Origin of the sequence: Streptomyces sp. NPDC002809 (assembly GCF_040295435.1) — a bacterium.
Lineage (GTDB): Bacteria > Actinomycetota > Actinomycetes > Streptomycetales > Streptomycetaceae > Streptomyces.
In genome coordinates this window covers 1-57,482 of sequence record NZ_JBEOVJ010000027.1, presented here as the reverse complement: position 1 = coordinate 57,482, position 57,482 = coordinate 1, and the positions used below count along the sequence as shown (strand labels likewise).

Here is a 57,482-nt window from a genome sequence, read left to right as displayed (position 1 = left end):
GTCTGATCGACGAGAGCCAGGCGATCGTGGTGTCCACGCGTGACGAGGAGGCGGCGGCCGAGTCCGGGGCCGGGTCTTCCGAGGAGGGTTCCACCGAACCCGGGAAAGACGTCTGATGCGGCTCGACGTCGTCACGATCTTCCCCGAGTACCTGGAACCGCTGAACGTCTCGCTCGTGGGCAAGGCCCGTGCCCGCGGACGCCTCGGTGTGCATGTGCACGATCTGCGGGAGTGGACGTACGACCGCCACAACACGGTCGACGACACCCCCTACGGCGGTGGTCCCGGCATGGTCATGAAGACCGAGCCGTGGGGCGACGCGCTGGACGAGGTCCTGGCGGACGGGTACGAGTCCGGGGCGCACTCCCCGGTGCTCGTGGTGCCCACGCCGAGCGGCCGGCCCTTCGGCCAGGAGCTGGCCGTCGAGCTTTCCGAGCGGCCCTGGCTGATCTTCACCCCGGCCCGCTACGAGGGCATCGACCGGCGGGTGACGGAGGAGTATGCCACCAGGATGCCGGTCGTCGAGGTGTCCATCGGCGACTACGTGCTGGCCGGCGGTGAAGCCGCGGTGCTGGTGATCACGGAGGCGGTGGCCCGGCTGCTGCCCGGCGTACTCGGCAACGCCGAATCGCACCGGGACGACTCCTTCGCGCCCGGGGCGATGGCCAACCTGCTGGAGGGTCCCGTCTACACCAAGCCGCCCGAGTGGCGTGGCCGGGGGATCCCGGACGTACTGCTCAGCGGCCATCACGGGCGGATCGCGCGCTGGCGCCGGGACGAGGCCTTCCGTCGAACCGCACTCAACCGGCCCGATCTGATCGAGCGTTGCGAGGCGACGGCCTTCGACAAGAAGGACCGCGAGATGCTCTCCATCCTCGGCTGGTCACCGGAGCCCGGCGGCCGATTTTGGCGCAGGCCCCAAGCCGTGGAACAATAGGCGACTGCTGTACGTCCGCGTGCGCCCCTGCCACAGGGGGAAAGACGCCCGTCCGACGCGATCAGCACCCCGAACTCATCACACTCTCCCGTCGATGACCTGTGGCATCGGCGAAGAAAGCAGACACCATGGCTTCCCTGCTCGATGACGTCAACGCCGCATCGCTGCGTACCGACGTCCCGGCGTTCCGCCCCGGCGACACCGTCAACGTCCACGTCCGCGTGATCGAGGGCAACCGCTCCCGTATCCAGCAGTTCAAGGGCATTGTCATCCGTCGCCAGGGTGCGGGCATCAGCGAGACCTTCACGGTCCGCAAGGTCTCCTTCAGCGTCGGCGTCGAGCGCACCTTCCCGGTGCACAGCCCGATCTTCGAGAAGATCGAGCTCGTCACCCGCGGTGACGTCCGTCGCGCCAAGCTGTACTTCCTCCGTGAGCTGCGCGGCAAGGCCGCGAAGATCAAGGAGAAGCGCGACCGCTGAGCTGACTCCCTCGTCCACAGGACGGCCGGATAAGCTCTGGCCCCGATGGACACGGAAGCAAAGCCCCAGGAGCGCGACCGCTCCTCCGCACCCGCTACGGGACCGGAGGAGAGGTCGCGCTCTTCGCGTATCCCGAGCCGGTGGGCTGCCTCGATGTCGTGGCGCCGAACCCTTGCGCTCGGTGCCGTCTGCTCGGTCGCTGTGCTCCTCTTCAGCAACTTCGTGGTGCAGCCCTTCCTGATCCCCAGTGGCTCGATGGAGTCCACGCTGCAGGTCGGGGACCGGGTGCTCGTCAACAAATTGGCGTACCGTTTCGGCTCCGTACCTCAGCGCGGCGACGTGGTGGTGTTCGACGGCACCGGCTCGTTCGTCCAGGAGACGCCGCCCGAGAACCCCGTGACCGGGCTGCTGCGCGGCGCGGCGGCTTCGCTCGGGCTCGCGGAGCCCGCCGAGACCGACTTCGTGAAGCGAGTGGTGGGCGTGGGGGGTGACCGGGTGGTCTGCTGCGACAAACGCGGAAGGGTCGAGGTGAACGGTCGGGCCGTGGACGAGGACTACCTGTTCGCGGGGGACACGGCGTCCCGGGTGCCCTTCGACATCGTCGTGCCGGACGGCACGCTGTGGATGATGGGCGACCACCGGAGCAATTCCCGTGACTCCCGCGATCACCTGGGTGAGCCGGGCGGCGGCATGGTGCCCGTCGACAAGGTGATCGGCCGCGCCGACTGGTTCGGCTGGCCGCTGGGCCGTCTGGGGTCCGTTCCGGACACCGACGCATTCGACGGAATCCCGGCGCCCGGTCCGGCGCATGGGTAACCGCGGGCGGAGGCACGACGCCGCGGATCCGGAGATTCCGCTGCCCACCGGCACCCGGCCGACGGCCGCGCGCTCGCTGCCCACTCGCGCCGAGCGGCGCAAGCTGGCCCGCAAGGTGAAGCGGAAGCGGCGCAGGTCGGCGGTGAGGGAGATACCCCTGCTCATCACCGTCGCACTGGTGATCGCGCTCGTCCTCAAGACCTTTCTGGTCCAGGCCTTCGTGATTCCGTCGGGGTCGATGGAACAGACCATCCGGATCGGTGACCGGGTGCTCGTCGACAAGCTGACGCCCTGGTTCGGCTCCAAGCCGCAGCGTGGCGACGTCGTCGTGTTCAAGAATCCTTCGGACTGGCCGCCGCCGAACCCGGTGGGGGAAGTCGAGGAGTCACCTGTCGTCATCAAGCAGGTGAAGGAGGTGCTGACCTTCATCGGGCTGCTCCCCTCCGACGACGAGCAGGATCTGATCAAGCGGGTGGTCGCTGTCGGCGGTGACACGGTGAGGTGCTGCGAGAAGGACGGCAGGCTCATCGTCAACGGGGTCGCGGTCGACGAGCCCTACGTCTTTCCCGGCGATTCGCCCTCCACGATCAAATTCGAGGTAAAGGTTCCAGCCGGAAGAATCTTCGTGATGGGGGACCATCGCTCCAATTCTGCCGATTCGCGATTCCACCTGGACAAGACGGGTAACGGCACGGTTTCCGAGGATGCGGTCGTGGGACGGGCCGTGGTGATCGCCTGGCCCTTCGGGCACTGGCATGAACTGGAGGAACGTTCGACGTTCTCCTCCGTCCCGGACGCGCGCGCCGGGACGGCGGCTGCCCCCGGACCGTCGAATAGTGTGTCCCCGGATCCCAACGGAATGATCCGGCTCCCGACCCCTGCGGAACTCCCGCTCGTTATGGGAGTGGTGGGCCTGCACCGGCTAGGGCGCAGGCGGTGGCACGGAATAAGGAGTGGATGTGGGGGATTTGGCGGTCGGCGCACGATCCGGACACGGCGAACCCGAGGACCGGCCGGACAAACCGGGGAATGCCGAGCCCGCCGGGACGACGGCGGACTCGACGGAGAGTGACGTCGGCTCATCGAGCGGCGGCAGCACGGCGCAGAAGAAGCCCCGCTCCTTCTGGAAGGAGCTGCCCCTCCTCATCGGTATCGCGCTCATCCTCGCGCTGCTGATCAAGACGTTTCTCGTGCAGGCGTTCTCGATCCCTTCGGACTCGATGCAGAACACGCTCCAGCGGGGCGACCGGGTGCTGGTGGACAAGCTGACGCCGTGGTTCGGCGCTGAGCCCGAGCGCGGGGAAGTGGTCGTCTTCCACGACCCGGGCGGCTGGCTGGAGGACACGGCGGCACCCGACCCGAACGTGGTGCAGAAGTTCCTGAGCTTCATCGGTCTGATGCCGTCGGCCGAGGAGAAGGACCTGATCAAGCGCGTCATCGCGATCGGCGGTGACACGGTGGAGTGCAAGAAGAACGGGCCGGTCACGGTCAACGGCAAGGCGTTGGACGACAAGTCGTTCATCTTCGAGGGCAACACCGCCTGCAACGACGAGCCGTTCGGACCGATCAAGATTCCCAAGGACCGTATCTGGGTGATGGGCGACCACCGCCAGAACTCCCTCGACTCCCGCTATCACCAGGCGCTGCCGGGCGGCGGCACCGTCTCGACCGACGAGGTGGTGGGCCGGGCCGTGGTCATCGCATGGCCGATCAACCGCTGGGCGACCCTGCCGATCCCGAAGACCTTCGACCAGCCGGGGCTGAACGCCGCGATGGCCGCGGCGCCCGGTGCGATCGGCATCGCCGGGGCTGTGCCGCTCGTGCTCTGGCGACGCCGGCGGGCCGCGCTCGATTCCGGCCGTCAGTAGTGGATGGCGGCTCGATGCGGGCCGCGGAGTGAGGACTGGAACGTGAGTGACATGGCTGCCAGTGCACCGCCTGGGCACGGAGAGCCCACGGACTCTCCCGACCGGCCCGCCGACCCTGCCTCCGGTCTGCCGGAGGGTGCACCGGGTTCGGACGCGCCCGCGGAGACGCGGGCTGCGGACGGGGACGGCAAAAAGGCACGGAAGCAGCGTCCCCTCTGGAAGGAACTGCCGCTGCTGATCGTCGTCGCACTGGTTCTCGCGTTGCTGATCAAGACGTTTCTCGTCCAGGCGTTCTCGATCCCGTCGGACTCGATGCAGGACACGCTGCAGCGGGGCGACCGGGTGCTGGTGGACAAGCTCACGCCGTGGTTCGGCTCGGAGCCCGAGCGCGGTGAGGTGGTGGTGTTCCACGATCCGGACAACTGGCTGGCCGGCGAGCCGACCCCCGCGTCGAACGTGGTGCAGGACGTCCTGAGCTTCATCGGTCTGATGCCGTCGGCCAAGGAGAAGGACCTGATCAAGCGGACGATCGCGGTCGGCGGTGACACCGTGGAGTGCGCGAAGGGCGGTCCTGTCGAGGTCAACGGGAAGGCGCTCGACGAGCCTTACGTCTTCCCCGGCAACTCGGCGTGCGACGACAAGCCCTTCGGGCCGTTCACCGTGCCCGAGGGAAAGATCTGGGTGATGGGCGACCACCGGCAGGCTTCCTCGGACTCGCGCTATCACACCGACGAGGCGACCAAGGGCTTCGTGCCCGTCAAGGATGTGGTGGGGCGGGCCGTGGTGGTGGCGTGGCCGGTCAATCGCTGGGCGACGCTGTCGGTACCGGACACCTTCGATCAGCCGGGGATCGAGACGGCCGCAGGTCTGGCCCCGGGGGCGTTCGGTGCCGCGGGTGCGCTGCCTCTCGTGCTGTGGCGCCGCAGGAGGCTGACCAGCAGGCGTACCGCCGGGTAGGGTGCCGACTCGGATCAGCGATTGTCGATCTCCGATGGGGGACGCTGCGATGAGTGGAACAGGACGTACGGGTGACGGCCGAGGCCGGCTCGGCAGCAGGCTGTCGGGGCTGGCCGTGGCCGTCGGCTGTGTGCTCTTCCTCGGCGGCTTCGCCTGGGCAGCCGTTGTGTACCGGCCGTACACGGTGCCGACCGAGTCGATGACCCCGACGGTGAACGCGGGCGACCGGGTCCTCGCGCAGCGGGTGGACGGCAGCGAGGTGCGCCGGGGCGATGTGGTGGTCTTCACCGACGAGGCGTGGGGCGACATGCCGATGGTGAAGCGGGTCGTCGGCATCGGCGGCGACGAAGTCGCCTGCTGCGAGAAGGACGGCCGGCTCACGGTCAATGGCATACCCGTCGCGGAATCGTATCTTCAGGCGGGGGACCCGGCCTCGGCGATCGATTTCACGACCGAGGTGCCGAAGGGCAAGCTCTTCCTCCTGGGTGACGACCGCAGGTCCTCGCTGGACTCCCGGGTCCATCTGACGGAGACCGGGCGCGGCGCGGTGCCGCGCAGCGCCGTGCAGGCCCGGGTGGACGCCGTCGCGTGGCCGCTGGGCGGCATGATCGGACGGCCGCAGGCCTTTGCCGCGCTGCCCGGCGGGGTGTCGTCCCAGGGACCGCTGAAGCTTCAGCTCGCCGCCATGGCCGGGGGCGTGGTCCTCATCCTGGGCGGTGCCGTGTACGGACCTGTCGCGGCGCGGTTCGACCGGTCGAAGCGGAACAAGCAGGGGAAGGCGACCGCTGGTGCCCGGTGAGCCGCGCAAGGTCGCCCGTCTGGTGCTCCTCGATCCGGACGACCGCATTCTGCTGATGCACGGGTTCGAACCGGAGGACCCGTCGAGCACCTGGTGGTTCACCCCCGGCGGCGGTCTTGAGGGCGACGAGACCCGGGAGGAGGCCGCCCTGCGGGAGCTGGCCGAGGAAACCGGAATCACGGACGTCGAGCTGGGCCCGCTGCTCTGGCGGCGGATGTGCTCCTTTCCGTTCGACGGGCGGCGCTGGGACCAGGACGAGTGGTACTTCCTGGCCCGCACGGCGCAGACCACGACGGACACCAGCGGGCAGACCGGGCTGGAACGCCGCAGTGTCGCGGGGCTGAGGTGGTGGACCTCCGCCGAACTGTCGGCGGCGCGTGAGACGGTGTACCCGACCAGACTCGCCGAGCTGCTGCGCACGCTGCTCGACGAGGGTCCTCCGCGTACGCCGCTGGTTCTGGCCCCCGAAATCGCCTGAGCGACCGGGGGAGCCGGGCCCTGGCGCACAATGGGGGAACGCACGGCTGAAGGGGAACATGCCAATGAGCGCCGAGGACCTCGAGAAGTACGAGACCGAGATGGAGCTGAAGCTCTACCGGGAGTACCGCGATGTCGTCGGTCTGTTCAAATATGTGATCGAGACCGAACGGCGCTTCTACCTCACCAACGACTACGAGATGCAGGTGCACTCGGTCCAGGGCGAGGTGTTTTTCGAGGTGTCCATGGCGGATGCCTGGGTCTGGGACATGTACCGGCCCGCACGGTTCGTCAAGCAGGTACGGGTTCTGACGTTCAAGGACGTCAACATCGAGGAGCTGAACAAGAGCGATCTCGAGCTTCCGGGTGGCTGAGTTGTCCACAACGGAGAAGTTGTCCACCAAGATCCACTAGTTGGGGGCGGACGCGTCACAGTCGGTGCCGGAGGTGGTGCCGATATGAACGCACGGGGGGCACTCGGGCGGTACGGCGAGGATCTGGCAGTACGGCTGCTGACCGACGCCGGTATGTCCGTACTCGAACGGAACTGGCGCTGTCGCGCCGGCGAGATCGACATCGTCGCGAAGGACGGTGACGCTCTCGTCATCTGCGAGGTGAAGACCCGCAGGGCGGGGGCTTTCGAGCACCCGATGGCCGGGGTCACCCCGGCCAAGGCGGATCGTCTGCGGCGGCTGGCCGAGCTCTGGCTGGCCAGGTGCGGCGGTCCGCCGCCCGGCGGGGTGCGCATCGACCTGGTCGGTGTGGTGCTGCCCAGGCGTGGCGCGCCCCTGGCCGAGCATGCGCGGGGGGTGGCCTGATGGGGTTCGCACGTGCCTGCTCGGTGGCCCTGGTCGGTGTCGAGGGCGTGGTGGTGGAGGTCCAGGCGGACCTGGAGGCGGGGGTCGCGGCATTCACCCTGGTGGGACTGCCGGACAAGAGCCTGGTGGAGAGCCGGGACCGGGTCAGGGCCGCAGTGGTCAACTCCGGGGCGGAGTGGCCGCAGAAGAAACTCACGGTCGGACTGTCACCTGCTTCGGTGCCCAAGGGGGGCTCGGGCTTCGATCTCGCCGTCGCGTGCGCCGTGCTCGGCGCCGCGGAGCGGATCGACCCCGCGTTGATCGCTGATGTCGTGATGATCGGGGAGCTGGGGCTGGACGGCAGGGTGCGTCCCGTGCGCGGGGTACTGCCCGCCGTCCTGGCCGCGGCGGAGGCCGGGTACCGCCAGGTGGTCGTTCCCGAGCAGACCGCCGGTGAGGCGGCCCTGGTGCCCGGGGTCTCCGTGCTCGGGGTCCGGAGCCTGCGGCAGTTGATCGCCGTCCTCTGCGACGAGCCGGTGCCCGATGAGGCGGAGGCCCACGACCAGGGGCGCCCAGACACCATGCTGGCCGGGCTGATGGTGCCCGGCGCGGGCATGGGCACCGGGATCGCCGGCAGGTCGGCACACGGCGAGGGCCACCGGCCGGATCTGGCGGACGTCGCAGGCCAGGAACGGCCGCGCAAGGCCCTGGAGATCGCCGCCGCGGGCGGACACCACCTCCTGCTGTCGGGGCCGCCCGGCGCGGGCAAGACCATGCTGGCCGAACGGCTGCCCGCCATCCTGCCGCCGCTGACCAGGCAGGAAGCCCTGGAGGTGACCGCGGTGCACTCGGTGGCGGGCATCCTGCCGCCGGGCGAACCCCTGGTATCCCGTCCGCCCTACTGCGCACCCCACCACTCCGCGACCATGCAGTCGCTGGTCGGCGGGGGCAACGGACTGCCGCGACCCGGCGCGGTCTCGCTGGCACACCGCGGAATTCTCTTTCTGGACGAGGCTCCGGAATTCTCCGTACGGGCGCTGGACGCGCTGCGTCAGCCGCTGGAGTCGGGGCATGTGGTGGTGGCGCGCAGCGCCGGGGTGGTGCGGCTGCCGGCCCGCTTCCTGATGATGCTCGCCGCCAACCCCTGCCCGTGCGGGCGGCACACCCTGAGCGGGGCGGGGTGCGACTGCCCGCCCTCGGCGGTCCGCCGGTACCAGTCCAGGCTCTCCGGACCGCTGCTGGACCGGGTGGATCTGCGGGTGACGGTAGACCCCGTCAGGCGCGAGGACCTGATGGGGCAGGGCGGCCGGGGAGAGTCGACCGGGACGGTCGCCGCCCGGGTGATCCGGGCCCGGGAGCGGGCCGCGGAGCGGCTGGCGGGCACCCCGTGGACCACCAACAGCGAGGTGCCGGGGCACGAGTTGCGGACCAGGCTGGTCGCGGCACCGGGAGCGCTCATGGCGGCCGAGCGTGACATGGAACGGGGCATGCTCACGGCGCGCGGTCTGGACCGGGTGCTGCGGGTGGCGTGGACCGTGGCCGACCTGCGCGGTGCCGAGCGCCCGGACGCCTCGGACATCGGGGTGGCCCTGGAGCTGCGGACCGGGATCCCGCGCGGGGTCCCCATGACCACTGCGGGGGCGTCATGACCGGGCCCCGGACCGAGGGCTTCGCGGAAGCGGCCGGGGGAGCGGGGCGGACGGGCGAGCCGGACGGGCAGGCGGCCGGTGAGCAGCCGACGCCGGGCCGGGCGGGCTCTTCCGGCGGGGTGAGCGACCGGGAGCGGCTGGCGCGGGCGGCGCTGACCCGGGTCATGGAGCCCGGGGACGTGCGAGGCGGGCGCTGGCTGCGTGACCACGGCGGCGCCGAGCTGATGCGGCGGATCACCACCCGGGACGGATCGGCCGAGCGGCTGAGCGGGATGACCGCCAGGCGGTTGGCCGGCTACCGGCTGCGGGCCCAGGCGGTGGAACCCGAGCGGGACCTCGCGGCGGCGGCCTCGGTGGGCGGGCGCTTCGTCTGCCCCGGCGACCGGGAGTGGCCGAGTCAGCTCGACGACCTGGGCGACGCCAGGCCGACTGGGCTCTGGGTGCGGGGGAGGCCCGATCTGCGGCTCTGGGCGCTGCGCTCGGTCGCCGTGGTGGGCGCCCGTGCCTGCACACCGTACGGGGCCCACATGGCGACGACGCTCGGCGCAGGTCTCGCGGAGCGGGGATGGGTGGTCGTCTCGGGCGCGGCCTTCGGGGTCGACGGGGCGGCTCACCGCGGCGCCCTGGCCGCCGGTGGCGCGACGATGGCGGTACTGGCCTGCGGGGTGGACGTCGCCTACCCGCGCGGCCATGCCGAGCTGATCGGACGTGTGGCCGAACAGGGGCTCGTCCTCGGCGAACTGCCGCCGGCCGAGCATCCCACCCGCAGCAGATTCATTCTCCGGAACAGGGTGATCGCCGCGTTGACGCGGGGAACCGTCGTCGTCGAGGCCGAGTACCGCAGCGGTTCACTGGTCACGGCGCGCAGCGCGCAACGGCTCGGCCGCTACACCATGGGCGTACCGGGCCCCGCCACCAGCGGTCTGTCGGCCGGCGTCCACGAACTCCTGCGGGGTGAGGGCGTGCTGGTGACGGACGCTGCGGAAGTCGCCGAACTGGTTGGGGACATCGGGGACCTGGCTCCCTCCAGGAGAGGCCCGATGCTGCCCCGCGATCACCTGGATCCCGTCTGCGGCAGGGTGCTTGACGCCCTGCCGGCCCGTGGTTTCGTCAACGGACGGGAGGTCGCGCGCGCTGCGGCCACGAGTGCGGACGAGGCGCTCGGCAAGCTGTACGAACTGCACTCACTGGGGTTCGTCGAACGCGAAGGCGATGGATGGAGGTTGACGAAGCGGCCGACATGCAATGGCGACGCGCGGCGAGGCGGTTCTTGACCTGGGGCATTCGGGTGAAAAGGTGATGCCGATGACCTCGGTGGATCCTTCAGTGACGCCTCCGGGGCCGGCGCGTGAGGCGGCGGCCCCGGAGGCCGGTCATGTCCTCGCCCAGGTGCGCAGTCGTGCCCGCCGCCCCGGCGTGCTCCATGTCCGCTCGCCGGGAAGCGCGCAGCACCGATCCCCTATCCTGCGCGGACCGCTACACATCAGTCACGCTACGCTCACAAGGATTCCGGCCCAGACGCAAGTCCCCCAGCACTTCACGGCAGAACGGCTCAAGGCACCACATGCCCCAGCACACCTCCGGGTCTGACCGCGCGGCAGTACCACCGGCTGCGCGTGGCACTGTGCGCCCGCCCGCCCCCTCCTCGCTCGACGAGTTGTGGCGTTCGTACAAGACCACGGGCGACGGGCGGCTGCGGGAGCAGCTGATCCTGCACTACTCGCCCCTGGTGAAGTACGTCGCCGGCCGGGTGAGCGTGGGCCTGCCGTCCAACGTCGAGCAGGCGGACTTCGTCTCCTCCGGGGTCTTCGGGCTGATCGACGCGATCGAGAAGTTCGACATCGAGCGCGCGATCAAGTTCGAGACCTACGCGATCACCCGCATCCGGGGGGCGATGATCGACGAACTGCGGGCGCTCGACTGGATCCCGCGCTCCGTGCGTCAGAAGGCACGGGCGGTGGAGCGCGCCTACGCCACCCTGGAGGCGCAACTGCGACGCACCCCCTCGGAGACGGAGGTCGCCGCCGAGATGGGCATCGCGCTGGAGGAACTGCACGCGGTTTTCAGCCAGTTGTCACTCGCCAACGTCGTCGCGCTGGAGGAGCTGCTCCACGTGGGCGGTGAGGGCGGCGACCGGCTGAGCCTGATGGACACGCTGGAGGACACCGCCGCCGACAACCCGGTGGAGGTGGCCGAGGACCATGAGCTCAGAAGGCTCCTCGCCCGCGCGATCAACACCCTCCCGGACCGCGAGAAGACGGTCGTCACGCTCTACTACTACGAGGGCCTCACCCTCGCCGAGATCGGCAACGTCCTCGGGGTGACCGAGAGCCGGGTCAGCCAGATCCACACCAAGTCGGTGCTCCAACTGCGCGCGAAGCTGGCCGACGCCGGGCGCTGAGACCCCCCGACGGGCCCCGGGCAGTCCCTGGCCGAGCCTCAGGCGGCCTGGCGGCAGCCTCCCCGCAGAAGCACTTCGGTCAACGATCGGGGCCGCCCGCCCCCTCGTGAACACCGGCCGCCGTAGAGTGGTGGTGTGCCCAGGATTCGAGCGGCCTCCGTGGCCGAGCACCGGACCATGCAGCGCGGCGCCCTCCTGGACGCAGCGCGCTCCCTGCTGTCCGAGGGGGGCACAGAGGCGTTGACCTTCCCCGCCCTCGCTGAACGCACGGGCCTCGCCCGGTCCTCCGTCTACGAGTACTTCCGCTCCCGTGCAGCCGTCGTCGAGGAGCTCTGCGCCGTCGACTTCCCCGTGTGGGCGGCCGAGGTCGAGAGTGCGATGGAGCGGGCGGCGACGCCCGAGGACAAGATCGAGGCGTACGTCCGGCAGCAGCTCGATCTCGTCGGCGACCGTCGCCACCGGGCCGTTGTCGCCATCTCGGCGAGCGAGCTGGATGCGGGTGCCCGCGAGAAGATCCGGGCGGCGCACGGCGGTCTGATCGCGATGATCGTGGAGGCGCTCGGTGACCTCGGGCACGATCAGCCCCGGCTGGCGGCCATGCTGCTCCAGGGCTCCGTTGATGCAGCGGTCCGTCGTATCGAGCTGAGCGTGGCGGAGGAGCCCGGCGTGATCGCGGACACCGCCGTAGCCATGGTCCTGAACGGCGTCCGGGGCATCCGCGGCGACCAGGCCTGACGCTTTCGTGGGTCATCGCGGCAGCCTGGGTGTGCCGCCGGGCCTGGCGTCTCGGCGGACGCGGCGGCAGGGGCCGTCATCGCGGCAGCCTGAGTGTGCCGCCGGGCCTGGCGTTGTCGGGTCGTCGCGGCAGTCCGGGGGCCGCTGCTGCCACCGGAACCTACGAGGGGCCGGGGACGGGCACATCCGACACCGGCAGCAGCCGGGACGGTCCGTGTCGCAGTAGTGACGGCGGCAGCAGGGACAGCGGGTCCAGATACGCATCCGCGCGCCGCAGGCCCCAGTGCAGACAGCCGGACGCGCAGTGGGACTGCCCGGCTGCCATGACCGCCACCACCTGGCCCGCCGTGACCTCGTCGCCCTTCGTGACCAGCGGGCGCACCGGCTCGTAGGTGGTCCGCAGCGGCGGATCGCCCGTCCCCGCAAGCTCGATCACGACCACTCCGCGCCCTGCCACGCCGCCGGCGAAGGAGACCCGGCCCGTAGCGGCCGCGAGCACCTGTGCACCGGGTCCGGCGCCGAGGTCCACCCCGCGATGGCCCCGCCCGTACTCCGTGGCGGGCGGCTCCCACCCCCGCAGGACCGGGGGCCGCCCCTCCAGAGGCCAGACCCGTCCATCGACCGGGTCCACCGGTGCGGGTGCACGGCCATCCCCCGCACCGTGTGAAGCGCCGGCCGAAGTCCCCAACCCGCCCGCCTCTCCCGCCACGTTCGGAGGGGGTCGCTCTGCCGCCAGGGCGTACAGCCCGCCGCACCCCATCGCGAGCAGCCCCATGAGCAGCAGCCCCGATGCGGCCGCCACCGCCCTGCCGGCCCGCCACCCGGCCCCGGCCGACGCACTGCGGCGAGCGGCAGGTCGGCCGGGCCGGCTGCCTGGCCCGGGTCCGGACCAGCTGCCGGACCGTCTGCCGGACCGGCCCCGGGAACCACCCGGTTCAGATGTGAATCGCATGCCGCCACCGTCCCCCGCCCCGAGGATCCGTGGGGATCATGGACCGGATCTGTGGACTACCGACCGGTTGTGGACAGCGCCGTCACCCGGCACCCGGCGGGTCCCGTACACTTCCTTTGGCGATCCGGGTCACCGGGTCGACTTCGCACGCCCCGCCATCTCCCTCTCTGCGGAAGGTGGCCGCGCTCCTCGGTCCTTCGGGCACGGCGCGTCGGGGCGTCAGGCGCGACAGCAATCCTGCGGTCGCGATAACCGAGCACCTCAAGGAGTACGGCCATGGCCGTCGTCACGATGCGGGAGCTGCTGGAAAGCGGCGTCCACTTCGGTCACCAGACCCGTCGCTGGAACCCGAAGATGAAGCGCTTCATCTTCACCGAGCGCAACGGCATCTACATCATCGACCTGCTCCAGTCGCTGTCGTACATCGACCGCGCCTACGAGTTCGTCAAGGAGACCGTCGCCCACGGCGGCTCCATCATGTTCGTGGGTACGAAGAAGCAGGCCCAGGAGGCCATCGCCGAGCAGGCGACGCGCGTCGGCATGCCGTATGTCAACCAGCGTTGGCTCGGTGGCATGCTCACCAACTTCTCCACCGTCTACAAGCGCCTTCAGCGTCTGAAGGAGCTCGAGCTCATCGACTTCGAGGACGTGGCCGCCTCCGGCCTCACCAAGAAGGAGCTCCTGGTTCTCTCCCGCGAGAAGGCCAAGCTGGAGAAGACCCTCGGTGGTATCCGCGAGATGCAGAAGGTGCCGAGCGCCGTCTGGATCGTCGACACCAAGAAGGAGCACATCGCCGTCGGTGAGGCGCGCAAGCTCCACATCCCGGTCGTCGCGATCCTCGACACCAACTGCGACCCCGACGAGGTCGACTACAAGATTCCGGGCAACGACGACGCGATCCGCTCCGTCACCCTGCTCACCCGCGTGATCGCCGACGCCGTCGCCGAGGGCCTCATCGCCCGCTCCGGCGCTGCGACCGGCGACTCGAAGCCGGGCGAGAAGGCCGCCGGCGAGCCGCTCGCCGAGTGGGAGCGTGACCTGCTCGAGGGCGACAAGAAGGCCGACGCCGAGGTCCAGACCTCCGCCGAGACCGAGAAGGTCGCGGACGCCGAGGCTGCCGACGCCCCCGCCGCCGAGGCTGCTGCCGAGGCCCCCGCCGCCGAGGCCGAGGCTCCGGCCGCGGACGCCGAGCAGGCCTGACACCCGTCACGGCTGAAGACGGCGGGGGTCGGTGCCACAGGCACCGCCCCCGCCGTTCACCCGTAGATCTTTCAGACTTCGAGAGAGAAATACAGACTCATGGCGAACTACACCGCCGCTGACGTCAAGAAGCTCCGTGAGCTCACCGGCGCCGGCATGATGGACTGCAAGAAGGCACTCGACGAGGCCGACGGCAACGTCGACGGAGCCGTCGAAGCCCTCCGTATCAAGGGTCAGAAGGGCGTCGCCAAGCGCGAAGGCCGTTCTGCCGAGAACGGCGCGGTCGTCTCCGTCGTCTCCGAGGACAAGACGTCCGGCGTCCTGCTCGAGCTGAAGTGCGAGACCGACTTCGTCGCCAAGGGTGACAAGTTCCAGGCCGTCGCCAACACGCTCGCCGCTCACGTCGCCGCGACCTCTCCGGCCGACATCGAGGCGCTTCTCGCCTCCGAGATCGAGCCCGGCAAGACCGTCCAGGCGTACGTGGACGAGGCCAACGCCAACCTCGGCGAGAAGATCGTCCTGGACCGCTTCGCGCAGTTCGACGGCGCCTACGTCTCCGTGTACATGCACCGCACCATGCCCGACCTGCCGCCGCAGATCGGTGTCCTGGTCGAGCTGGACAAGGCCGACGCCGAGCTGGCCAAGGGTCTTGCCCAGCACATCGCCGCCTTCGCGCCGAAGTACCTGTCCCGCGAGGACGTCCCGGCCGAGATCGTCGAGGCCGAGCGCCGCGTCGCCGAGGAGACCACGCGCGCCGAGGGCAAGCCCGAGGCCGCGCTCCCGAAGATCGTCGAGGGTCGCGTCAACGGCTTCTTCAAGGAGGCCACTCTCCTTGGCCAGCCGTACGCCCTGGACAACAAGAAGTCCGTCCAGAAGGTCCTGGACGAGGCCGGTGTCACCCTGAAGCGCTTCACGCGCATCAAGGTCGGCATCTGAGTCCGTCCGCGAAAAACGGTGGACCCCGATAGGGTCTGGTGCAGTCGACGGCCGCACACCGCCGTACGACCGCAGATCTGACGAGGAGGCCATTGCCGCTGAGGGACACCAGACCCACCGGCAATGGCCTTCTTCGTATGTGTACGAGGAGAATCTCCATGAACAAGGGCGCGGACGCCGCAACAGGTGACCACAAGCGCGACGACGGCAAGGTGCGCGGACGCTTCATGCTGAAGCTGTCCGGTGAGGCGTTCGCCGGCGGCGGGGGTCTCGGCGTCGACCCCGACGTCGTGCACGCCATCGCTCGCGAGATCGCGGCAGTCGTCCGCGGCGGCGCGGAAATCGCGATCGTCATCGGTGGCGGCAACTTCTTCCGCGGTGCCGAGCTCCAGCAGCGCGGCATGGACCGGGCCCGGTCCGACTACATGGGCATGCTCGGCACAGTCATGAACTGCCTCGCGCTCCAGGACTTCCTGGAGAAGGAGGGCATCGACTCCCGTGTCCAGACGGCCATCACCATGGGCCAGGTCGCGGAGCCGTACATTCCGCTGCGCGCCGTACGGCACCTGGAGAAGGGCCGCGTCGTCATCTTCGGCGCCGGCATGGGCATGCCCTACTTCTCCACCGACACCACCGCGGCACAGCGCGCCCTGGAGATCGACGCCGAGGCACTGCTGATGGGGAAGAACGGCGTGGACGGGGTCTACGACTCCGACCCGAAGACCAACCCCGGCGCGGTGAAGTTCGACGCGCTGGAGTACAGCGAGGTGCTCGCCCGCGATCTCAAGGTCGCCGACGCCACCGCCATCACGCTCTGCCGTGACAACCAGCTGCCGATTCTCGTCTTCGAGCTGACGACCGCGGGCAATATCGCCCGCGCCGTCAGGAGTGAGAAGATCGGCACGCTCGTGAGTGACCAGGGCACCCGGAGCTGACAACCGGGGAACTCCGCCGGGGTGACCCGGTGAGGTTCCGGGGGCCCACGGGACGGCCCCGAAAGATGGACAACGGCCTGCCGGTCGGACACCGTGCAGGTGAGGACGCGACGCAGGACCCGCCGGGCCCGAGCACGCCGGGCCCACTCAAGACACGCAGGAGCACGTGGTGATCGAAGAAACCCTCCTCGAGGCCGAGGAGAAGATGGAGAAGGCCGTCGTCGTCGCGAAAGAGGACTTCGCCGCGATCCGTACCGGCCGTGCGCACCCGGCGATGTTCAACAAGATCGTCGCCGACTACTACGGTGCGCTGACCCCGATCAACCAGCTGGCCTCGTTCTCGGTGCCCGAGCCGCGTATGGCCGTGGTGACGCCGTTCGACAAGACCGCGCTGCGCAACATCGAGCAGGCCATCCGCGACTCGGACCTCGGCGTCAACCCGAGCAACGACGGCAATATCATCCGGGTGAACTTCCCCGACCTCACCGAAGAGCGCCGTCGCGACTACATCAAGGTCGCGAAGACCAAGGCCGAGGACTCCAAGATCTCGATCCGGGCCGTCCGCCGCAAGGCCAAGGAGACGCTCGACAAGCTGGTCAAGGACAAGGAGTCCGGCGAGGACGAGGTGCGCCGCGCCGAGAAGGAGCTCGACGACACCACCGCGAAGTACGTCGCGCAGGTGGACGAGCTGCTGAAGCACAAGGAAGCCGAGCTGCTCGAAGTCTGATGAACGACTCTTCCTGGGGCGCCCCGCAGGGCGCCGGCCATCGGGCTGCGCCCGAGATGCGGGCCGCTCCGGCGGGTCCTGCATACGATGTGCATGACGCCCAGCAGACTCGGCCCATGCCCATCGTGCCGGACGTTCCCGACGCAGGTAGAGACGCTGAGAGCCGTGATGACCGGGACCAGGGGGCCGGACGCCTGAGCGGCGGCCCCCTGTTCCGCGACGAGAAGCCGCAGGAGCCCATGTCCACCGCGCCACCACCCCCGCAGAAGAAGCGTGCGGGCCGTGATCTGGGAGCCGCCATAGGGGTCGGCCTGGGGCTCGGGGCCGTCGTCGCTGCGTCGCTCTTCATCGTCAAGGCCGTCTTCGTCGGCGTGGTCGTGGTCGCCGTCGTCGTGGGCCTGTGGGAGCTCACTTCCCGGCTGGAGGAGCGCAAGGGCATCAAGGCGCCGCTCGTGCCACTGGCGATCGGTGGCGCGGCCATGGTCGTGGCCGGCTACGCGCGGGGCGCCGAGGGCGCCTGGATCGCCATGGCGCTGACGGCGCTGGCGGTGCTCGTCTGGCGGATGACCGAGCCGCCGGAGGGCTACCTCAGGGACGTCACGGCCGGCGTCTTCGCCGCGTTCTACGTGCCGTTCCTGGCGACCTTCGTCGCCATGCTCCTGACCGCCGACGACGGACCCCAGCGGGTTCTGACCTTCCTGCTGCTGACCGTGGTCAGCGACACGGGCGCGTACGCCGTCGGCTGGCGGTTCGGCAAGAACAAGCTCGCACCGCGCATCAGCCCCGGAAAGACCCGCGAGGGCCTGTTCGGAGCCGTGGCCTTCGCGATGGTGGCCGGTGCGCTGTGCATGCAGTTCATGATCGATGACGGCACCTGGTGGCAGGGGCTTCTGCTCGGCCTCGCGGTCGCTGCCAGCGCCACCCTGGGCGACCTGGGTGAGTCCATGATCAAGAGGGATCTCGGGATCAAGGACATGGGCACGCTGCTGCCCGGGCACGGCGGCATCATGGACCGGCTCGACTCGCTTCTGCCGACCGCGCCGGTGGTCTGGCTGCTGCTGGTGATTTTCGTCGGCTCCGGCTGACAAGCCGGCGGGTCACCCCTTTTGACCTGCTGTTTTACGAGTGAGGGTCCGTTGTCCACAGGGCGGCGGGCCCTCACTGTTCTGTCTGCGACACTGGATGAACCATGCCTAAGCCCGGAGAACTCACTTTCGTCGCGCCCCGCGGAGCCAAGAAGCCGCCGCGGCACCTCGCCGACCTCACGCCCGCCGAGCGCAAGGAAGCCGTCGCCGCGACCGGCGAGAAGCCCTTCCGCGCCCAGCAGCTCTCGCAGCACTACTTCACGCGGTACGCGCACGACCCGGCGGAGTGGACCAACATTCCGGCCGGATCGCGGGACAAGCTCGCCGAGGCGCTGTTCCCCGATCTGATGTCCGTGGTCCGGCACATCAGCTGCGACGACGACACCACCCGCAAGACGCTGTGGAAGCTGCACGACGGGACGCTGGTCGAGTCCGTCCTGATGCGCTATCCCGAGCGCGTCACGATGTGTATCTCCTCGCAGGCCGGCTGCGGCATGAACTGCCCGTTCTGCGCCACCGGACAGGCCGGTCTCGACCGCAACCTGTCGACCGCCGAGATCGTCCACCAGATCGTGGACGGCATGCGCGCGCTGCGCGACGGAGAGGTCCCCGGCGGTCCGGCCCGGCTCTCCAACATCGTCTTCATGGGCATGGGCGAGCCCCTCGCCAACTACAACCGCGTGGTCGGCGCGATCCGCCGGCTGACCGACCCCGAGCCCGACGGGCTGGGGCTCTCGCAGCGTGGGATCACGGTCTCCACCGTCGGTCTCGTCCCCGCGATGCTCCGCTTCGCCGACGAGGGCTTCAAGTGCCGCCTCGCCGTCTCGCTGCACGCCCCGGACGACGAGCTGCGCGACACCCTCGTGCCGGTGAACACCCGGTGGAAGGTGCGCGAGGTACTGGACGCCGCGTGGGAGTACGCGGAGAAGTCCGGCCGCCGCATCTCCATCGAGTACGCGCTGATCCGTGACATCAACGACCAGGCCTGGCGGGGCGACCGGCTGGGCCGGCTCCTCAAGGGCAAGCGGGTCCACGTCAACCTGATCCCGCTGAACCCGACGCCCGGCTCGAAGTGGACCGCCTCGCGGCCCGAGGACGAGAAGGCCTTCGTCGAGGCGATCGCCGCCCACGGGGTGCCGGTCACCGTCCGGGACACCCGCGGCCAGGAGATCGACGGGGCCTGCGGACAGCTGGCGGCATCCGAGCGCTGAGGCCGAAACCGGGCGTGTAGCCTGGGCTCGAAATCAACTTCATATTCCGACAGGGGAGCGCCACAGCGCTGAGAGTGCGGCACCAGGAACAGGTTGGCCGCAGACCCTCTGAACCTCGCCCGGGTCATTCCGGGTAGGAAGTTCGGACCTTACTCAAGCTGTTGCGCCCTGCCCGCTTCCGGTTTTCACCGGTGCGGGCAGGGCCGCGTCTCTTCCTGGTCATCCCAGGAGGAATCACATGAGCACCACCAAGAAAATCGCGGTGACGGTCGTCGCCGCCGCGCTCGGCGCGACCGCGCTCGCCGGATGCGCAAGCTCCGACGACTCGGCCGCCGGGACCGGCGGTACCAAGGGCACCGGCTCCAAGACCGTCACCCTCGTCAGCCACGACTCGTTCAACGCCTCCAAGGACGTGCTGAAGGAGTTCACCCGGGAGACCGGCTACACCGTCAAGGTGCTGAAGAGCGGCGACGCGGGCGCCGCCCTCAACCAGGAGATCCTGACCAAGGGATCGCCCCGAGGCGATGTGTTCTTCGGCGTCGACAACACCCTGCTCTCGCGCGCCCTCGACAACGGCCTGTTCACCTCGTACAAGGCGAAGGGGATCGACCAGGTCGCGGCCGACGTCCAGCTGGACGCTTCGAAGCACCGGGTCACCCCGATCGATACCGGCGACATCTGCGTCAACTACGACAAGAAGTACTTCGCCGACAGGAAGCTCGCGCCGCCGCAGTCCTTCGATGACCTGGCGAAGCCCGCGTACAAGAACCTCCTCGTCACCGAGAACGCCGCGACCTCCTCGCCCGGCCTCGGCTTCCTCCTCGGCACCGTCGCCACCTACGGCGAGGACGGCTACCAGGACTACTGGAAGAAGCTGAAGGACAACGGCGTCAAGGTCGTCGACGGCTGGGAGCAGGCGTACAACGAGGAGTTCTCCGGCTCCGCCGGCGGCAAGAAGGCCAAGGCCGACCGGCCGCTCGTCGTCAGCTACGCCTCCAGCCCGCCCGTCGAGGTGCTGTACGCCGACCCGCAGCCGAAGGCCGCCCCGACCGGGGTCGCCACCGCCACGTGCTTCCGCCAGATCGAGTTCGCCGGCCTGCTCGACGGCGCGAAGAACGAGGCGGGCGGCAAGGCCCTGCTGGACTTCCTGATCGGCAAGAAGTTCCAGGAGGACATGCCGCTCAACATGTTCGTCAGCCCGGTGACCAAGGGCGCGAAGGTGCCGGACCTCTTCACGGAGTTCGGTGCCACGGTCGACAAGCCGACGACCGTCGCCCCCGACGAGATCGCCGAGAACCGTGAGCAGTGGGTCCAGTCATGGTCCTCGCTCGTAGTGAAGTAGCGAAGACTCCCGTACGCGGACCGGGCGCGCGCGGGAAGGCCGCGCGCGCCCGGTCGCTGCGCGGGGGCGCGGTGCGGCTCGGCCTGATGGCCGTGCCCGTCGCGTTCTTCGCGCTGTTCTTCGCCTACCCCGTTGTCGCGATCGTCGGACGCGGACTCAAGGACGGCGGGGTGTGGCAGTTCGGACGGTTCGGCGAGGTGCTGAGCCGGCCGGACATCCAGGACGTCCTCTGGTTCACCCTCTGGCAGGCGCTCGCCTCGACCGCGCTGACCCTGCTGATCGCCCTGCCGGGTGCCTATGTGTTCGCCCGGTTCGACTTCCCGGGCAAGCAGCTGCTGCGGGCGATCGTGACCGTGCCGTTCGTCCTGCCGACCGTCGTCGTCGGCACCGCGTTCCTCGCACTGCTGGGCCGTGGCGGGTTCCTCGACGAGCTGTGGGGCGTACGGCTCGACACCACGGTGTGGGCGATCCTGCTGGCCCATGTCTTCTTCAACTACGCCGTCGTCGTCCGCACCGTCGGCGGACTCTGGTCGCAGCTCGACCCGCGGCAGGAGGAGGCCGCACGGGTCCTCGGCGCGGGGCGTTTCGCCGCCTGGCGCCGTGTCACCCTTCCGGCACTCGCCCCCGCGGTGGCCGCCGCCGCGCTGATGGTCTTCCTTTTCACCTTCACCTCCTTCGGCGTCGTCCAGATCCTCGGGGGCCCCGGATTCTCCACGCTGGAGGTGGAGATCTACCGGCAGACCGCGCAACTGCTGGCCCTGCCCACGGCCGCGGTCCTGACCCTGGTGCAGTTCGCCGCGGTCGGCGCCATCCTCGCCGTGCACGCCCGGACCGTACGGCGCAGGGAGACCGCGCTGAAGCTGGTCGACCCGGCGCAGACCGCCCGCAGGCCGCGCGGCGCGGGGCAGTGGGCGCTGCTCGGCGGCGTGCTGCTGACCGTGCTGGTGCTGATCCTGCTGCCGCTGGCCGTCCTGGTGGAGCGCTCGCTCGACGTGTCGGGCGGCCACGGATTCGCGTACTACCGTGCTCTCGGATCGGCGGAGGCCAACAGCGGTACGTTCCTGGTCGCGCCGATCGAAGCGATCTGGAACTCGATGCAGTACGCCCTGGTCGCGACTGCCATCGCACTGGTTGTCGGCGGACTGGCCGCGGCGGCCCTGACCCGGAAGGCGGGCCGGCTCGTCCGGGGTTTCGACGCGCTGCTGATGCTGCCCCTCGGGGTCTCCGCCGTCACCGTCGGCTTCGGCTTCCTGATCACCCTCGACGAACCGCCGCTGGACCTGCGGACCTCCTGGATCCTGGTGCCGCTCGCCCAGGCGCTGGTCGGGGTGCCGTTCGTCGTACGCACGATGCTGCCGGTCCTGAGAGCGGTGGACGGCCGGCTGCGCGAGGCCGCCGCTGTGCTTGGCGCCTCGCCGCTGCGGGCCTGGCGCGAGGTGGACCTGCCGCTGGTGCGCCGGGCGCTGCTGGTCGCCGCCGGGTTCGCGTTCGCCGTGTCGCTCGGTGAGTTCGGGGCCACCGTGTTCATCGCGCGGCCGGACAACCCGACGCTGCCGGTGGCCGTCGCCAGGCTTCTGGGGCGGTCCGGGGAGCTCAACTACGGACAGGCGATGGCCCTCAGCACCATTCTGATGCTCGTGTGCGCGGTGTCGCTGCTGCTCCTCGAACGTATCCGCACCGACCGATCCGGGGAGTTCTAGAGATGCTGACACTCGAATCGGCCACAGTGCGATTCGGCGAGCGGGCGGCGCTGGAGGCGGTGGACCTGGAGGTCGCGGACCACGAGATCGTCTGTGTGCTGGGGCCGAGCGGCAGCGGCAAGTCGACGCTGTTGCGGGTGGTCGCCGGACTCCAGAGCCTGGACGGCGGCCGGGTGCTGCTCGACGGCGCGGACCAGGACGGAGTGCCGGTGCACCGGCGCGGACTCGGCCTGATGTTCCAGGACCACCAGCTGTTCCCGCACCGGGACGTCGGCGCCAACGTCGCCTTCGGGCTGCGGATGCACGGTGTGAGCCGGGGTGAGCAGGAGCGCAAGGTCACCGGTCTCCTCGACCTGGTGGGGCTCCCCGGCGCCGAACGCCGCGCCGTGGCCGCGCTCTCGGGCGGCGAGCAGCAGCGCGTCGCCCTCGCCCGGGCACTCGCGCCCCGCCCCAAGCTGCTGATGCTGGACGAACCGCTCGGCCAGCTGGACCGCAGCCTGCGCGAACGCCTCGTCGTCGAACTGCGCACGCTCTTCGCCCGGTTGGGTACGACGGTGCTCGCCGTCACTCACGACCAGGGCGAGGCATTCGCGCTGGCCGACCGGGTCGTCGTGATGCGCGACGGACGAATCGCCCAGGTGGGAACCCCCCTGGAGGTCTGGCAGCGCCCCGCGTCCGCCTTCGTCGCCCGTTTCCTGGGCTTCGACAACGTGGTGGAGGCGACGGTCACCGGCGAGGCGGCGGACACGGACTGGGGCAAGGTGCCGGTGCCGGCCGGTTCGCCGCAGGGGGCCTGCGATCTGCTGGTGCGTCCGGCCGGCGTCCTGATCGGCGGCCCGCAGGACGGGCTGCGCTGCACCGTGGGCGCCCGCACCTTCCGCGGCAGCCACGTCGCCGTGAAGCTGCACCCCGAGCACGGACCGGTCCTGGACGCGGAGTGTCCGCTGAACAGCACTCCGGACGAGGGCGCGCAGGTCGGCGTGACCTTCGCCGCGGCGGAGAGCGTCGTGCTGCCGGCCGTCTTCTGACCGGCCGCGTCCTACGTCAACGACAGCCGCGCGAGCGCCTCGGGCGCTTCCTCCACCGTGTCGACGAGTGCGATGCGGGACTCCATCGGCCGCTCCGCCGCGAGGGCCCGGAGCAGCGGCCGGGCGGGCAGCTCCCGTGTCCAGTGATCACGGCCGACCAGCACCATCGGGGACGGCTCACCGCGTGATCCGTAGTAGTTCGGGGTGGTGCTGTCGAAGATCTCCTGGACGGTGCCGGCCGCGCCGGGCAGGAAGATCACGCCCGCGGTCGAGCGGGCCAGCAGACCGTCCTCGCGCAGGGCGTTGGCGAAGTACTTGGCGATGCGGTCGGCGAACGGGTTCGGCGGCTCGTGGCCGTAGAACCAGGTGGGGATCGACACGGAGCCGCCGCCGTCCGGCCAGCGCTCCCGCACACCGAACGCCGCCAGCGCCAAGTCGGTGACCGACGGGGTGAACGAGGGGGCCGCGCCGAGGAGTTCGCAGGCCTTGTCCAGCATGGCGTCGGGATGCGGCGCCGCGTAGGCGCCGAGATTCGCCGCCTCCATCGCGCCCGGCCCGCCGCCGGTGGCCACCGTCAGCCCGCCGCGGGCCAGGGTCCTGCCGAGGCGGGCCGCGGCCGCGTACGGGGCGCTGCCGCGGGGCGTCGCGTGGCCGCCCATCACGCCGACGACCCGGGCGCCGGCGAGGAGTTCGTCCAGCGCGTCGGAGACCGCGTCGTCGTGGAGCGCGCGCAGCATCGACGCGAACGCGTCACCGTTCGACCGCGTCCGCCGGAACCAGCGGTAGGCGCGGGCGTCGCGTCGTAACCGCCCTCCGTCAGACCGGCGTAGAGCGCGTCGGGAGAGTAGAGCAGACCGCGGTACGGATCGAAGGGGAGCCCCGGAACCTGAGGGGAGACCACCGCGCCGTCGGCCCGCACCTTCTCGGCCGCCCCGGGCTCCATCCGGCAGCCGAGGAAGACGGTGCCGGAGGCGTCGGAGGCCGGCAGCGCCGCGCTGCGGCCCATCAGGTCGACGGACTGGACGCGGTGGCCCGCCGGCGAACCTGCGGCGACCGCCGCGTCGAACTCTGCGAGCGACTCGATCTCGGTGCCGGGTGCGGGCGGGCTCTCCTGCGGGGTCTCCACTCCCTCATGCCAGGTCCTGTCCGGGGCGGTGATCCGGATCGGGGAGCGGGTGCGGTGCGGCCGATTGCGAGGTGCCGGAAGGCCCTCTTGCCTGAGGTACGAGGGTGTCCGGGGGCGCGGCGTGCGTGCCACGTCCGGTGAGCCCGGGGCGCCACCCTCGGCAGACTCTGAGGGCCGGCCGGGGCACGCCCCGGCCGGAGTCCGTTCAGGCGGTCAGCGGCAGCGCGGCCAGCTCGGCGATCGCCCAGGTCAGCGGGGCGAACACGAGCAGCAGGACGGCCGCGCGCAGCGCCGTCGCCGTGCGAAGCGCCGAGGCAGGTGCGCCGAGCCGCAGCAGCGCCCGTGCCGTCTCGGCGCGGGCCTGCTTCGCCTCCAGCGCGGAGGTCAGCAGCGTCGCGGTGGTGCAGCCGATGACGAGCACGGCGCCGAGCGCGGTGAGCGGGCCGAAGGGCCGCGGCCCCGTCCCGTGCAGCGCGAACACGGCGACGACCGCCGACAGGACCGCGCAGACGACGCCCAGCGGCCGGCCGATCCGGTGAGCCTCGTCCATCAGGACCCGGCCCGCCAGCAGGCGTACGGCTCCGGGGCGCATCGTCTGCAGCAGGCGCCCGCACAGATAGGTCAGCCCCGGGCCCGCCGTGGCCAGCCCGATCGCGGTCAGGGTCCATCCCACCAGTACCCAGGCGGGTGTGGAGTCGAGCTTTCCGGGGAGCGGGAAGGGGCTGCCGGGCGCGCCGCGGTTCGCGTACGCCTCGACGGCGAGTCCGGCGGCCGCCAGGGCCACGCCCCACGGCAGCCCGGCGGGAGGCGCCGCAGGGGCGGGGATCCGCTCCTCGGGCACCAGGTCCTCGGTGTCCTCCGGCGCGTCCGCGGCCCGCACCGGCCTGGTGCGCAGCGCCAGCGCGCTCGCCGTCGCGGCGGCCGCGGGCACCAGGGTCAGGAGGACGACGGCGGCGGCCAGGGGCAGCGGTGCCCCGGCGCCGAGCAGCCCGGCCGCGGCGCCGTCGAACGGCAGGCCGGACAGGTCGCCGCGCAGGTGGAGGAAGAAGAGCAGCGCCACCATCGAGCCGAGGGTGCACGAGACGGCGGTGGAGACGGCGGCGAGCACGCTGAGCCGCACCGGGCCGAGGCCGACGGCGGACAGCCCGGCGCGCGGACGGGTGCTCGGGTCCGTACGTGCCACCGCGACCGCGAACTGCACCGTGGCGGCCAGCGGTACGAAGCACCACAGCAGCCGCAGCACGGAGCCGGCGGAGTGCGCCGGGTGCCCCGAGGCGTAACCGAGCGTGCACAGCAGAAGGAAGCCGACCCCGGCGGAGGCGGCCGCGACGAGCAGTCGCCGCATCAGGACCAGTGGATGGGAACCGCGGGCTAGACGGAGAGCGAGCACGCCGCGCGGCCCTCCGTGTCGGTCACGGCGGGAAGGGCGACCGTGGCGACCCGGCGTCCGTCCAGCAGCGGAACCACGCGGTCGGCGAGTGCGGCGATCTCCGCGTCGTGCGTGGCGAGCACCACCGTGATGCCGTGCGAACGGGCCGCGCTGGTGAGGGTGCGCAGGACGTGAGCACGGTCCGTGCGGTGCAGCGTGGCGGTCGGTTCGTCGGCGAAGATCACCGAGGGGGCGGCGGCCAGTGCGCGGGCCACCGCGATCCGCTGCCGTTGGGCCTGCTGGAGGGTGTGCGGCCGCTTCCGTGCGCACATGCCGATGTCGAGGCGCTCCAGCCACTCCATGGCGGCCTTCTTGGCCTCGCGGTGCGAGGAGCCGCGCAGCAGCAGCGGCAGGGCGGTGTTCTCCCAGGTGTTCAGTTCCGGGACGAGCTGGGGTTCGGGGGCGATCCAGCCGAACTTGTCGCGGCGCAGCCGCTCGCGCAGCCGGGGGCCCATGGTGTGGACGGGGACGCTGTTGAACCACACCTCGCCCTGCTGGGGCACGAGTTGGCCGGAGAGGCAGTGCAACAGGGTCGTCTTGCCGCTGCCGCGCGGGCCGGTCACCGCGAGGATCTCTCCGTCGCGGATGCCCAGGGAGACCCCGCCGAGCGCGGGTGAGCCGTTGTGGGAGTGCTGCAGGGAACGCGCCCAGATCACGTCGTTGTCCGGCGGGGCCACCATGGCGTACACCTCGGTTCAGATCAGATATCCCGTTCCCCCGTACGGGGGAACGAAGGCGGGGCCGATCGGTCACTCGGCACCGTAAGGACTCGGATCACGGCGTGCGCACGGCACGCGGCCCGGGTGCGCTTCTTCCCACTCGAATGGGCGCATCCGGGCCGTGTGGACCGTATGAAATGACCGCTGGAGGGTCCCTCGCGGGACGGTCAAGCGGTGGTCAAGCCTGGGCCGAACGAGGGGCCCCGGGTCAGAGCTTCGTCCAGGCCTCCGTCAGGACGGACCGGAGGATGCCCTCGATCTCGTCGAACGTGGACTGGTCGGAGATGAGCGGCGGGGCGAGCTGGACGACCGGGTCGCCGCGGTCGTCGGCCCGGCAGTACAGGCCGTTGTCGTACAGCGCCTTGGAGAGGAAGCCGTACAGGACGCGCTCGGTCTCCTCGTCGGTGAACGTCTCCTTGGTGACCTTGTCCTTCACCAGCTCGATGCCGTAGAAGAAGCCGTTGCCGCGGACGTCGCCGACGATCGGCAGGTCGTGCAGCTTCTGCAGCGTGGTGAAGAAGGCGTTCTCGTTGTCGAGGACGTGCTGGTTGAGGCCCTCGCGCTCGAAGATGTCGAGGTTGGCGAGGCCGACCGCGGCGGAGACCGGGTGTCCGCCGAAGGTGTAGCCGTGCAGGAAGGTGTTGTCGCCCTCGTAGAACGGCTCGGCGAGCTTGTCCGAGATGATGCAGGCACCGATCGGCGAGTAGCCCGAGGTCATGCCCTTGGCGCAGGTGATCATGTCCGGCACGTAGCCGAACTTGTCGCAGGCGAACATCGTGCCGAGGCGGCCGAAGGCGCAGATGACCTCGTCGGAGACGAGCAGCACGTCGTACTGGTCGCAGATCTCGCGGACGCGCTGGAAGTAGCCGGGCGGGGGCGGGAAGCAGCCGCCCGCGTTCTGTACGGGCTCCAGGAAGACGGCCGCGACGGTGTCCGCGCCCTCGAAGAGGATCTCCTGCTCGATCTGGTCGGCGGCCCAGCGGCCGAAGGCCTCCGGGTCGTCGCCGAAGAGCGGGGCGCGGTAGATGTTGGTGTTCGGGACCTTGTGCGCGCCGGGGACCAGCGGCTCGAAGGGGGCCTTGAGAGCCGGCAGACCGGTGATGGACAGGGCGCCCTGCGGGGTGCCGTGGTAGGCGACCGCACGCGAGATGACCTTGTACTTGGTCGGCTTGCCCTTGAGCTTGAAGTACTGCTTGGCCAGCTTCCAGGCGGTCTCGACGGCCTCGCCGCCACCGGTGGTGAAGAAGACCTTGTTGAGGTCGCCCGGGGCGTAGTCCGCGAGGCGCTCGGCCAGCTCGACGGCCTTCGGGTGGGCGTAGGACCACACCGGGAAGAAGGCCAGTTCCTGCGCCTGCTTGTACGCGGCCTCGGCGAGCTCGTGACGGCCGTGACCGGCGTTGACCACGAACAGGCCGGACAGCCCGTCGAGGTAGCGCTTGCCCTGGTCGTCGTAGATGTAGGTGCCCTCGCCACGCACGATGGTGGGAACGGGCGCGTTCTCGTAGTCCGACATGCGGGTGAAGTGCATCCACAGGTGGTCGTACGCGGTCCGGCTGAGGTCCTTGCTCACGGCTATCGGGTTCCCCACATATAGGTCTGCTTCTTGAGCTTGAGGTAGACGAAGCTCTCGGTGGAGCGCACACCGGGTATCGCCCGGATGCGTTTGTTGATCGTCTCCAGCAGGTGGTCGTCGTCCTCGCAGACGATCTCCACCATCAGGTCGAAGGAGCCCGCGGTCATCACCACGTACTCGCATTCGGTCATGGCCGACAGGGCCTCCGCGACGGGATCGAGGTCGCCCTCGACATTGATCCCGACCATGGCCTGTCGCCGGAATCCCACGGTGAGCGGGTCGGTGACGGCGACGATCTGCATCACGCCCTGGTCGAGCAGCTTCTGCACGCGCTGGCGCACGGCCGCCTCGGAGAGGCCCACGGCCTTGCCGATCGCGGCGTACGGACGACGCCCGTCCTCCTGGAGCTGCTCGATGATTGCGAGGGACACGGCATCGACCGCTGGGGACGATCCGTTCCCGGTCCTGGAGTCTGCGCTGCGACTGGCCACAGGGCCACTCTGCACCGGGACTCGTCTGTCTCGCAACCCCAGATCGATGAAATTCGTTGTCGAAGGGCCCGGATCTCACTGAATCCGAAGTTGGCGGCGGTTGGGTATGTCGAAACCGTTACCCATGCGACTAGGCTGGGTGTCTCACCCATTGGACGTGTCGACAGGAGGGGTGGTTGTGACCACCGAGGTGCGCCGTCTGCGCAACTACATCAACGGAGAGTTCCGGGACGCCGCCGACGGGCGGACCATCGATGTGGTCAACCCGGTGACGGAGGAGGTCTACGCGACCTCCCCGCTGTCCGGCGAGGCCGATGTCGACGCCGCCATGGCCGCCGCCGCAGCTGCCTTCCCCGCGTGGCGCGACGCCACCCCCGCCGAGCGCCAGCGCGCCCTGCTGAAGATCGCGGACGCCTTCGAGGAGCGCGCCGAGGACCTCATCGCGGCCGAGTCCGAGAACACCGGCAAGCCGCTCGGGCTGACCCGTACCGAAGAGATCCCGCCGATGGTGGACCAGATCCGCTTCTTCGCGGGTGCGGCCCGGCTGTTGGAGGGCCGTTCGGCCGGCGAGTACATGGAGGGGCTGACCTCCATCGTCCGCCGGGAGCCGGTCGGTGTCTGCGCGCAGGTCGCGCCGTGGAACTACCCGATGATGATGGCCGTATGGAAGTTCGCCCCGGCGCTCGCCGCGGGCAACACCGTCGTCATCAAGCCGTCCGACACCACCCCGGCGTCCACCGTGCTGATCGCCGAGATCATCGGGCAGATCCTGCCGAAGGGCGTCTTCAACGTCATCTGCGGCGACCGTGACACCGGCCGCGCGATGGTCGAGCACCGGACCCCGGCCATGGCCTCCATCACCGGTTCGGTCCGGGCCGGCATGCAGGTCGCCGAGTCCGCCGCCAAGGACGTCAAGCGGGTCCACCTGGAGCTCGGCGGCAAGGCTCCCGTCGTCGTCTTCGAGGACACCGACATCGCCAAGGCCGTGGAGGACATCTCGGTCGCGGGCTACTTCAACGCCGGTCAGGACTGTACGGCCGCGACCCGGGTCCTGGTCCACGAATCCATCCACGACGAGTTCGTCACCGCACTGGCCAAGGCCGCAGCCGACACGAAGACCGGGCAGCCGGACGACGAGGACGTGCTCTACGGCCCGCTCAACAACGCCAACCAGCTGGCCCAGGTCAGCGGCTTCATCGAGCGCCTGCCCGCCCACGCCAAGGTCGAGGCGGGCGGCCACCGGGTCGGAGAGAAGGGCTACTTCTACGCCCCGACCGTCGTTTCCGGGCTCAAGCAGGACGACGAGATCATCCAGAACGAGGTCTTCGGCCCCGTCATCACCGTCCAGTCCTTCGCGGACGAGGCCCAGGCCCTGGAGTGGGCGAACGGCGTCGAGTACGCGCTGGCCTCCTCGGTGTGGACCAAGGACCACGCCCGCGCCATGCGGATGTCCAAGAACCTCGACTTCGGCTGCGTGTGGATCAACACCCACATCCCGCTCGTCGCCGAGATGCCGCACGGCGGATTCAAGAAGTCCGGCTACGGCAAGGACCTCTCCGCCTACGGCTTCGAGGACTACACCCGCATCAAGCACGTCATGACCTCGCTCGACGGCTGACAGCCGGCGGCTGACGCTTGAAACCCGTCGCCCGAAGACCGTCGACCGGCGGTCGCGGCCATCGGTACGGATACGGCCCCCCGGGCGCACTGTGCGAGTGCCCGGGGGGCCGAATGCGTGTTTCCGGGCCCCGTATCCGTGTTTCCGCGTTCGTTCGCCCTCGACAGGGTGTGCGCGGGGGGCGCGTACCGCTGGACGGTTGGTCCATTGCCCGCCGGGCCGGCGGACCGGCATCCTGCGCAGGTGCGAGCGATCCCGAACCACCCCATGTCCCGCCGGTCCCTGCTCCGCGCCTTCGGGGCGGGAGCGGCCGGCGTCACGCTGGCCGGCTGCGGAGTGCCCGCCGCCTATGTGGAGCCGGGTGACCGCGCCGGACGCGACTACTCCGCAGGCGACCACGCCCTGCACTTCGCCAACTGGCCGCTCTACATCGACACCGACGACGAGGACGAGTCGAAGCGGCCGACCCTCGAGGCCTTCAGCAAACGCACCGGGATCTCCGTCACGTACACCGAGGAGATCAACGACAACGACGAGTTCTTCGGCAAGATCAGCCCGGCCCTGATGAACCACCAGCAGACCGGCCGCGACCTGATCGTCATCAGTGACTGGATGGCCGCACGCTTCGTCCGGCTCGGATGGGTCCAGGAGATGGACCGGGCCGAGCAGCCCAACGTGACGAAGTACCTCGACCCGCAGCTGCGTTCGCCCGCCTTCGACAAGGGCCGGACGCACAGCGTGCCCTGGCAGTCCGGGATCACCGGCATCGCGTACAACCGCAAGAAGCTGGGCCGGGAGATCAAGCACACGAGCGACCTGTGGGCGGACGATCTGCGCGGCAGGATGACACTGCTGTCCGGGCTCGACGAGTCCTTCGCGCTGCTGATGCAGGGCAACGGCGTGGACATCACCCGCTGGAAGCGCGACGACTTCTACGAGATCTGCGACCAGGTGGAGAAGCTGGTGAAGTCGAAGCACATCCGCCGTTTCACCGGCAACGACTACATCAAGGACCTCTCCACCGGGGACGTGCTCGCCTGCCAGGCCTACTCAGGCGACGTCATCCAGCTCCAGGCGGACAATCCCGAGATCGAGTTCGTGGTGCCCGAGGAGGGGGCGGAACTCTGGGCGGAATCGCTCATGATCCCCAACCTCGCCCGCCACAAGCGCAATGCCGAGAAGCTCATCGACTACTACTACGAGCCCGAGGTCGCCGCCGAGCTCGCCACCTGGGTCAACTACGTCTGCCCGGTGCCGGCCGCACGCGAGGTGCTCGCCTCTTCCAAGGACAAGGAGACCGCCGCGCTCGCCGAGGACCCGCTGATCTTCCCCGACGACGCCATGCGCGAGCGGCTCGCCATCGCCCGGGACATCACCTCCGAGGAGCGCACCGAGTTCGCCAAGAAATGGAACTCCATCGTCGGTCTGTGAAGCCCTGCCGGGGCTGACGTAAAGGGCCGGTAAACCCGGGCGTACGCTGCGGACATGAGCGAGCGACGCGCCCTGCGGAGGCGTATACGCGTGTGGTTGGCCGTCTTCATCGTCTGTCTGGTCCTGAGCGGGCTGACCGCCTTCCCGCTCGTCCACGAACTGCGCTGGGCCGAGGATCTGCTGAGCTCCTCGGCCTCGCCCGTCCCCGAGCACTTCCCCGCCCTGCTGGAGTGGATCACTCGCGTCCGGACCGGGCTCGACACCGCCGACGCCGAGTACCCGTTCGTGCTCTACGGCACCGACTGGCTGGCCTTCGCCCACCTCGTGATCGCGGTCGCCTTCTACGGCCCCTACCGCGATCCGGTCCGCAACATCTGGGTCATCGAGTTCGGCATGATCGCCTGCGCCGGGATCATCCCGCTCGCGCTGATCTGCGGACCGATTCGCGACATTCCCTTCTGGTGGTCGGCCATCGACATGTCCTTCGGCGTCATCGGGGTGATTCCACTCCTGATCGTGCACCGCATGATCAAGCGGCTGGAGGCCGTGGAGCGGACACCGGAGCGGATCCCCGCGCAGGACGCCGCTCCGGCGGTCTGAGTCATCCGGCCGACGGGGCACCGAAGGCGGCCATCACGATGCCCAGCGCCGTGCGATTCATGTCCGGCCCCTTCGCGTCCGCCGAGTTGACGCTGTAGACCAGAGTCCGGGAGCGGCTGGCCAGGTCCTTCGGGGCGAACCGGTACACGGCGCCCGCCGCGAGTACGGCGAGGAGGACCGCGACCGGCGCCCGGCGGCGGACGACCAGGGGCAGCACCATCAGGGTGGTCAGCCCGTACGCCGTCCATGTCGCGGCCGGCAGTTCCGGGGCGCGCGGGACGACGAACGGCATGGTCATGGCGGGCTGGACCAGCAGAGCGATGAGGAGGTCGACGGTGCGGGGGCCCGCCCGCCGCGCCCGCGCCGCGACGTCTCGTATGCGTATCGGGGCGACGCCGTCAGGGTTTCCGCGCGACCACACCGAACTGGGCGACCTCGGGTCCCTCGGCGCCCGGTGCGGGGCGCCAGCGCGCACACGAGACGATGCCCGGATCGACGAGGTCCAGCCCGTCCAGGAACGCGGCGACCTCGAACCGGCCGCGAGCGGTGATCGGGGGAGTGGCGTTCTCGTTCCAGAACCGCATCGCCGCCTCGTTGCCCTCGCCGCCCAGCTCCAGGGTGGGGTGGGTGAGGGCCAGGTAGCTGCCGGAGGGCACCGCGTCCATCAGCTGCCGGACGATGCGAAGCGCCTCGTCCGTGTCGAGGACGAAGTTCAGGATGCCCAGCAGCATGACCGCCACCGGGCGCTCCAGGTCGAGGGTCGGCTGTGCCGCCCGCAGGATCTGCTCCGGGTTCCGGGCGTCCGCCTCGATGTACTCGGTCGCGCCCTCCGGCGAGCTGGTGAGCAGCGAGCGGGCGTGCGCCAGGACGATCGGGTCGTTGTCCACGTACACGACGCGGGCGTCGGGCGCGGTGTGCTGGGCGACCTCATGGGTGTTGTCGGCCGTCGGCAGGCCGGTGCCGATGTCCAGGAACTGGCCGACGCCCGCGTCACCGGCCAGATACCGCACCACCCGCCCGAGGAACGCCCGGTCGGCCCGCGCCACTTCGCCGATGCTCGGATACATGCCGGTGACCCGGTCGCCGACCGTCCGGTCCACCGGGAAGTGGTCCTTGCCGCCGAGCCAGTAGTTCCAGACCCGGGCGTTGTGGGCGACGTCGGAACGGACGCGGGCGGGAAGGGAATTGCTGCGGGGGGCGGTCACTGCTGACTCCTTGGCGCCGGCCTGGCATCGGGACGATGAGGTCCCGTCCATGATGCCGGACCGGTCAAGATCCGGCGCGGGCCGCGGAGTTGGCGATCACCTTGTGCAGGACGTCGATCCGGTTGGTCGTGATGGAGTCCACTCCCTGCCCGATCAGCCGGCGCATCGTCCGTCCGGTGTCCGCCGTCCACGCCGACACCAGCAGCCCGTCCCGGTGGTTGCGGTCCGTCAGCTCCCTGCTCACCAGGCCGAAGCGGTAGTTCAGCCAGCGCGGCCGCACCGCCTCCAGCAGCCCGGCCCGGGGCGGCGCGAGTGTCGTCCAGGTCATCGCGATCTCGGCAGACGGGTCGGCGGCCCGCACCCGCAGCATCGCCTCGGGCCCCGCGCAGTAGTAGGCGCGCTCACCGGCCCCGCACTCCCGGACCACGCCGACGGTCGTTCGTACGGACGCGTCGGTGGAGCCGGGCAGATCGATCATGACGCGATGCGCGCCCGCGGCGAGCAGAGCCTCGCGCAGGGTCGGCACCGCGCCCGCGGTCAGCTCGGCCAGCTCCTGGTGGGTGAGCCGGTCCAGTCGCAGGTCATGACCCCACAGCCGCTCCAGCGTGGCGTCGTGCAGCAGGACCGGCACACCGTCGCGGGTGACCCGGACATCGATCTCGACCGCGTCCGCCCCCCGTTCGAGGGCGGAGCGGACCGAGGGGAGGGTGTTCTCCCGGACACGGTACGGATCGCCGCGATGTGCGACGGCGGTGACAGGGGTGACAGGGGTGACAGGGGTGACAGTGGCCATGGGGCCATTGTCACCACCTGGCGGTCACCGGCCGGTGTGCTCCAGCCAGTCGGTCGTGTACGTGTCGATCTCGGCGGACAGCGTGCGCTTGCCCGCCGCGTCGAGGAAGGACGCCTCGACGGCGTTCTTCGCGAGCGCGGCGAGACCCCGCTCGTCGAGGCCGAGGAGGCGGGCGGCCACCCCGTACTCGTTGTTGAGGTCGGTGCCGAACATGGGCGGGTCGTCGCTGTTGATGGTGACCAGGACACCGGCCTGGACCATCTCCCTCACGGGGTGCTGCTCGATGTCCGTCACCGCCCGGGTCGCGATGTTGGAGGTGGGGCACACCTCGAGCGGGATGCGGTGCTCGGCGAGGTGCTCCAGGAGCTTCGGGTCGCGCACCGAGCTGGTGCCGTGGCCGATGCGCTCGGCGCGCAGCGAGGTCAGCGCGTCCCAGATCGTCTGCGGTCCCGTGGTCTCCCCGGCGTGCGGCACGGAATGCAGGCCCTCGGCGATCGCCCGGTCGAAGTAGGGCTTGAACTGCGGCCGCTCCACCCCGATCTCGGGGCCGCCGAGACCGAAGGCGACCAGCCCTTCCGGCCGCAGGTCGACGGCGAGCCGGGTGGTCTCCTCGGCGGCTTCGAGGCCGGCCTCGCCCGGAATGTCGAAGCACCAGCGCAGGACGACCCCGAGCTCGGACTCGGCGGCCTTGCGGGCATCCTCTATGGCCTCCATGAACGCCTGCTCGGGAATGCCGCGGCGAGTGGAGGAGAAGGGGGTGACGGTCAGTTCCGCGTAACGGATGTTCTGCCGCGCCATGTCGCGGGCGACCTCGAACGTCAGGAGCCGGACGTCCTCCGGGGTGCGGATCAGATCAACGACCGAGAGGTACACGTCGATGAAGTGGCCGAAGTCGGTGAAGGAGAAGTAGTCGGCCAGCGCCTCGGGGTCGGTGGGGACCTTCGAGTCGGGGTGGTGCGCGGCCAGTTCGGCGACGATGCGGGGCGAGGCGGAACCGACATGGTGGACATGGAGTTCGGCCTTGGGCAGCCCTGCGATGAAGGGGTGCAGATCGGTCATCGGATCCTCCTGAGGCAGGGGTGGTGCGGAGCCCGGGTACGTCGGGGAACCGGGCAGGGGACGGGAGTCATCGTAGGACGGGGGCGGCCCGTAGCATGACGGGCATCACGATGGGGGAGGCCCATGTCAGACAACACAGAACGGCCCGCGGACGGGGCCGCGCCGCGCGATCCATGGGCTCCGCCGGACAACCGGGTGCCGTTGGACAAGAACACCGGGGACACCCGCCCGCAGACGGACGGCGGCACGGGGACTCCCGGCCCGCCGCCCGCGCACGACCAGCAGACGGTCACGTCGGTGCCGGGCGTCGGAACGGGCCCGGCACCGACGGCCGGCTTCGGACCGCCCGACCAGGGACAGCCGGCCGGCCCCGGCGGCTGGCAGGGCCCGGGCCCCGGCTCGGTGCCGCCCCCGCCGGTCGGACCGAACGGTCCCGGGCAGGGGACACCGCCGCCCGGGGGGCAGTACGGCTACCCGGCCCCGCCTCAGTCGCAGTACGGCTACCCGGCACCGCCGGTTCCGCAGTACGGCGACTACGCGGGCTACGGCGGCCAGCCCGTATGGGGGGTCACCGGGCCCGCGAACGGCATGGGCACGGCGGCGATGGTGCTGGGGATCGTGGCCATCTGCCTCTTCTGCGTGTACGGCATCCCGAGTCTCATCCTGGGCATCCTCGCGTTGATCTTCGGCATCATCGGCCGCAAGCGGGTCGCACGCGGCGAGGCGGACAACTCCGGCCAGGCGCTGGCCGGGATCATCCTGGGGTCCATCGGAATAGCCATCGGCGTCGTCATCATCGGCGGCCTCATCTGGCTCTTCGCCACGCACGCGGATGAGTTCAACGACGACAGCACCTACGGCGACGACACCTACGGGACGTCCCTGGTCGTCGAGGACGCGCGCTGACGTCCCCGGTACCGGGCACTGCCCGATAAACGGCCAGGACCGCAGCAGCCGGAACCGCAGCGGCCCGCGGGGCGGTGGGAGATCATCCCGCCGCCCCGCGGGCCGTTTCATGGAGCGCTCGTCCCGCCCCGCAGCGCGGACCGTGCCTCCATCAGTGCGAACCCCAGCAGATTCAGGCCCCGCCACGTCGACGGATTCTCCGCACGAGGATCGTCCGCCGCGAGCCCGATGCCCCAGATGTGGTCCTTCGGGCTCGCCTCGACCAGCATCCGGTCGCCCGTGCCCAGCAGGAACTTCCGCAGGGCCGGGTCCTGGCCGAATTTGTGGATGCTGCCCGCCACCACCAGCCCGAACCGCTCGCGCTGCCAGACGGTCTCGTCGAAATCGCGGACCAGTCGGCCCTCCTTCTTCGCCTGGGCCGGGCTCTTCGCCGCCAGCACGCGCTCAGCTGCCTCCGCGTCCCCGAACAGCCTCGCCTTGCCGGCCATCATCCAGTGCTCGGCCGACGTATATGTCACCCCGTCGACCGTGAACCTCGACGGCCACCACTGGCTGAGGCAGCTCGCGCCGATCAGGCCGTCCGGGCGCGGCCGGTGCCCCCAGAACAGCAGGTACTTCACCCGATTGCCGAGAACGGGCCGATCCGTGGGCGCGTCGACATGCCGGACATCCCCGATGTGTTCCATGACACGCGATTCTGGCATCCGCCACTGACACTACGTACGGGGATTTCCGCACCGACGCGACACATGGTCGACAGATTCCGTCGCGTAACCAAAAGGCAACAACGGAATCACTTGTTGGGTGCGGTCCCCTCTGTCAGGATCGGCAGTCAATCCGAGCAGAAGCTACGCCGTCCCCGGTCTGCGGGGCAGCGGCGGAGGAGAGCGTGATGGGCAACAGCTTCCAGGTGCAGGACCGCTTCGCGGACGGCGCGCAGTACATCGGCGGAAGGCTGCGGTCCGGCACATCAGGACGCAGGCACGAGGTGGTGAACCCGGCGACGGGCGAGACCGTCTACAGCTACGAGCTGGCGGGCACCGCCGATGTCGACGCGGCCGTCGCCGCGGCGCGCGACGCCTTCCCCGGCTGGTCGGGAGCGACCCCGGCCGAGCGCTCCGAGGCCATGCACCGCTTCGCCGCCGTCCTCGCCGGGCAGGCGGACGACTTCGCGTACGCGGAGTCCCTCCAGTGCGGCAAGCCGGTCAAGCTCTCCACCGAGTTCGACGTCCCCGGCACGGTCGACAACACCTCCTTCTTCGCCGGCGCCGCCCGCCACCTGGAGGGCAGGTCGGCCGCCGAGTACGACGGCGACCACACCTCGTACGTACGGCGTGAGGCGATCGGCGTCGTCGGCTCCATCGCTCCCTGGAACTACCCGCTCCAGATGGCCGCCTGGAAGGTCCTCCCGGCCATCGCCGCGGGCAACACCATCGTGCTCAAGCCCGCCGAGATCACCCCGCTGACCTCGCTGATGTTCGCGCAGGCCGCCACCGAGGCAGGTATCCCGGACGGTGTGATCAACATCGTCACCGGCGCCGGCAAGGACGCGGGCGAGCACCTCGTCGGCCACCCGGACGTCGTGATGACCTCCTTCACCGGCTCCACCGCCGTGGGCAAGCGCGTCGCGGAGATCGCCACCTCCACCGTCAAGCGCCTCCACCTCGAACTCGGCGGCAAGGCACCCTTCGTCGTCTTCGACGACGCCGACCTGGAGGCCGCGGTCAACGGAGCCGTCGCGGGCTCCCTCATCAACACCGGCCAGGACTGCACGGCGGCCACCCGTGCCTACGTCCAGCGCCCGCTCCACGACGCCTTCGTCCAGGGTGTCGCCGCACTGATGGAGACCGTCCGGCTCGGTGACCCGTTCGACCCGAAGACCGACCTCGGCCCGCTGATCAGCCACGCCCAGCGCGACCGGGTCGCCGGCTTCGTCGAGCGTGCCCGCGCCTACGCCACCGTCGTCACCGGCGGCGAGGCCCCGGGCGGCGACCTGGCCGACGGCGCGTACTACCGGCCGACCCTGGTCGCCGGGGCCGCCCAGGACAGCGAGATCGTCCAGTCCGAGATCTTCGGCCCCGTCCTGGTGGTCCTGCCCTTCGACACCGACGACGAAGGCATCGCCCTGGCCAACGACACCCCCTACGGACTCGCCGCCTCCGCCTGGACCCGCGACCTGTACCGCGCGGGCCGCGCCACCCGCGAGATCAAGGCGGGCTGCGTCTGGATCAACGACCACATTCCGATCATCAGCGAGATGCCGCACGGCGGATACAAGGCCAGCGGCTTCGGCAAGGACATGTCGTCGTACTCCTTCGAGGAGTACACGCAGGTCAAGCACGTCATGTACGACAACACCGCGGTCGCCAGGAAGGACTGGCACCGCACGATCTTCGGGGACCGATAACCCGGCCGGTCCGGCCGCACACCCACCCGAAAGGGCAACGCGTATGGAGCAGTACGAGCCCGAGCGTCTCTCCGCGGCCCAGCTGGCCGCGATGCGCCGGAGTCTGACCAACGGCAGGGGAGCCCTCACCCGCCGGTCGATGTTGCGCGCCTCAGGCCTCGGCGCGCTCGCGGTCGGCGGACTGGGGACGCTGAGCGCGTGCGGCATCCCGCCCGCCAAGAGGGAGGGCGATGCGGCGGCGGCTTCGGACGACCACTCGGCCAAGGAGAAACAGGTCAACTTCTCCAACTGGACCGAGTACATGGACGTCAGCGAGGACGAGAAGCACCGGCCCACCCTGGACGCGTTCACCGAACGCACCGGGATCAAGGTCAAGTACACCGAGGACATCAACGACAACGTCGAGTTCTTCGGGAAGATCAAACCTCAGCTCGCGGCCGGCCAGGACACCGGCCGCGACCTGATCATCGTCACCGACTGGCTGGCCGCCCGCATCATCCGGCTCGGCTGGGCCCAGAAGCTCGACCCGGCGAACCTGCCGCACGCCTTCGCCAACCTCTCGCCCCAGTTCCGCACCCCCGACTGGGACCCCGGCCGCTCCTACTCCTACCCCTGGACCGGCATCCCGACGGTCATCGCCTACAACTCCAAGGCGACCGGCGGGCGCAAGGTCGACTCCGTGACACAGCTGCTCGACGACCCCACGCTCAAGGGCCGGGTCGGTTTCCTCTCCGAGATGCGCGACTCCGTCGGCATGACCCTGCTAGACATGGGCAAGGACCCGGGGAAGTTCACCGACGCCGACTACGACGCGGCGATAGGCCGGCTCCAGAAGGGCGTCGACAAGAACCAGATACGCCGCTTCACCGGCAACGACTACACCGCCGACCTCGACAAGGGCGACATCGCCGCCTGCGTCGCCTGGGCCGGCGACATCATCCAGCTCCAGGCCGGCAACCCGGACATCAAGTTCGCCATCCCCGCCGCCGGTTACATCACCTCCAGCGACAACATGCTGGTCCCGGCCAAGGCCCGGCACAAGACCAACGCCGAGAAGCTCATGGACTACTACTACGAGCCCCCGGTCGCCGCCCGGCTTGCCGCGTACATCAACTACGTCTGCCCGGTCGACGGGGTCCGCGACGAACTCGCCAGGATCGACAAGGCGATGGCCGCCAACACGCTGATCCTCCCGGACAAGGCGATGGCCGCCAGGTCGCACGCCTTCCGCTCCCTCACCTCCAAGGAAGAGACGGCGTACGAGGAGAAGTTCGCCAAGCTCATCGGTGCCTGACGCCACGCACCTCCTCCCCCTGATCTCCCTCTGACACCACTGGGACTGCGATCCATGACACAGCAGCAGACAGGCGGCGACGTCCGCCTCACCGGGATCAGCAAGACGTACGGCTCCTTCGCCGCCGTCCAGCCGCTCGATCTGACCGTCCCGCAGGGCTCCTTCTTCGCGCTGCTCGGCGCGTCCGGCTGCGGCAAGACCACCACCCTGCGGATGATCGCGGGCCTGGAGGAGGCCACCACCGGCACAGTCACCCTCGGCGGCCGCGACATCACCGGCCTCCCCCCGTACAAGCGGCCCGTCAACACGGTCTTCCAGAGCTACGCGCTCTTCCCGCACCTCGACATCACGGAGAACGTCGCCTTCGGTCTGCGCCGGCGCGGCATCAAGTCGGTGAAGAAGCAGGTCGACGACATGCTGGAGCTCGTCCAGCTCGGCGACTTCGCGAAGCGCAAGCCCCATCAGCTCTCCGGCGGACAGCAGCAGCGCGTCGCCGTCGCCCGCGCCCTGATCAACCACCCGCAGGTGCTGCTGCTCGACGAACCGCTGGGCGCCCTCGACCTCAAGCTGCGCCGCCAGATGCAGCTCGAACTCAAGCGCATCCAGACCGAGGTCGGCATCACCTTCATCCACGTCACCCACGACCAGGAGGAAGCCATGACCATGGCCGACACCGTCGCGGTGATGAACGCCGGCCGGGTCGAACAGCTCGGCGCCCCCGCCGATCTGTACGAGAACCCGCGGACCACCTTCGTCGCCAACTTCCTGGGCACCTCGAACCTGATCGAGGGCGAAGTCGTCTCCGCGGCCGCGGACATAGTCGTGGCAGCCGGCGGCGGGAAGCTGCGGCTGCCCGCCGACCGGTGCGCCGGGCCCACCGAGGACGGCGGCAAGCTGCTGCTCGGCATCCGCCCGGAGAAGATCTCGCTCGCGCACGCGGCCGAGGCCGACGCGATAGCCGAGGGCCGCAACCGGGTCACCGGCCGGATCGTCGACTCCAGCTTCATCGGAGTCTCCACGCAGTACGTGGTCGAGAGCCCGGCGGGCAAGACGCTGCACGTGTACGAGCAGAACATCGAATCCCGCACCGGCCTCATACCCGGGGCCGAGGTCGTCCTGCACTGGAACCCGGCGCACACCTTCGGCCTGGACGCCGCCCAGGACATCGACGCCGGTGTGGAGACGGTGGAGGACGCGGCGTGAGCCTCACCAAGGAGGCGCCACCGGCCCCCGCCACCGAGCCGGAAGTGCGCAAGCCCTCCACCCGCAAGCGCCTCGTCCCCTACTGGCTGCTGCTCCCCGGCATCCTGTGGCTCGTCGTCTTCTTCGCGCTGCCGCTGGTCTACCAGGCCTCGACCTCGGTACAGACGGGATCCCTGGAGAAGGGGTTCGAGGTCACCTGGCACTTCCGGACGTACTGGGACGCGCTGGCCGACTACTACCCGCAGTTCATCCGGTCCCTGCTGTACGCGGGCACCGCGACGATCCTGTGCCTGCTCCTGGGCTACCCGCTCGCCTACCTCATCGCCTTCAAGGCCGGCCGCTGGCGCAACCTGGTGCTGGTGCTGGTCATCGCCCCGTTCTTCACCAGCTTCCTGATCCGTACGCTCGCCTGGAAGACGATCCTCGCGGACGGCGGCGCGGTCGTCGACGTACTGAACACGCTGCACGTCCTGGACGTCACCAGCTGGCTCGGCTGGACCGAGAACAACCGTGTCCTGGCCACCCCGATGGCGGTGGTCTGCGGTCTCACGTACAACTTCCTGCCGTTCATGATCCTGCCGCTCTACACCTCGCTGGAGCGGATCGACGGCCGGCTGCACGAGGCCGCCGGGGACCTGTACGCCACGCCCGCCACCACCTTCCGCAAGGTGACGTTCCCGCTGTCCATGCCGGGTGTCGTCTCCGGGACGCTGCTGACCTTCATCCCGGCCAGCGGTGACTACGTCAACGCGGAACTCCTGGGCTCCACCGACACCAAGATGGTCGGCAGCGTCATCCAGAGCCAGTTCCTGCGCGTCCTCGACTATCCGACGGCGGCCGCGCTCTCCTTCATCCTCATGGCGGTCGTCCTGGTCATGGTCACCGTCTACATCCGCCGCTCCGGGACGGAGGACCTGGTCTGATGCCCGTACTGCGCTGGCTGCGACGCCATCTGATCGTCATCGCGGGTCTGCTGACCCTCGCCTACATGATCCTGCCGAACATCGTCGTGATGGTGTTCTCCTTCAACAAGCCCAACGGGCGCTTCAACTACTCCTGGCAGCGCTTCTCGACCGACGCCTGGAAGGACCCCTGCGGTGTCGCCGACATGTGCGGCTCGCTCTCGCTCTCCCTCCAGATCGCCGTCTGGGCCACGGTCGGCGCGACCGTGCTCGGCACGATGATCGCGTTCGCCCTGGTCCGCTACCGCTTCCGGGCGCGCGGCGCGATCAACTCGCTGATCTTCCTGCCGATGGCGATGCCCGAGGTCGTCATGGCCGCGTCGCTGCTCACGCTGTTCCTCAACATGGGTGCGCAGCTGGGCTTCTGGACGATCCTCATCGCGCACATCATGTTCTGCCTCAGCTTCGTCGTGACGGCCGTCAAGGCACGTGTCATGTCGATGGACCCGAGGCTGGAGGAGGCGGCCCGCGATCTGTACGCCGGACCGGTGCAGACCTTCGTGCGGGTGACCCTGCCGATCGCCGCCCCCGGAATCGCCGCGGGAGCGCTGCTCGCCTTCGCGCTCTCCTTCGACGATTTCATCATCACCAATTTCAACGCGGGCTCCACCGTGACCTTCCCCATGTTCGTCTGGGGCTCGGCACAGCGCGGCACTCCCGTGCAGATCAACGTCATCGGTACAGCGATGTTCATCATTGCGGTACTGGTGGTTCTCGTCGGCCAGCTGATCGCGAACCGGCGGAAGAACGCACGACCCTGAAAGTCCCGAAGGAGTTGGAAACCATGGCCCCAGCTGCCATGCGTACTGCTGCACGATCACTCTCCGACGCCAAGCCGGTGTCCTTCTGGCTCGACGACCCCGGCAGGCCCGAGGCGCTCGGCGCGCTCACCGGCGACGAGCAATGCGATCTCCTCGTCATCGGCGGCGGCTACAGCGGACTGTGGACCGCACTGCTCGCCAAGGAACGCGAACCGGAACGCGATGTCGTACTGATCGAGGGGCACGAGACGGGCTGGGCCGCCTCGGGCCGCAACGGTGGATTCTGTGCCGCCTCCCTCACCCACGGCCTGCCCAACGGCCTGGAGCGCTGGCCGGGCGAGATCGCGAAACTGGAGGAGCTGGGCGCGCGCAACCTCGACGCCATCGAGGTGGCCGTCGCCCGCTACTCCATCGACTGCGACTTCGAGCGCACCGGCGAGATCGATGTCGCCACCCAGCCCCACCAGCTCGAAGAGCTGCGGGAACGGCACCAGGAGGCCGAACGGCACGGCTTCGGCGGGGTCGAGTTCCTCGACCGCGACGAGCTGCGCGCGGAAGTCGACTCACCGACGTTCCTGGGTGGCCTCTGGGACCGGAGCGGTGTCGCGATGCTGCATCCGGCCAAGCTGGTCTGGGGTCTGAAGCAGGCCTGCCTCGACCTGGGTGTGCGGATCTACGAGCACACCCGCGGGCTGGAACTGGCCAGAACCGGAACCGGAATGGCGGTCCGGACGCCGTACGGAAGGGTCCTCGCCCGCCACGTCGCCCTGGGCACGAACATCTTCCCCTCACTCGTGAAGCGGGTCCGTCCGTACACCGTCCCGGTCTACGACTACGCGCTGATGACCGAGCCGCTGACCGAGGACCAGCTCGCCGCCATCGGCTGGAAGAACCGGCAGGGACTGGGCGACAGCGCCAATCAGTTCCACTACTTCCGGCTTTCCGCGGACAACCGGATCCTGTGGGGCGGATACGACGCGATCTATCCGTACGGGGGCCGGCTCAGCGCCGAACTCGACCAGCGGCCCGAGACGTTCCTGAAACTCGCCGGGCAGTTCTTCGAGTGCTTCCCGCAATTGGCGGGCGTGCGATTCAGTCACGCCTGGGGCGGTGCGATCGACACCTGTTCCCGCTTCTCCGCATTCTTCGGAACGGCCCATCAGGGCCGGGTCGCCTATGCCGCCGGATTCACCGGACTCGGCGTCGGGGCCACCCGGTTCGGAGCCGATGTCATGCTCGACCTCCTCGCGGGGACACGGACCGAGCGCACCACGCTGGAGATGGTGCGGACCAAGCCGATGCCGTTCCCGCCGGAGCCCCTCGCCTGGGCCGGGATCGAGTTGACGAAGCGGTCGCTGGCCAGGGCGGACGACAACGGAGGCCACCGCAATCTGTGGCTGCGGACGATGGACCGCGTGGGCCTCGGTTTCGACAGCTGAGCCACGGGGCGCACCTCGTGACCCAGATCACTACTGATGGGTAGCCGAACCCGCGTAATGGATCGGTCCGACCCCTCTCTCCCGGGTGAACGCACCGGCAACTCCTGTCGGTGCGACACGGAACGGAGGCCGGTCATGACGGGCACGGGGGTCAAGGCGGCGGTGGAGTGGCTTGCGTCGGTGGCGCCGGATCCGGACGCCTGCCGACGGGAATGGGAGCGCAATCCGCGAGGGATCGCGCTCCTTCCCGCCGGCAGGCGCTGGGACGTACTGATTCTCCCGGGGGAGCTGGGCTATCCGACGCTCGACGTGCTCACCCGTCTCGTCGACCGGCCGGGACCGGTCCTCTCCGACTTCGGCGACGCCCGTATGGGCTTCTTCGTGCCGCCGGGCACGGTCGCCCGCTGGGTGGGCACCGGGGTGCGGGGTGCGGGTCAGGGCACCTGGATCGTGGTCCCGCACCCGGGGCGGGCCGCCGTGGGCGGGGTGCGCTGGCTGATCCCGCCCGACGGGTCGGGCACACTCACCGACGCCACGCTGCTGGAACTGGCGATGCACGAGGCCGCGGCGGGACGCAGGGAATAGCCGCGACGGGAGGCGGGGAACAGCCGCGCCGGGAAGCAGCGAGCAGGGGCTGGGTGCCAGAGGTCTTGACAACCTGATTGGTCTGGACCATGTTGTGCGCCACACCCAATTCCCCCCTGCACGGAGGCCGTTGTGGAACGTACGGGACCCCCCGCCCGCATGACCGGACTTCTGGCGGCCTTCTCGGCCGCCCTGCTGGCCGTCGGCGGCCTGGCCGCGACGGCGCCGAGCGCCGCGGCGGCCGACGCCGACCTGGCGCGCAACGGAAACTTCGAGGCCGGTCTGACCGGCTGGAACTGTACGGGCGGCAGCGGAGCCGCCGTCAGTACACCCGTGCACGGCGGCACCTCGGCGCTGAAGGCGACCCCGGCCGGCAGCGACAACGCCAGGTGCTCCCAGGCGGTGACGGTCAAGCCCGGCTCCACGTACACGCTGAGCGCCTGGGTGCAGGGGAGTTACGTCTACCTGGGTGCGGAGGGCACCGGCACGACGGACGTGTCCACCTGGACGCAGTCCGCCGGGGACTGGAAGCAGCTCACCACCACCTTCAAGACCGGCGCGTCGACCACCTCGGTCACCGTGTACACGCACGGCTGGTACGGCACCCCCGCCTACTACGCCGACGACCTCACCCTCGTCGGCCCCGGCGGCGACCCGGTCGCGCTCCCGGCGGTCCCCGCGGGCCTCAGGGCAGGCACCCCCACCTCGTCCTCGGTCCCGCTGTCCTGGACCGCCGCCGCGGGCGCCACCGGCTACAACGTCTACCAGGGCGGTACGAAGGTCCTCTCCGCCACCGGGACCTCGGCGACCGTGACGGGACTGGCCGCCTCGACCGCGTACAGCTTCCAGGTCAGCGCCACCAACGCCGCGGGCGAGTCCGTGAAGTCCGCCGCGGTCTCCGCCACCACGACGTCCGGCAGCAGCGGGGGAGGAGGCGGCGCGGAGCTGCCGGCCCACGCGCTCGTCGGCTATCTGCACTCCAGCTTCGCCAACGGCTCCGGCTACACACGGATGGCGGACGTGCCCGACTCGTGGGACGTCATCGATCTGGCCTTCGGCGAGCCGACCTCCGTCACCTCCGGCGACATCCGCTTCTCGCTCTGCCCGGTCACCGAGTGCCCGAACGTCGAATCCGTGGCCGAGTTCAAGGCCGCCATCAAGGCCAAGCAGGCCGCGGGCAAGAAGGTGCTGATCTCGATCGGCGGCGCCAACGGCCAGGTGCAGCTCGCCACCACCGCCGCACGCGACACGTTCGTCTCCTCGGTCAGCAAGATCATCGACGAGTACGGGCTGGACGGCCTGGACATCGACTTCGAGGGCCACTCGCTGTCGCTGAACACCGGCGACACCGACTTCCGCAGCCCCACCACCCCGGTCGTCGTCAACCTGATCTCCGCGGTGAAGACCCTCAAGGCCAAGTACGGCGCGAAGTTCGTCCTCACCATGGCTCCCGAGACCTTCTTCGTGCAGCTCGGCTACCAGTACTACGGCTCCGGGCCGTGGGGCGGCCAGGACCCGCGTGCCGGGGCCTATCTGCCGGTGATCCACGCGCTGCGCGACGACCTCACCCTGCTGCACGTCCAGGACTACAACTCGGGCTCCATCATGGGTCTGGACAACCAGTACCACTCGATGGGCGGCGCCGACTTCCACATCGCGATGACCGACATGCTGCTGACCGGGTTCCCCGTCGCCGGGGACCAGGCGAAGATCTTCCCCGGTCTCCGCCCCGACCAGGTCGCGATCGGCCTGCCGGCCTCCACCCAGGCGGGCAACGGACACACCTCGCCGGCCGAGGTCACCAAGGCGCTGAACTGCCTGACGAAGAAGACGGACTGCGGCTCGTACGCCACCCACGGGACGTGGTCGGGGCTGCGCGGTCTCATGACGTGGTCGGTCAACTGGGACCGCTTCAACAACTGGGAGTTCTCGAAGAACTTCGACGCCTACTTCGGCGGCTGAGCACCCACAGCGCCACCAGCAGCACTCCGCACAGGCACCAGCTGCCACTCACATCCAGTGGCCAGTGGTAGCCGCGGAGCACCAGACCGATGCCCGTCGCCGCCGTCATCAGGACGGCGGCGACGGGCATCATCCATGCGTGCGCCACGTACGGGGCCAGCAGCACCGCCGCTGCGCCGTACGCCACCGCGGCGGTGGCCGCGTGGCCCGACGGGTAGTAGCCGGTGGCGTCCGTCGACGGCCCCGGACGGGCGATCCAGTCCTTCAGCGGGACGACGAGCAGCGGCACCGCGGCCATGGCCAGGGCGGCAGCGAGGGGGGCCCGGCGCTCTCCGCGCACCAGGGTCCAGGCGATCGCGCAGCCGAGGACCGGGAGGGCGATCTGCATGTTGCCGAGGTCGGCGAGGAATTCGGTGAGCTGCCGCGGGCCGTTTCCGACGAGGGCCCGGCCCGCGCGCTCGTCCAGACGGCGCAGCGGGCCGTCGGCCGCGATCTGCCAGGTGGTGAGTGCGAACAGGGCCAGCAGGCCCGACACCACGGAGAGGAAAAGGGCCGTCCGGCCCGGAACAGGGGGGGTTGTTCCGGGCCGGACGGTGGGACCGGTGTGCCGCGCGCCCCGGGGGGTGTGGGGCGGGCGGCCATCCGATCGGTGAGGAGTTCCGGAGCCGGAGGCTCCAGGGGTGTGCGCGAAGGCACAACCAGGACGGCGCTGGGGAAGCTCCGACCCGGTATCGCCCGCAGTCCCCTGCGGGCGGGGTGCATCTCTCATCTGCGGAAACCGTACGTCAGGTGATGGGGGACCGACAGGTCGAACGGTATCCCGCCATCGCCCCCGCACACGTTCTTCACAGGCCCTCACGCGGGCACCGGGCAACCCCGGAGAAAACGCCGTGCGCCGCTCCCCGGGGCCCGGCGGATCAGACCCCGGCGAACGCCTGCTCGATGACGTCGAGGCCCTCGTTCAGCAGGTCCTCGCCGATCACCAGCGGCGGCAGGAAGCGCAGGACGTTGCCGTACGTGCCGCAGGTGAGGACGAGGACACCCTCGGCGTGGCAGGCCTTCGCGAGCTGTGCGGCGACCTCCGGGTTCGGGTCCTTCGTGCCCGCCTTCACCAGCTCGATCGCGATCATCGCACCGCGGCCGCGGATGTCACCGATGAGATCGCCGTTGGGCAGCTTCGACTGCATCTCGGCGAGCCGGCCCTTCATGACCTCCTCGATGCGCTTCGCCTTGCCGTTCAGGTCCAGCTCGCGCATCGTCTCGATGGCGCCGAGCGCCCCCGCGCAGGCGACAGGGTTTCCGCCGTACGTGCCGCCGAGGCCCCCGGCGTGCGCGGCGTCCATGATCTCGGCGCGGCCGGTCACGGCGGAGAGCGGCAGCCCGCCCGCGATGCCCTTGGCGGTCGTGATCAGGTCGGGGACGATGCCCTCGTCCTCGCAGGCGAACCACTGGCCGGTGCGGCAGAAGCCGGACTGGATCTCGTCGGCGACGAAAACGATGCCGTTGTCCTTGGCGAACTGCGCGATCGCCGGCAGGAACCCCTTCGCCGGCTCGATGAAGCCGCCCTCGCCGAGGACCGGCTCGATGATGATCGCGGCGACGTTGTCCGCGCCGATCTGCTTGGTGATCTGGTCGATGGCCTGGGCGGACGCCTCGGCGCCCGCGTTCTCGGCACCGGTCGGCCAGCGGTAGCCGTACGCCACCGGAACCCGGTAGACCTCGGGCGCGAACGGACCGAAGCCCTGCTTGTACGGCATGTTCTTCGCCGTCAGCGCCATCGTGAGGTTGGTCCGGCCGTGGTAGCCGTGGTCGAAGACGACGACGGCGGTGCGCTTGGTGTAGGCACGGGCGATCTTCACCGCGTTCTCGACGGCCTCGGCGCCCGAGTTGAACAGCGCGGACTTCTTCGCGTGGTCGCCCGGGGTGAGCTCGGCGAGCTGCTCGCAGACCTCGACGTAACCCTCGTACGGCGTGACCATGAAGCAGGTGTGGGTGAAGTCGGCGAGCTGGGCGGAGGCGCGGCGCACGACAGCCTCGGCGGAGGCGCCGACGGACGTCACGGCGATGCCGGAACCGAAGTCGATCAGACGGTTCCCGTCCACGTCCTCGATGATCCCGCCACCGGCGCGGGCGGTGAACACCGGCAGGGTGGAGCCCACACCTGCGGCGACCGTCGCGAGCCGGCGGGCCTGCAGCTCCACGGACTTCGGGCCGGGAATGGCAGTGACGACGCGGCGCTCCTGCGGAATTGCGGTCATGCGGGGCTCCTGGGGGTGTTTCGGACGCTTCTCTTTCTGCAGGCTAGGGGTGGGGACGGGGGTCCGGCATGCTCCGATCGGGAGTGGTGGGGGCGTGTCCTTGTCCGCGACGGACAGAAGGCGGTACGGGGGCGGCGCGGCCCCTGCCCCGTCACTATCCCGGCGCCTTGCTGAACTCACCGTGTTCGCGCACTAGATTGGCCGGTGCAGCGGTCGGACCCGGCTGGTCAGGGGGCAACGGTTCATGGACGACGAAGGCACGTACGGCGCTCGGGGCGCGCGGGGTGTGCAGCCGCCCGACGGGCGGCCCGGGAGGTCCGTGCCGCATCCGGCAGGCCCGCCGCCCGCCCTGCCGCCCGGTCCGCCCCCCGCCGCCCCACCCGCGTTCCCTCCGACGATCCCGCCGCCCGCCACCCCGAAGAGGCCCGCGGCTTCCCCCGGGCAGCACCGGCCGGCGGGCACCCGCTCGGCCACGGCCGAATGGCTGAACGCGCCCCGCCCCGACACCGGGCCGGGCGTGTGGCGGTACGCGTACGTGCCACGGGCCGCCGAGCGGCCGCCACGCCCCTCGCTGGTGGGACCGGCGGCCACGATGGCTCTGTGGCTCCTGCTGTGGCTGCTGCTCACGGAGCGCGCGGTCCCCTACGTGTCCAAGCCGATCGAGATCATCACCGGGCCCGAATGGTGGTCCTTCGGCGGCCTCAGGAAGGATGCGCCCGCGCTGGTGGTCAACTCCACCACGCTCTACTACCAGGTACTGGTCCTCGGCCTGGGTTTCTGGGCCGCCCGGGTCGGCGGCTGGGCCCACGTCTTCCGCTACTTCGCCGGCCCCCGGCTGGGCCGGGCCAGGCTGGTGGTCTCGGCCTCCGGTGCGGCACTGGCCGTCTGGCTCGTCTGGACGCGGCGGGTACCCCTCGCCGACGTCATCCTGCCCGCGGTTCCGACCAGCTGGATGCAGGGCGGCGGCAACCAGTACGCGGCGCTTCTCGTCTCGATCGTTCTCTACGCCCTGATCGGTACCGCGATCGTGTGGCCCTTCGCCAGGACCGGTCACTGGTCGGTTGAGCTCCGCACTCTCCTGGGGCGCGCCGAACCCGGTCCGGAGAGGCTCCGGACCGCTCCCGCGCAGGCCGGCCCGGACCTCGCCCACTGGCCCGAGCTGCGGGCCGCCGGAGGCACGGAAGCCGCGGAGGCACTCACCGCGGCCCTGCACGCCGGCAGGCTGAACGACATCGACTGCGTACGGCTGCGCCACGCCTGGGGCGCAGCCCGGACTCGCCCCGACCGGCGCGCCTCCTTCACCGAGACCGTGCTGCGCAAGGGCGCCGACGCCTACCTCCACCCTTCCGGCCGCCGGGACCTGCCCCTGCGCACCGCCGTGCATGACCCGCTCACCGGCCAGGTCCGGATCGGCGAATGCGCCGACGACCCGCGCAACCCCTATCCGCGTCGCGGCGCGGGGATGGCACTGGAACCCGCGTCACTGGGCACCTCCCTGCTGGTCGTCGGGCCGCCCGGATCGGGGAAGACGGAACGGGTGGTCCGGCCCGTCGTCGAATCGCTCGGCCTGCGGGCGCTCACCGGACAGGCGGCGGTGCTCGCCGTCGGCGGTGCCGGGGACCGGCTCGGCCCGGACGGGGCCTACGACGTCGTCGTCAGGATCGGCGACCCCGCGTCCCTGCACGACTTCGACCTGTACGGCGGTACGACCGACCCCGACGAGGCGGCGGCCGCCCTCGCTGAGGGCCTGGCCGGAGACCTCCCCGCCCTGGACGCCCGGCGTGCGGCGACCGCGCTCGGTCAGCTGCTGGGTCCGTACCGCGCCGTTCACGGCACGTTCCCCGCCGTACCCGAACTCCGTGAACTCCTCGAAGGCTCCGCCGCCGCGCTGGGCGGCCTCCGGCAGGCCCTGGAGTCGGCAGGCGACCACGCGATGCTGCGCGAACTGGACGCCCGGCAGCGTCAGGCGGGGAGCTCCGGCGACCCGGCCGCCGTCCTCGCCGACCGGATCGCCGTGCTCGACCGCCCTGCCTTCGCCGGGTTCTTCGCCACCGGGGCCGAGGCCCGCCCGTTCTCGCTGCGCTCCCTGGAGAAGCACCCGCTGCGCGTGCGCATCGATCTGCCGGAACGAGCCCACGCCGAGGCGTCCCGGGTGCTGGCCCGGATCGTCCTCGCCCAGTTCAACGCGATCACCGCGGCCCGCGCCGACCGCTCGCTCTTCGTCTGCCTGGTCCTGGACGACGCGACTCACACGGTCACCGCCGAAACCGTCCGGGGTATCCGCCGGCTGCGCTCCGTCAACGCCGGGGCGGTCCTGTCCCTGCGCACCCTGGACGACGTGCCGGAGGAACTGCACACGGCGCTGCTCGGCGCTGTCGGCTGCACCATGGCCTTCCCCGGCGTCACCACCTGGGACGGCAAACGCTTCGCCGAGGCCTGGGGCAAGGAGTGGGTGGAGGTCCGCGAGGTCGCCCAGCACGGCGTCTTCGCCGACCAGCCGCTCACCCGGGCCGTGCACGCCCTGCGGAAGCTGGCCACCGGCAAGGCCGTCACCACGGACGCGGTGACCGTGCGCCAGGTCGAGCGGGAACGGTGGTCCGCCTCCGGCCTCGCCTACGAGCTGCCCGCCGGCCACGCGGTGCTCTCCCTCACCACGGTCGACGGTGGACACGCCCCGCCGCTCCTGGTGCGGCTCGGCGACTGACCCGCGCGGCAGCAGCGGTGACGGGGATCCTGCCACCCTGGCAGAATCGCCGGGAGCCGTTCATACGGGACGGCGAAATCGCCCCCTCCCAAAGGTCCCCGATCCCCATGCCCCCCACTCTCGCCTCGCTCGTCCAGCACTCGGCGCTCAAACTCACGGTGCGTGCGGGGGCGGACCGGCTCCACGTGCCGGTGCGCTGGGCGCATGCCAGTGAGCTGGCCGACCCCGTCCCCTACATGGAGGGCGGCGAGCTGCTCCTGATCACCGCGACCAACCTCGACGCGGAGAACCCGGAAGCGATGCGCCGGTACGTACGACGGCTGTCCGGGGCCGGAGTCGTCGGGCTGGGCTTCGCCGTCGGGGTCACCTACGACGACGTACCGCAGCCGCTGGTCGACGCCGCCGAGGAAGCCGGGCTGCCTCTGCTCGAAGTGCCGCGCCGCACCCCGTTCCTCGCCATCGCCAAAGCCGTCTCCTCGGAGATCGCCGCCGATCAGTACCGGGCCGTCACCGCGGGGTTCGAGGCGCAGCGGGAGCTGACCCGGGCGGCGCTCGCGGGGGACGGCCCCGCCGAACTCCTCACCCGGCTCGCCGTGCACGTCGACGGCTGGGCCGCGCTGTACGACGCCTCCGGCACCGTCGTGGCCGCCGCCCCCGACTGGGCGGCCCGCCGCGCCGCCCGGCTCACGCCCGACGTGGAACGGCTGCGGGAACGCCCGGCACCGGCCAGCGTCGTCGTCGGCGACACGGACGACCGGGTCGAGCTCCAGTCCCTGGGCACCGGACGGCGGGTACGCGGTGCACTGGCCGTGGGGACCGGGGCGGCACTCGGCACCGCGGAGCGCTACGCGGTGCACTCGGCGGTCGCCCTGCTCACCCTCACCACGGCGCGCTCCCGCTCGCTCCAGGGCGCCGAACAGCGACTCGGCGCGGCGGTGCTGCGCATGCTCCTGGCCGGTCAGCCCGACCACGCGCGCGGTGTCGCGGGGGATCTGTACGGCGGGCTGCTCGACGCGCCCTTCCGGCTGCTCATCGCCGAGGCCGCCGAACCGTCGACCACGGCGCAGCTGACCGAGGCCATGGAGACGGCCGCCGCACGGTCCGGCGAGACGCTGCTGATGGTGCCCGAGGGCGAACGCCTCGTCGTGCTGGCCGCCGACGGCGGGGCCGCGGTCGCCGCCTGCGCCGCCTACGCCGAGGCGCAGGAGGACGCGCCCCCGCGCGACCCGTCGGCGGAGGACACCGAGGTGGTCGTAGGCCTCTCCGCCCCCGCGGGACCGATCGCCGTCTCGGCGGCGTACAAGCAGGCCGAACAGTCGCTCTCGGTCGCCCGCCGCCGCGGCAGGGCGCTGGTCGAGCACGAGGAGCTGGCGGCCGGGTCCGTACTGCCGCTGCTCGCGGACGACGCGGTCAGGGCCTTCGCCGACGGCATGCTCCGCGCCCTGTACGAGCACGACGCCAAGGGCCGCGGCGACCTCGTGGCCTCCCTGCGGGCCTGGCTCGCCCACCACGGCCAGTGGGACGCGGCCGCAGCGGACCTGGGCGTCCACCGCCACACCCTGCGCTACCGCATGCGACGGGTGGAGGAGATCCTCGGCCGCTCCCTGGACGACGCGGACGTCCGGATGGAGCTGTGGCTGGCACTCAAGGTCGCGAACCCCCCGACCGCGTCGTAGGGACCCTGCCGGCCCCGCCCCTCATCCGACAAACCGGCGCACCCCGGCACGCCTCTGCTCCATGCCGGACAAACACCAGTCGGACCATGCGGCCCTACGGTGGGGACGGAACACCCCACGACATCGAAGGGCCGGAACCTCCATGACCTCCACCCACGCCTTCTGGCTGGCCGGCCGCGAGGCCACCGGCGAGGAAAGCTTCGACGTCACCAACTCCTGGGACGGCCGGCTCGTAGGCACCGTCAGCATGCCCACCGAGGCCCAGGTCGAGGAGGCCGTCGTCGCCGCACACGCCGTGCGCGACGAGTTCGCCGCGACCCCGGCCCACGTCCGCGCCGCCGCGCTCGACCACGTGGCACGGCGTCTGACGGAGCGCACCGAGGAGATCGCCCAGGTGATCTCCGCCGAGAACGGCAAGCCGATCAAGTGGGCGCGCGGCGAGGTCGGCCGGGCCGTCTCCGTGTTCCGGTTCGCCTCCGAGGAGGCCCGCCGCTTCAACAGCGGCGACGCCCAGCGCCTGGACACCGACGCCGGCGGCACCGGCCGTCTCGGCCTGACCCGCCGCTTCCCGCGCGGCACGGTCCTCGGCATCGCGCCCTTCAACTTCCCGCTGAACCTGAGCGCCCACAAGGTCGCCCCGGCCATCGCCGTCGGCGCCCCCATCATCCTGAAGCCCGCCCCGGCCACCCCGATCTCCTCGCTGATCCTGGGCGAGCTGCTGGCCGAGACCGACCTGCCGGCCGGTTCCTGGTCCGTGCTGACGGTCCCCAACGACCGCATGCCCGCCCTCGTCCAGGACGAGCGGCTGCCCGTGATCTCGTTCACCGGGTCCGCCCCGGTCGGTTACTCGATCATGGACTCGGTGCCGCGCAAGCACTGCACCCTGGAACTCGGTGGCAACGGTGCCGCGGTCGTCCTCGGCGACTACGCCTCCGAGAAGGACCTGGACTGGGCCGCGACCCGTATCGCGACCTTCTCCAACTACCAGGGCGGCCAGTCCTGCATCTCGGTGCAGCGCGTCATCGCGGACGCCGCGGTCTACGACCGGCTCCTGCCGAAGATCGTCGCGGCCGTCGAGGCCCAGGTCACCGGCGACCCGTCCGACGCCACCACCGATGTCGGCCCGCTCGTCGACGAGAACGCCGCCAAGCGCGTCGAGTCCTGGGTCGACGAGGCCGTGCAGGCCGGCGCCCAGCTGCTCGCCGGCGGCAAGCGCGACGGGGCGACGTACGCGCCGACCGTCCTCGCAGACCTTCCCGACGGCGTCACCCTCTCCCACGAGGAGGTCTTCGGACCGGTCCTCTCGGTACAGAAGGTGGACGGCGAGGCCGAGGCGTTCGCCTCGGTGAACTCCTCCAAGTACGGCCTCCAGGCAGGCGTGTTCACCCACGACCTGCAGACCGCCTTCCGGGCCCACCGCGCCCTGGAGGTCGGCGGCGTGATCATCGGCGACGTCCCCTCGTACCGCGCGGACCAGATGCCGTACGGCGGTGCCAAGCAGTCCGGCGTCGGCCGCGAGGGCGTCCGGTACGCGATGGACGACTACACCTACGAGCGCGTCCTGGTCCTCACCGGCCTCGCCCTGTAAGCCCCTGCCGCCCGCCGGCCGCCCGCACTCCGCCCGGACAGCGAGACGGCAGGCGGCGGGCGGCAGGGGAACGGCCCGAACCCGCTGTGCGGGGGTTCGGGCCGTTCTCGCGTACAGGGTCCGTCTGCGCGTGACCGACGCCGGACCGGCTCCCTCGCCCTCGGAGGAGACGCCCGCCAGGTCCGGTTGCCTGGCCGATCTGATCTCATCCGATCCGTCGGCAACCGGAGCGTGCGAGCCGGACCGGACCGGCTTCCCGCCCACCCCGGAGGAGGCCCCCGTCCGACTCCCTCGGGCGCCGCGCCCGACCACCGAGTGAGGGCTCCAGCTCCTTCCGGCAAGTCCGCCTGACCACCGCGCCAGGGGCTCCAGCCGTTCTGGCATGCCGCACGCCCCGGCGGGCAGTGGAGTGGCGACCCACCCGATCGGCGTCCGGAGGATGGTGACAGGGACCGGAATCGGGTACATACGGACGAGTAGAACCGATAGGTACGCAGGGGTGGACGGTCCCCGGCCGCCCGCGGACCTGTCGGTCCCCCCCACCCGACGAAGCGGCGAGGTGAGCTCCTCATGTCCGCACCATCCGCACAACGTCCGTCCGCACAAACGCACACGCACACGCCCAAGGTCACCGAACGCGAAGCGCGCCAAGTGGCCGAGGACGCACGCGAGCAGGACTGGCGCAAACCCAGTTTCGCCAAGGAACTCTTCCTGGGCCGCTTTCGGCTCGACCTGATCCACCCGCATCCGCTGCCGGCCGCCGAGGCCGTCCGGCGAGGCGAGGAGTTCCTCGCGCGGTTGCGCGAGTTCTGCGAGACCCGGATCGACGGCGCCCTGATCGAGCGCGAGGCGAGGATCCCCGACGAGTTGGTCAACGGCCTCAAGGAACTCGGCGCGCTGGGTATGAAGATCGATGTGAAGTACGGCGGCCTGGGGCTGACGCAGGTCTACTACAACAAGGCCCTCGCCCTGGTCGGTTCCGCCAGTCCCGCGATCGGCGCCCTGCTCTCCGCCCACCAGTCCATCGGCGTGCCGCAGCCCCTGAAGATCTTCGGCAGCCAGGAGCAGAAGGACACCTTCCTGCCCCGGCTGGCCCGTACCGACATCTCGGCGTTCCTCCTCACCGAACCGGACGTCGGCTCCGACCCGGCCAGGCTCGCCACCACGGCTGTCCGCGACGGGGACGACTACGTCCTCGACGGGGTGAAGCTGTGGACCACCAACGGGGTCGTCGCGGACCTGCTGGTCGTCATGGCACGCGTACCGAAGTCGGAGGGCCACAAGGGCGGCATCACGGCCTTCGTGGTCGAGGCCGACGCCCCGGGCATCACCGTGGAGCACCGAAACGCCTTCATGGGCCTGCGCGGTCTGGAGAACGGTGTCACCCGCTTCCACCGGGTGCGGGTTCCCGCAGCGAACCGCATCGGGCCGGAGGGCGCAGGGCTCAAGATCGCTCTCACCACTCTCAACACCGGCCGGCTCTCGCTGCCGGCCATGTGCGTCGGCTCCGGGAAATGGTGTCTGAAGATCGCCCGCGAATGGTCGGCGGTCCGTGAGCAGTGGGGCCGCCCCGTGGCCCGCCACGAGGCCGTGGGCGCCAAGATCTCCTTCATCGCGGCGACGACCTTCGCCCTCGAAGCCGTGGTCGACCTCTCCTCGCAGATGGCGGACGAGGACCGCAACGACATCCGGATCGAGGCGGCGCTCGCCAAGCTGTACGGCTCCGAGATGGGCTGTCTGATGGCCGACGAGCTGGTCCAGATCCGCGGCGGCCGCGGCTTCGAGACCGCGGATTCCCTTGCCGCCCGCGGTGAACGGGCCGTCCCCGCCGAGCAGATGCTCCGGGACATGCGGATCAACCGGATCTTCGAGGGCTCGACGGAGATCATGCACCTGCTGATCGCCCGTGAGGCGGTGGACGCCCACCTCAAGGTCGCGGGCGACATCATCGACCCCGACAAGCCGCTCTCGGCCAAGGCCAGGGCGGGCGCGAACGCGGCCGGGTTCTACGCCAAGTGGCTGCCGAAGCTGGTCGCCGGACCGGGACAGCTCCCGCGTACCTACGGGGACTTCCACCCGTCCGGCCATGCCGACCTCTCCGGCCACCTGCGCTACGTCGAACGGTCCTCCCGCAAACTGGCCCGCTCCACCTTCTACGCCATGTCCCGCTGGCAGGGCCGGATGGAGACCAAGCAGGGCTTCCTCGGCAGGATCGTCGACATCGGTGCGGAACTCTTCGCCATGAGCGCCGCCTGCGTCCGGGCCGAACTGCTGCGCACCGAGGGCGACCACGGCCGCGAGGCGTACCAGCTCGCCGACACCTTCTGCCGCCAGTCCCGGATCCGCGTCGAGGAGCTCTTCACCCGGCTCTGGTCCAACACCGACGACCTCGACCGGCGGGTGGTCGACGGCGTCCTGTCCGGCACGTACACCTGGCTGGAGGAGGGCATCATCGACCCGAGCGGTGACGGCCCGTGGATCGCCGACGCCACCCCGGGCCCCTCGGCCCGGGAGAACGTCCACCGGCCGATCCGCTGAGCCCCTGACAACCCCGGGCCCGGCCGGGGGGGGGGGGGGGCCCGCGCGGCGGTGGGCCCGCGCCCGCCCGCCCCCCGCCCCCCGCCGGGCCGCGGGGGCGAGCGCCGCGTCACAGAGCGCCGTG

Annotated in this window: 52 protein-coding genes and 1 pseudogene (1 of these 53 running past the window's edge); 40 read left to right on the top strand and 13 right to left on the bottom strand. The window is 70.5% G+C overall.

The genetic code is table 11. The annotated features are described in order from the left end of the window. The 15 genes from rimM to ABT025_RS18140 form a co-directional block, all read left to right on the top strand. Positions 1–116, top strand: partial view of a ribosome maturation factor RimM gene (rimM, locus tag ABT025_RS18210; protein ID WP_350995111.1) — the 3' end only. 493 nt of this gene lie to the left of the window's left edge; only the last 116 of its 609 coding nucleotides appear in the window; its start codon lies off the left edge, out of view; its stop codon occupies positions 114–116. Next, positions 116–937 (top strand): tRNA (guanosine(37)-N1)-methyltransferase TrmD, encoded by an 822-nt coding sequence (gene trmD, locus ABT025_RS18205; protein WP_350995109.1) that lies wholly within the window; start codon positions 116–118, stop codon positions 935–937. Before rimM ends, trmD begins: the two co-directional genes overlap by 1 nt. A gap of 128 nt (positions 938–1,065) precedes the next feature. Next, on the top strand, positions 1,066–1,416 hold the full coding sequence (rplS, locus tag ABT025_RS18200; protein WP_350995107.1) for a 50S ribosomal protein L19: 351 nt from the start codon (positions 1,066–1,068) through the stop codon (positions 1,414–1,416). 45 nt (positions 1,417–1,461) lie between these two features. Beyond that, positions 1,462–2,232 (top strand): signal peptidase I, encoded by a 771-nt coding sequence (lepB, locus tag ABT025_RS18195; RefSeq protein WP_350995105.1) that lies wholly within the window; start codon positions 1,462–1,464, stop codon positions 2,230–2,232. Beyond that, entirely contained in the window at positions 2,225–3,304 is a 1,080-nt protein-coding gene (lepB, locus tag ABT025_RS18190) for a signal peptidase I (protein ID WP_350995103.1), read from the top strand. The genes lepB (ABT025_RS18195) and lepB (ABT025_RS18190) overlap by 8 nt, the downstream gene beginning before the upstream one ends. Then, on the top strand, positions 3,201–4,100 hold the full coding sequence (gene lepB / locus ABT025_RS18185; protein WP_350995169.1) for a signal peptidase I: 900 nt from the start codon (positions 3,201–3,203) through the stop codon (positions 4,098–4,100). The genes lepB (ABT025_RS18190) and lepB (ABT025_RS18185) overlap by 104 nt, the downstream gene beginning before the upstream one ends. 51 nt (positions 4,101–4,151) lie before the next feature. Beyond that, positions 4,152–5,057, top strand: coding sequence for a signal peptidase I (gene lepB, locus ABT025_RS18180; protein WP_350995101.1), 906 nt, complete (start codon positions 4,152–4,154; stop codon positions 5,055–5,057). 49 nt (positions 5,058–5,106) lie between these two features. Further along, entirely contained in the window at positions 5,107–5,856 is a 750-nt protein-coding gene (gene lepB / locus ABT025_RS18175) for a signal peptidase I (protein ID WP_350995099.1), read from the top strand. Beyond that, positions 5,846–6,334 (top strand): NUDIX hydrolase, encoded by a 489-nt coding sequence (locus tag ABT025_RS18170; protein WP_350995098.1) that lies wholly within the window; start codon positions 5,846–5,848, stop codon positions 6,332–6,334. The genes lepB (ABT025_RS18175) and ABT025_RS18170 overlap by 11 nt, the downstream gene beginning before the upstream one ends. 64 nt (positions 6,335–6,398) lie before the next feature. Further along, the gene (locus ABT025_RS18165; protein WP_003965949.1) at positions 6,399–6,707 is read left to right on the top strand and encodes a DUF2469 domain-containing protein; all 309 of its coding nucleotides are present in this window, start codon (positions 6,399–6,401) and stop codon (positions 6,705–6,707) included. 84 nt (positions 6,708–6,791) lie between these two features. Next, entirely contained in the window at positions 6,792–7,151 is a 360-nt protein-coding gene (locus ABT025_RS18160) for a YraN family protein (protein ID WP_350995097.1), read from the top strand. After that, complete coding sequence (locus ABT025_RS18155; RefSeq protein ID WP_350995096.1) at positions 7,151–8,779, top strand: YifB family Mg chelatase-like AAA ATPase; 1,629 nt, start codon at positions 7,151–7,153, stop codon at positions 8,777–8,779. The genes ABT025_RS18160 and ABT025_RS18155 overlap by 1 nt, the downstream gene beginning before the upstream one ends. Then, positions 8,776–10,053, top strand: coding sequence for a DNA-processing protein DprA (gene dprA / locus ABT025_RS18150; protein ID WP_350995094.1), 1,278 nt, complete (start codon positions 8,776–8,778; stop codon positions 10,051–10,053). Before ABT025_RS18155 ends, dprA begins: the two co-directional genes overlap by 4 nt. Before the next feature lie 290 nt (positions 10,054–10,343). Beyond that, on the top strand, positions 10,344–11,180 hold the full coding sequence (whiG, locus tag ABT025_RS18145; RefSeq protein WP_350995091.1) for an RNA polymerase sigma factor WhiG: 837 nt from the start codon (positions 10,344–10,346) through the stop codon (positions 11,178–11,180). 159 nt (positions 11,181–11,339) lie between these two features. Continuing rightward, a complete protein-coding gene (locus ABT025_RS18140; protein ID WP_350995167.1) occupies positions 11,340–11,915 on the top strand; it encodes a TetR/AcrR family transcriptional regulator in 576 nt (191 codons plus the stop codon). Positions 11,916–12,075: 160 nt separating this feature from the next. Here the strand turns inward: ABT025_RS18140 and ABT025_RS18135 are convergent, their stop codons facing one another. Further along, positions 12,076–12,867: a peptidoglycan DD-metalloendopeptidase family protein gene (locus tag ABT025_RS18135; RefSeq protein WP_502971977.1), complete on the bottom strand. Its 792-nt coding sequence runs from the start codon at positions 12,865–12,867 to the stop codon at positions 12,076–12,078. 276 nt (positions 12,868–13,143) lie between these two features. Here ABT025_RS18135 and rpsB point away from each other — a divergent pair, with 276 nt between their 5' ends. From rpsB to ABT025_RS18090, 9 genes are all read left to right on the top strand, one after another. Next, positions 13,144–14,067 (top strand): 30S ribosomal protein S2, encoded by a 924-nt coding sequence (rpsB, locus tag ABT025_RS18130; protein ID WP_350995089.1) that lies wholly within the window; start codon positions 13,144–13,146, stop codon positions 14,065–14,067. A 99-nt stretch (positions 14,068–14,166) separates the two neighbouring features. Then, on the top strand, positions 14,167–15,003 hold the full coding sequence (gene tsf / locus ABT025_RS18125; protein WP_350995087.1) for a translation elongation factor Ts: 837 nt from the start codon (positions 14,167–14,169) through the stop codon (positions 15,001–15,003). 158 nt (positions 15,004–15,161) lie between these two features. Next, the gene (gene pyrH, locus ABT025_RS18120; RefSeq protein WP_350995085.1) at positions 15,162–15,938 is read left to right on the top strand and encodes a UMP kinase; all 777 of its coding nucleotides are present in this window, start codon (positions 15,162–15,164) and stop codon (positions 15,936–15,938) included. A gap of 169 nt (positions 15,939–16,107) precedes the next feature. Next, positions 16,108–16,665: a ribosome recycling factor gene (gene frr, locus ABT025_RS18115; protein ID WP_024488459.1), complete on the top strand. Its 558-nt coding sequence runs from the start codon at positions 16,108–16,110 to the stop codon at positions 16,663–16,665. Further along, positions 16,665–17,750, top strand: coding sequence for a phosphatidate cytidylyltransferase (locus tag ABT025_RS18110; protein WP_350995083.1), 1,086 nt, complete (start codon positions 16,665–16,667; stop codon positions 17,748–17,750). The genes frr and ABT025_RS18110 overlap by 1 nt, the downstream gene beginning before the upstream one ends. Positions 17,751–17,854: 104 nt before the next feature. Beyond that, on the top strand, positions 17,855–18,961 hold the full coding sequence (rlmN, locus tag ABT025_RS18105) for a dual-specificity RNA methyltransferase RlmN (protein WP_350995081.1): 1,107 nt from the start codon (positions 17,855–17,857) through the stop codon (positions 18,959–18,961). 238 nt (positions 18,962–19,199) lie between these two features. Further along, positions 19,200–20,303, top strand: a complete 1,104-nt coding sequence (locus ABT025_RS18100) for a thiamine ABC transporter substrate-binding protein (protein WP_350995079.1) — start codon at positions 19,200–19,202, stop codon at positions 20,301–20,303. A gap of 86 nt (positions 20,304–20,389) precedes the next feature. Continuing rightward, the gene (locus ABT025_RS18095; RefSeq protein ID WP_350995163.1) at positions 20,390–22,003 is read left to right on the top strand and encodes an ABC transporter permease; all 1,614 of its coding nucleotides are present in this window, start codon (positions 20,390–20,392) and stop codon (positions 22,001–22,003) included. A gap of 2 nt (positions 22,004–22,005) precedes the next feature. Further along, a complete protein-coding gene (locus ABT025_RS18090; RefSeq protein ID WP_350995077.1) occupies positions 22,006–23,031 on the top strand; it encodes an ABC transporter ATP-binding protein in 1,026 nt (341 codons plus the stop codon). 11 nt (positions 23,032–23,042) lie between these two features. On the opposite strand, the pseudogene ABT025_RS18085 reads toward ABT025_RS18090, so the two are convergent. From ABT025_RS18085 to ABT025_RS18065, 5 genes and pseudogenes are all read right to left on the bottom strand, one after another. Beyond that, positions 23,043–24,157: pseudogene (locus tag ABT025_RS18085) on the bottom strand (LOG family protein). 205 nt (positions 24,158–24,362) lie between these two features. After that, complete coding sequence (locus ABT025_RS18080) at positions 24,363–25,547, bottom strand: hypothetical protein (RefSeq protein WP_350995075.1); 1,185 nt, start codon at positions 25,545–25,547, stop codon at positions 24,363–24,365. Continuing rightward, positions 25,529–26,266, bottom strand: coding sequence for an ABC transporter ATP-binding protein (locus ABT025_RS18075; protein WP_350995073.1), 738 nt, complete (start codon positions 26,264–26,266; stop codon positions 25,529–25,531). The genes ABT025_RS18080 and ABT025_RS18075 overlap by 19 nt, the downstream gene beginning before the upstream one ends. A gap of 247 nt (positions 26,267–26,513) precedes the next feature. Beyond that, entirely contained in the window at positions 26,514–27,893 is a 1,380-nt protein-coding gene (locus ABT025_RS18070; RefSeq protein ID WP_350995068.1) for an aspartate aminotransferase family protein, read from the bottom strand. Next, positions 27,878–28,384 (bottom strand): Lrp/AsnC family transcriptional regulator, encoded by a 507-nt coding sequence (locus ABT025_RS18065; RefSeq protein ID WP_328896636.1) that lies wholly within the window; start codon positions 28,382–28,384, stop codon positions 27,878–27,880. Before ABT025_RS18065 ends, ABT025_RS18070 begins: the two co-directional genes overlap by 16 nt. 163 nt (positions 28,385–28,547) lie before the next feature. On the opposite strand from ABT025_RS18065, the gene ABT025_RS18060 reads away from it, so the two are divergent. The 3 genes from ABT025_RS18060 to ABT025_RS18050 all read left to right on the top strand — a co-directional run bounded on the left by ABT025_RS18060 (position 28,548) and on the right by ABT025_RS18050 (position 32,018). Beyond that, on the top strand, positions 28,548–29,987 hold the full coding sequence (locus ABT025_RS18060) for a gamma-aminobutyraldehyde dehydrogenase (protein WP_350995066.1): 1,440 nt from the start codon (positions 28,548–28,550) through the stop codon (positions 29,985–29,987). A gap of 267 nt (positions 29,988–30,254) precedes the next feature. Beyond that, entirely contained in the window at positions 30,255–31,418 is a 1,164-nt protein-coding gene (locus ABT025_RS18055; RefSeq protein WP_350995161.1) for an ABC transporter substrate-binding protein, read from the top strand. A 54-nt stretch (positions 31,419–31,472) separates the two neighbouring features. Continuing rightward, positions 31,473–32,018, top strand: coding sequence for a hypothetical protein (locus ABT025_RS18050; protein WP_350995064.1), 546 nt, complete (start codon positions 31,473–31,475; stop codon positions 32,016–32,018). A 1-nt stretch (position 32,019) separates the two neighbouring features. Here ABT025_RS18050 and ABT025_RS18045 read toward each other — a convergent pair whose 3' ends face one another. The 4 genes from ABT025_RS18045 to ABT025_RS18030 form a co-directional block, all read right to left on the bottom strand. Further along, positions 32,020–32,439 (bottom strand): hypothetical protein, encoded by a 420-nt coding sequence (locus ABT025_RS18045; RefSeq protein ID WP_502971974.1) that lies wholly within the window; start codon positions 32,437–32,439, stop codon positions 32,020–32,022. Beyond that, positions 32,417–33,223 carry an SAM-dependent methyltransferase gene (locus tag ABT025_RS18040; RefSeq protein ID WP_350995062.1) on the bottom strand — a complete coding sequence of 269 codons (807 nt, stop codon included), beginning with the start codon at positions 33,221–33,223 and terminating at the stop codon, positions 32,417–32,419. The genes ABT025_RS18045 and ABT025_RS18040 overlap by 23 nt, the downstream gene beginning before the upstream one ends. A 64-nt stretch (positions 33,224–33,287) precedes the next feature. Beyond that, positions 33,288–34,016 carry a glycerophosphodiester phosphodiesterase gene (locus ABT025_RS18035; protein WP_350995060.1) on the bottom strand — a complete coding sequence of 243 codons (729 nt, stop codon included), beginning with the start codon at positions 34,014–34,016 and terminating at the stop codon, positions 33,288–33,290. Between the two features lie 24 nt (positions 34,017–34,040). Beyond that, the gene (locus ABT025_RS18030) at positions 34,041–35,075 is read right to left on the bottom strand and encodes an adenosine deaminase (RefSeq protein ID WP_350995058.1); all 1,035 of its coding nucleotides are present in this window, start codon (positions 35,073–35,075) and stop codon (positions 34,041–34,043) included. Positions 35,076–35,198: 123 nt separating this feature from the next. On the opposite strand from ABT025_RS18030, the gene ABT025_RS18025 reads away from it, so the two are divergent. Then, entirely contained in the window at positions 35,199–35,981 is a 783-nt protein-coding gene (locus ABT025_RS18025; protein ID WP_350995056.1) for a DUF4190 domain-containing protein, read from the top strand. A 107-nt stretch (positions 35,982–36,088) separates the two neighbouring features. On the opposite strand, the gene ybiA is transcribed toward ABT025_RS18025, so the two are convergent. Then, positions 36,089–36,667, bottom strand: coding sequence for a riboflavin biosynthesis intermediates N-glycosidase (gene ybiA / locus ABT025_RS18020; protein WP_350995054.1), 579 nt, complete (start codon positions 36,665–36,667; stop codon positions 36,089–36,091). A 206-nt stretch (positions 36,668–36,873) separates the two neighbouring features. Here ybiA and ABT025_RS18015 point away from each other — a divergent pair, with 206 nt between their 5' ends. The 8 genes from ABT025_RS18015 to ABT025_RS17980 all read left to right on the top strand — a co-directional run bounded on the left by ABT025_RS18015 (position 36,874) and on the right by ABT025_RS17980 (position 46,594). Further along, the gene (locus tag ABT025_RS18015; protein WP_350995052.1) at positions 36,874–38,388 is read left to right on the top strand and encodes a gamma-aminobutyraldehyde dehydrogenase; all 1,515 of its coding nucleotides are present in this window, start codon (positions 36,874–36,876) and stop codon (positions 38,386–38,388) included. 43 nt (positions 38,389–38,431) lie between these two features. Then, positions 38,432–39,682, top strand: coding sequence for a polyamine ABC transporter substrate-binding protein (locus tag ABT025_RS18010; RefSeq protein ID WP_350995050.1), 1,251 nt, complete (start codon positions 38,432–38,434; stop codon positions 39,680–39,682). A 54-nt stretch (positions 39,683–39,736) separates the two neighbouring features. Then, the gene (locus ABT025_RS18005) at positions 39,737–40,885 is read left to right on the top strand and encodes an ABC transporter ATP-binding protein (RefSeq protein WP_350995048.1); all 1,149 of its coding nucleotides are present in this window, start codon (positions 39,737–39,739) and stop codon (positions 40,883–40,885) included. Further along, a complete protein-coding gene (locus ABT025_RS18000) occupies positions 40,882–41,808 on the top strand; it encodes an ABC transporter permease (protein WP_350995046.1) in 927 nt (308 codons plus the stop codon). Before ABT025_RS18005 ends, ABT025_RS18000 begins: the two co-directional genes overlap by 4 nt. Further along, positions 41,808–42,608: an ABC transporter permease gene (locus ABT025_RS17995; RefSeq protein WP_350995044.1), complete on the top strand. Its 801-nt coding sequence runs from the start codon at positions 41,808–41,810 to the stop codon at positions 42,606–42,608. Before ABT025_RS18000 ends, ABT025_RS17995 begins: the two co-directional genes overlap by 1 nt. 23 nt (positions 42,609–42,631) lie before the next feature. After that, on the top strand, positions 42,632–44,047 hold the full coding sequence (locus tag ABT025_RS17990) for an NAD(P)/FAD-dependent oxidoreductase (RefSeq protein ID WP_350995042.1): 1,416 nt from the start codon (positions 42,632–42,634) through the stop codon (positions 44,045–44,047). Positions 44,048–44,182: 135 nt separating this feature from the next. Continuing rightward, complete coding sequence (locus ABT025_RS17985; RefSeq protein WP_350995040.1) at positions 44,183–44,632, top strand: bifunctional DNA primase/polymerase; 450 nt, start codon at positions 44,183–44,185, stop codon at positions 44,630–44,632. A 132-nt stretch (positions 44,633–44,764) separates the two neighbouring features. After that, positions 44,765–46,594, top strand: a complete 1,830-nt coding sequence (locus tag ABT025_RS17980) for a chitinase (RefSeq protein ID WP_350995038.1) — start codon at positions 44,765–44,767, stop codon at positions 46,592–46,594. Here the strand turns inward: ABT025_RS17980 and ABT025_RS17975 are convergent. After that, positions 46,545–47,363: a phosphatase PAP2 family protein gene (locus ABT025_RS17975; RefSeq protein ID WP_350995036.1), complete on the bottom strand. Its 819-nt coding sequence runs from the start codon at positions 47,361–47,363 to the stop codon at positions 46,545–46,547. The genes ABT025_RS17980 and ABT025_RS17975 overlap by 50 nt on opposite strands. Positions 47,364–47,511: 148 nt before the next feature. Then, entirely contained in the window at positions 47,512–48,852 is a 1,341-nt protein-coding gene (gene gabT, locus ABT025_RS17970; RefSeq protein WP_330826190.1) for a 4-aminobutyrate--2-oxoglutarate transaminase, read from the bottom strand. Between the two features lie 244 nt (positions 48,853–49,096). Between gabT and ABT025_RS17965 the strand changes: the two genes are divergently transcribed. The 4 genes from ABT025_RS17965 (at position 49,097) to ABT025_RS17950 (ending at position 57,358) form a co-directional block, all read left to right on the top strand. Next, positions 49,097–51,556, top strand: coding sequence for a type IV secretory system conjugative DNA transfer family protein (locus tag ABT025_RS17965; RefSeq protein ID WP_350995033.1), 2,460 nt, complete (start codon positions 49,097–49,099; stop codon positions 51,554–51,556). A gap of 107 nt (positions 51,557–51,663) precedes the next feature. After that, positions 51,664–53,232 (top strand): PucR family transcriptional regulator, encoded by a 1,569-nt coding sequence (locus ABT025_RS17960; RefSeq protein ID WP_350995031.1) that lies wholly within the window; start codon positions 51,664–51,666, stop codon positions 53,230–53,232. 142 nt (positions 53,233–53,374) lie between these two features. After that, positions 53,375–54,820 (top strand): aldehyde dehydrogenase family protein, encoded by a 1,446-nt coding sequence (locus ABT025_RS17955; protein WP_350995029.1) that lies wholly within the window; start codon positions 53,375–53,377, stop codon positions 54,818–54,820. A gap of 570 nt (positions 54,821–55,390) precedes the next feature. Then, complete coding sequence (locus ABT025_RS17950) at positions 55,391–57,358, top strand: acyl-CoA dehydrogenase family protein (protein ID WP_350995027.1); 1,968 nt, start codon at positions 55,391–55,393, stop codon at positions 57,356–57,358. Positions 57,359–57,482: the final 124 nt, after the last annotated feature.

Coding starts and splice junctions, on each gene's coding strand:
- trmD (WP_350995109.1), top strand. CDS start 116: ATGCGGCTCGACGTCGTCACGATCTTCCCCGAGTACCTGGAACCGCTG.
- rplS (WP_350995107.1), top strand. CDS start 1,066: ATGGCTTCCCTGCTCGATGACGTCAACGCCGCATCGCTGCGTACCGAC.
- lepB (WP_350995105.1), top strand. CDS start 1,462: ATGGACACGGAAGCAAAGCCCCAGGAGCGCGACCGCTCCTCCGCACCC.
- lepB (WP_350995103.1), top strand. CDS start 2,225: ATGGGTAACCGCGGGCGGAGGCACGACGCCGCGGATCCGGAGATTCCG.
- lepB (WP_350995101.1), top strand. CDS start 4,152: ATGGCTGCCAGTGCACCGCCTGGGCACGGAGAGCCCACGGACTCTCCC.
- lepB (WP_350995099.1), top strand. CDS start 5,107: ATGAGTGGAACAGGACGTACGGGTGACGGCCGAGGCCGGCTCGGCAGC.
- ABT025_RS18165 (WP_003965949.1), top strand. CDS start 6,399: ATGAGCGCCGAGGACCTCGAGAAGTACGAGACCGAGATGGAGCTGAAG.
- ABT025_RS18160 (WP_350995097.1), top strand. CDS start 6,792: ATGAACGCACGGGGGGCACTCGGGCGGTACGGCGAGGATCTGGCAGTA.
- ABT025_RS18155 (WP_350995096.1), top strand. CDS start 7,151: ATGGGGTTCGCACGTGCCTGCTCGGTGGCCCTGGTCGGTGTCGAGGGC.
- dprA (WP_350995094.1), top strand. CDS start 8,776: ATGACCGGGCCCCGGACCGAGGGCTTCGCGGAAGCGGCCGGGGGAGCG.
- whiG (WP_350995091.1), top strand. CDS start 10,344: ATGCCCCAGCACACCTCCGGGTCTGACCGCGCGGCAGTACCACCGGCT.
- ABT025_RS18135 (WP_502971977.1), bottom strand. CDS start 12,867: ATGCGATTCACATCTGAACCGGGTGGTTCCCGGGGCCGGTCCGGCAGA.
- rpsB (WP_350995089.1), top strand. CDS start 13,144: ATGGCCGTCGTCACGATGCGGGAGCTGCTGGAAAGCGGCGTCCACTTC.
- tsf (WP_350995087.1), top strand. CDS start 14,167: ATGGCGAACTACACCGCCGCTGACGTCAAGAAGCTCCGTGAGCTCACC.
- pyrH (WP_350995085.1), top strand. CDS start 15,162: ATGAACAAGGGCGCGGACGCCGCAACAGGTGACCACAAGCGCGACGAC.
- ABT025_RS18110 (WP_350995083.1), top strand. CDS start 16,665: ATGAACGACTCTTCCTGGGGCGCCCCGCAGGGCGCCGGCCATCGGGCT.
- rlmN (WP_350995081.1), top strand. CDS start 17,855: ATGCCTAAGCCCGGAGAACTCACTTTCGTCGCGCCCCGCGGAGCCAAG.
- ABT025_RS18100 (WP_350995079.1), top strand. CDS start 19,200: ATGAGCACCACCAAGAAAATCGCGGTGACGGTCGTCGCCGCCGCGCTC.
- ABT025_RS18095 (WP_350995163.1), top strand. CDS start 20,390: ATGGCCGTGCCCGTCGCGTTCTTCGCGCTGTTCTTCGCCTACCCCGTT.
- ABT025_RS18090 (WP_350995077.1), top strand. CDS start 22,006: ATGCTGACACTCGAATCGGCCACAGTGCGATTCGGCGAGCGGGCGGCG.
- ABT025_RS18075 (WP_350995073.1), bottom strand. CDS start 26,266: ATGGTGGCCCCGCCGGACAACGACGTGATCTGGGCGCGTTCCCTGCAG.
- ABT025_RS18055 (WP_350995161.1), top strand. CDS start 30,255: ATGTCCCGCCGGTCCCTGCTCCGCGCCTTCGGGGCGGGAGCGGCCGGC.
- ABT025_RS18050 (WP_350995064.1), top strand. CDS start 31,473: ATGAGCGAGCGACGCGCCCTGCGGAGGCGTATACGCGTGTGGTTGGCC.
- ABT025_RS18035 (WP_350995060.1), bottom strand. CDS start 34,016: ATGGCCACTGTCACCCCTGTCACCCCTGTCACCCCTGTCACCGCCGTC.
- ABT025_RS18030 (WP_350995058.1), bottom strand. CDS start 35,075: ATGACCGATCTGCACCCCTTCATCGCAGGGCTGCCCAAGGCCGAACTC.
- ABT025_RS18025 (WP_350995056.1), top strand. CDS start 35,199: ATGTCAGACAACACAGAACGGCCCGCGGACGGGGCCGCGCCGCGCGAT.
- ybiA (WP_350995054.1), bottom strand. CDS start 36,667: ATGGAACACATCGGGGATGTCCGGCATGTCGACGCGCCCACGGATCGG.
- ABT025_RS18015 (WP_350995052.1), top strand. CDS start 36,874: ATGGGCAACAGCTTCCAGGTGCAGGACCGCTTCGCGGACGGCGCGCAG.
- ABT025_RS18010 (WP_350995050.1), top strand. CDS start 38,432: ATGGAGCAGTACGAGCCCGAGCGTCTCTCCGCGGCCCAGCTGGCCGCG.
- ABT025_RS18005 (WP_350995048.1), top strand. CDS start 39,737: ATGACACAGCAGCAGACAGGCGGCGACGTCCGCCTCACCGGGATCAGC.
- ABT025_RS17995 (WP_350995044.1), top strand. CDS start 41,808: ATGCCCGTACTGCGCTGGCTGCGACGCCATCTGATCGTCATCGCGGGT.
- ABT025_RS17990 (WP_350995042.1), top strand. CDS start 42,632: ATGGCCCCAGCTGCCATGCGTACTGCTGCACGATCACTCTCCGACGCC.
- ABT025_RS17985 (WP_350995040.1), top strand. CDS start 44,183: ATGACGGGCACGGGGGTCAAGGCGGCGGTGGAGTGGCTTGCGTCGGTG.
- ABT025_RS17975 (WP_350995036.1), bottom strand. CDS start 47,363: ATGAGAGATGCACCCCGCCCGCAGGGGACTGCGGGCGATACCGGGTCG.
- gabT (WP_330826190.1), bottom strand. CDS start 48,852: ATGACCGCAATTCCGCAGGAGCGCCGCGTCGTCACTGCCATTCCCGGC.
- ABT025_RS17965 (WP_350995033.1), top strand. CDS start 49,097: ATGGACGACGAAGGCACGTACGGCGCTCGGGGCGCGCGGGGTGTGCAG.
- ABT025_RS17960 (WP_350995031.1), top strand. CDS start 51,664: ATGCCCCCCACTCTCGCCTCGCTCGTCCAGCACTCGGCGCTCAAACTC.
- ABT025_RS17955 (WP_350995029.1), top strand. CDS start 53,375: ATGACCTCCACCCACGCCTTCTGGCTGGCCGGCCGCGAGGCCACCGGC.
- ABT025_RS17950 (WP_350995027.1), top strand. CDS start 55,391: ATGTCCGCACCATCCGCACAACGTCCGTCCGCACAAACGCACACGCAC.